This is a genomic window from Vibrio sp. vnigr-6D03, assembly GCF_002835515.1.
Taxonomy (GTDB): domain Bacteria; phylum Pseudomonadota; class Gammaproteobacteria; order Enterobacterales; family Vibrionaceae; genus Vibrio; species Vibrio penaeicida.
In genome coordinates, this window is sequence record NZ_PIZL01000040.1 from 1 (window position 1) to 57,671 (window position 57,671).

The window sequence follows — 57,671 nt, forward strand, 5'->3', positions numbered from 1 at the left end:
CTTAACTGACTGGCATTACTCAATGTGAGCCCTTTTTTGATGGTTGTAACTAAATCTGATTATGAGAAACAGCGTGATTACATTTAGCTGTATATCGGCTCGGAGCGTTAGACTTTCAGTTACTTATGGTTAGAAAAATCCTCTAACGTACTCGCACTCCGCGTTTTTGCCAGCTACGGACAACGGAGTAACGCCAAATCCCGCGTATGCCAAAGTAACCTGCCATGGCACTGACCACGCCGCAGATGGCGCATCCAAGAATGAACGGGGGACCGATGGTCGACATTTGAGCAACAATAAAATCCCAAGACAGCTCAAAGTGAAAGGTTTGCGGTGGAACAGACATAACGACTGCGCCTACTTTATAAGCGAAGTAGAACAAAACGGGCATGGTAATAGGGTTGCTGACCCAAACGAGAGCGACAGAAAGTGGCAGGTTCACCCCGCAAGCAATAGCTAGACCGGCTGCCATGATCATTTGGCTAGGGAGTGGAACAAATGCCATAAACAAACCAACGGCAAATGCGCCAGCGGCAGAACGACGATTTAGGCACCACAAGTTTGGGTTATATAGAACGTTGCCAAAGATTTTAAGGGCTTTTTGACGTTTGATTAATTCGTGATCGGGCAAGAAACGTCGGATTAGTTTTTTTGGCATAGGATATGAAAACTCACTTATCTAACTGGACACTAACTTCTTTCACGACATTGATTGCTTCGTCCGCACTTTGGACAATAATGCCGAGTGTTTTCTGGGTCTTTCCTGCAATTATCCTATGCTTGCTCGTTTGGAATAGACCTTATACTGATTGCCTGAAAGGCATGTTACTCGGTTTAATAGTGGTAGTCGTCCATTCCAGCCTATTTCAACACCAGCAACGTTTGCTTTTTTCTGAAGGTCAGAATAGTACCATAACTGGGCAGATTGACAGCTTTTTTAAACAAATAAGTCATGGATATGAAGCGTCTTTTGTGGTGCATCAACTTAACGGCAGGAAAATTCCATATTTGCTCCGACCGACCGTTAGAGTTATTTGGTCTATGGATAGCGAGCCACCGTTGCTGGGTCAATTTTTAACCTTAGATGCCGCTCTCAAACCGGTTTATGGTCGGTTAAATGAAGCAGGCAGAGACCAAGAAAAACACTACGTAGCGAATCGCTGGCATGGGAAAGCGGTGGTTAAGCAAGCGACACTTCTTTACAACACCACTCATTATAGACAAAGCCTTCACAGTCGTGTTTTTAATCTCGTATACGATTTCAAAAGTGCACCATATTTGCTCGCGCTCAGTTTTGGAGACAGACGAGGCTTAACGGATTCAGATTGGCGGCACCTACAAAGCAGTGGCCTTCTTCATTTGATGGCGATTTCGGGATTGCATATTGGTTTGATATTTGGACTAGGGTGGTTTTTTGGTCGAGTTATTGCACTTGTTCTGCCACTACCTTCGGTGAGAGTGTGGCTACCGATTGTAGCTGGACTTATAACGGCCTCAATCTACGCCAGCCTAGCGGGTTTCTCTATACCGACTCAGCGCGCACTTGTCGCGTGTATTATTCTCACAACCGTGAAACTAGCGAGTGTTCATTTTAGTAATTGGCGTCTGCTACTGATTGTTTGTTCGGTGCTTTTATTATTGGATCCGTTTGCTGTACTTTCAGCCAGCTTCTGGCTCTCGTTTTCTGCTGTTTCAGTGATTTTTATCTTTATCGGTCTAAGGCGTTCAGAACAAAGTAATAAATGGCAAAAAGCCCGTTTTTTGCTTGAAATGCAATTTTGGTTACTCATCGCACTAGCGCCTATTTCGATATTTGTATTTTCAGGCTTCAGCGTACTTTCACCTATATACAACTTTATCTTTTTACCGTTAGTCAGCTTGGTGACATTACCTTTTATTAGCCTTGCTTTGTTGTTCACCGCGGCTTCACCAAATCTTGCTTATCCGTTTTGGCAAGTTGCGGACTGGTCACTAAACCCGATTATTTGGTCTTTAGAATGGGGAGAATATGGTTGGCTATCTCTTTCCTCTCGTTACACCTTTCTCGTTTTTTCCTTGATCACTTTATTGGTTTTGTCTTTTCAATTTCGTTCTGTCATTCCTGTGATGCTTTTAGCTGTGGCGATGTTATGGCGTTTTCCTCACGAACCCAAGCCAATATGGCGTGTGGATATGTTGGATGTGGGTCATGGGCTCGCGGTTCTTATTGAGAAGAATGGTAAAGCTATTTTGTATGACACTGGCATGGGGTGGGAAGGAGGGAGCTACGCGAAAAGCGTGATTCACCCAGTACTTAAGAATCGAGGAGTTAATTACTTAGATGGTTTTGTTCTCAGCCATCTAGATGCAGACCATGCTGGTGGGAAAGGTTATGTTGAATCGGAATTGCAACCGAATTGGCGTAGAGCAAGCCAAAGTCTTGAGGGCTATCAGCCTTGTATTCGCGGGGAGCAATGGTATTGGCAGGGACTGCGTTTTGAGGCGATGTGGCCTCCTCGATTAACGCGTCGAGCGTATAACCCTCACTCATGTGTTATTAGGATCAGCGATGGCAAAACATCGATGTTATTAACGGGTGATATTGATGCCATCAGCGAGTTTATATTGTCTCAACAGGGCGAACACTTAGCGTCAGATATTCTTGTCGTTCCTCACCATGGGTCAAGTACATCGTCCAAGAGTTTGTTTGTTGACCGTGTTGTACCAGATATTGCAATTGCCTCGTTGGCAAAAGGGAATCGATGGAATTTGCCATCGGCACAAGTCCGAAAAGTGTACGAATCAAAAGGCATAAAATGGATGGATACGGGGGAAGAAGGACAAATATCAATCCTGATTTACAAGGACAAATGGGATATTAAAACCACTAGAGCTGAACATTCCCCTCGCTGGTATAGGCAGATAGTAAGGAAAGGAGTAGAATAAGCGGAATTTTTTGACAATGACCTTTCTTATGTCGCAAGAAATAGATCAATCGACCTTTCAAACCTTTAAGCGCTTATGGCCTTATATTTCCTCATACAAAGCCGGTATTGTCATCGCGATTATTGCATTGGTGATTAATGCGCTCAGCGATACATACATGCTTTCTTTACTTAAGCCTTTACTAGACGAAGGCTTTGGTCAGTCGGACTCTGAGTTTTTACGCACAATGCCGATCATCATTCTGGTGTTAATGATCGTCCGTGGCGGAAGTGGGTTTGTGTCAGCGTATTTTATGAGCTGGGTTTCCAATAATGTGGTAATGAAGCTTCGTCGGCAGGTGTTTAATCATTTTATGCAAATGCCAGTCTCCTTTTTCGACAGGGAGTCTACTGGTCGACTACTTTCTCGCATTACTTATGATACGGAGCAAGTGGCAGGGGCAACGAGTCAAGCTTTGGTCAATATCGTCCGCGAAACTGCAAGCTTGTTAGGGCTGATTGGTTTGATGGTATGGAGCAGCTGGCAGCTCTCTTTAGTACTGTTAGTTGTGGGACCTATTGTTGCAATCGCGATTGGTGTTGTGTCTCGTCGGTTCCGCAAAATTTCTAAAAATATGCAGACTGAAATGGGGAACCTCACATCTTCTTCAGAGCAGATGTTAAATGGTCACAAAGTTGTATTGAGTTGCGGTGGTCAACCGGTAGAAGAAGAGCGATTCAATCACGTCAGCAATGCGATGCGTCAGCAAAATATGAAGATGGTCGTGGTTTCACAACTCTCGAGCCCTGTAGTACAAATGATCGGCTCTTCTGCGTTAGTTACTGTGTTGTTCCTAGCTTCTGTTGATTCTATTCGCGCAGAGTTGACTGCGGGTACATTTACAGTCGTCTTCTCTGCGATGTTAAGTATGCTTCGACCTCTTCGTGGATTAACTTCGGTTATGTCCGACTTCCAGCGCGGTATGGCGGCTTGCCAAACGTTGTTTAGCTTAATGGATATGCCAACAGAAAATGATGAAGGCAAGTTAGTTAAAGAAAAGGTGAAAGGCGATGTAGAGGTACGAAATGCCACTTTTACTTATCCAACAAAAGATACTCCCGCGTTAAAAGATGTCAGCTTTAATATACCGTCGGGGAAAACGGTGGCATTGGTTGGTCGCTCAGGTTCCGGAAAAAGCACGATAGCGAGCCTATTTACGCGATTCTACAACTTAGATTCAGGTTCAATTGCTCTCGATGGACATGATGTACGAGATTACGACTTACAGAATCTTCGCACTCACTTTGGTATCGTCTCTCAGCACGTTCACCTGTTTAACGATACGGTAGCAAACAACATTGCTTATGCTGCGGAAGATAAGTTTACAAAAGAACAAATCATTGAAGCGGCCAAGCTCGCGTATGCACATGAGTTTATCGAGGCACTAGATAACGGGTATGACACGGTTATCGGCGAGAATGGCACGACTCTATCTGGTGGGCAGAGGCAAAGGCTCGCCATTGCACGTGCATTGCTGCGTGATGCGCCAGTTTTGATTCTTGATGAAGCCACGTCTGCTTTGGATACTGAATCTGAACGCGCAATTCAAGCTGCGTTGGATGTATTGCAAAAAGATAAGACAGTCTTGGTGATTGCACACCGTTTGTCTACCATTGAAAATGCCGATGAGATATTAGTTATTGAAGATGGGAAGGTGATAGAGCGTGGTCAGCACGAAGCATTGATGCTAGAAGACGGCGCTTATGCGTCGCTTTACTCCATTCAATTTAGTGAGTCAAATTGATGGTAGAAAAGATCTGGTTTGAGCGACATTGGCTGAGCTTTTTGCTTTGGCCCATATTATGGCCGCTCAGCCTGTTGTTTGGTTTTGTCAGTACAAAGCGTAAACAAGATTTCTTGAGCCAAAAAAAAGCACGTTACCACGCCCCCATTCCCGTCGTCGTCGTTGGTAACATTACCGCGGGTGGGAATGGCAAGACACCTGTCGTGGTATGGCTTGTGGAAATGCTACAGGCTAAAGGGCTTAAGCCAGGGGTGGTATCACGGGGCTATGGAGCCAAAGCGCCCAGCTATCCGTTTTCGGTAACGCTGGATTCTAGCCCAGAACATTGTGGCGATGAGCCTCTTTTAATTCATCGTCGCACAAATGCCCCTGTAGTCGTCGATCCGAATCGAAGTAATGCTGTAAAAGCACTCTTGGATTCAGGGGTCGATATTGTTGTCACTGATGATGGTTTGCAGCACTACGCATTAAACAGAGACATTGAAATTGTTGTTGTCGATGGCGTTAGGCGTATGGGAAATGAGCAACTTATCCCTATGGGGCCACTACGTGAGCCTGTTTCACGGATAGATGAAGTGGACTTTGTTATCACCAACGGTGGCAGTGCTCGTGCAAAAGAATTTCCAATGACTCTAGAGCCTTCTAAAGCCATCAACTTGGTAACGAATGAACAGAAAAGTGCCATTGAACTTGAAAGTGCAGTGGCGATGGCTGGAATTGGTCATCCTCCTCGCTTTTTCGAATCCTTGAAGAGTATGGGATTGAATGTTTTGGCGGAACATGGTTTTGCTGATCATCAGGCAATGACAGAGCAACAGATTAGTGCCATTGAAATGGCAGGTAAGCCGCTTATTATGACAGAAAAAGATGCTGTCAAATGTTTGCCTTTTGCAAAGGATAACTGGTGGTACCTACCAGTCTCTGCAACCTTACCTGAACAAGATACTGATAAGATATTACAAAGAATAAATGAGGTAATGAAAGAATATGGATCATCGACTGCTTGAGATTGTGGCGTGCCCTGTATGCAAAGGTAAACTGACTTTTGATAAAGATAAGCAAGAACTTATCTGTAAAATCGATCGCCTTGCTTACCCAATTAAAGAAGGCATTCCTGTTCTGCTTGAGCCGGAAGCTCGCAGTATTTCAATGGATGAGGGCAAGTAAATGGCATTTACGGTTGTCATTCCTGCGAGATACCAATCGACGAGATTACCAGGTAAACCTCTTGCGGATATAGCGGGTAAACCTATGATTGAATGGGTTTACCTTCAAGCTATTCAAGCTGGTGCTGAAAACGTCATTATTGCTACCGATGACAAGCGCGTTCAACAAGCGGCTGAAGGGTTTGGTGCGACGGTGTGCATGACATCGGATAAACATGAGTCGGGTACTGAGCGCTTGGCGGAAGTGGTTGATTTAATGAATATTCCGCCTGAGCACATTATCGTTAATGTGCAAGGTGACGAGCCTTTGATTCCCCCATCTATCATTTCGCAAGTTGCGCGCAACCTTCAGCAAAGCAAGGCGCCAATGGCAACGCTCTCAGTGGAAATTGAAGGTGCAAATGAAATATTTAACCCTAACGTAGTGAAAGTAGTTACGGATGAAAAAGGGTACGCACTGTATTTTAGCCGTGCTTCGATTCCTTGGGATAGAGATGACTTTTCGAAGGCAGATCCGTCTATTCATCAGCCATTACAGCGTCATATTGGGATTTATGCGTATCGAGCTGGGTTTATTAAAACCTACATTAATTGGGAGCCGAGCGCGCTAGAGCGGATCGAATGTTTAGAGCAATTGAGAGTGCTTTGGTACGGTGAGAAGATCCATGTAGAAGTTGCCAAAGAAACACCCGCAGCGGGGGTCGATACTCCAGAAGACTTAGAAGTGGTTAGAAAACTACTTTCTCGTTAGACTACTTCAAGCGTTTAAAAAAATAGCAGCTAAATCGCTGCTATTTTTTATTCTGGGTGAGTAACGAGCGTTACATTATTTGCTTCAAGGTGCGAGATGTAACGATCACTTCGAAGGTAATCATATTCCTTAATCCTCGCTAAACTGTGCTCCACGTTTGCCCCTTCTACGGCTGGGTGACACATAATTAATCCGTGATTATCGAGATTGTTGACCCAACCTTCCATTAGCTCAGGAAAGTTAGCCGTTTCGCTAATGGAATATAAGCCAGCAAAACTGGAATTGGTTTGCGCATTGGTGTGTTTACCTATGACTGAATCAAAACCCAAATTCAATCCTTGGATCACGACGGCTTTTAAAGCGGAATCATGCCCTGTTAGCGGCACTGATGGTCTTCTAATCCATGGAGTCTCAACTGCGTAGCGTTGGTTTACGACAGAGGCTAAAACGTCACGGATGACAGGAAATGCGTGAACGTGCTGGTGACCATCAATGTAGTCTGGTGCTCTGCCCATTTCATTTTCAAAGTTATCCAGCTGCTGATTAAGTGTTGTTTCAATGGCTGACTTATCCAACGTGCGCAGTACTGCACTCAGCATTAACTTACCTAAGCTTGCAACGTGACCCAAATCGAAATGCAAGCCGAAAGCTGCTTGTCCTTCAAGCTCTTTCAATCGATTCGCAGACGCTTTCCAATTCGGCATTAGTGTCATGCAACTGGTGGCGGAGATACGTTTTTTCTCAATTAACTCTAGAATGGCGTCGTCAACTTCTCGAGACATGCCATAATCGTCTGCGCAAACTATGATGCTTTTCATCAATTATTTTTCTACTTTTTCGTCTTCAAACTTATCGCCAACATCATTTCCATCTGCGCCTTTATCTACGCTTTTTTGGTATTCTTCGACAATATAGAGAGGGCGCTTTTTAACTTCTGAGAACACTCGGGCTAGGTAGTCACCCATGATACCGATAGACAGCAATTGAATTCCGCCAAGGAAAAAGATCGACACGGTTAATGTAGGCCAACCGGGTACGTCTGTGCCAAAAATTAGTGTTTTAAGTAGAATGAGCATGCCATATCCAAACGACATAGCAGAGATCGCTGCACCTACCACCATCCATATTTTTAGAGGGATGCTACTGAATGACGTTAGTCCGGTTATTGCTAGGGAAGTGAGATCTCTGAAGCGAAAGGTACTGGTTCCGCTCAATCGTTCTTCTACATCAAACGACACAGCTTTACTCTTAAAACCAACCCACGCGTACAGACCTTTCATCATTCGGGTACGTTCAGGTAATGAAACCAACGCATTAACAACGTTTCGGCTTAACAGCCTGAAGTCACCCGCGTCTGGGTGGATATCCACATCAGAGATTCGGTTTAAAAGCCCGTAATAGACTTTAGTGAACGCTCTTTTCGCAAAAGATTCGTCGTCTCTGTTGGCTCTAACCCCGTAAACCATGTCGAAACCTTTACGCCAGTGCTCAATGAACTGCTCAATGACAGGTAACGGGTGTTGACCATCCGAATCCATGATAACGACCACATCCCCACGGGCATTGTCCAGACCGGCGCTAAGAGCAATTTCTTTACCAAAATTTCTGGATAACTTCACGACAGAAATAGGATAACTATTCGCAAGCTCTTGAGCGACGCTTACGGTGTTATCTGCACTGCCATCGTCAACAATAAGAATTTCAACTTCTTGGCAAAACTGCTTCAAGTAATTGTATGTTTCTGGCACGACATGCGGAAGATTCTCTGCTTCATTATAAGCAGGCAATAAACATGTGATCATATTAGGAAGATCACGACGATTTTGGCTTTCTGTGCGAGGGGCGTTTGAAGCGCTCATATTTTTATCACCAATCTGGATTTACCTTCGGCAATTAACCTAAAGGACAACAACGCGCCATTATAAACAGGTTTGACCTTAGTAATAAATAAACACAACTTGATATTTCGTATTGCTTCCAGCTTATCGAGTCAGTTCGCGAGAAAAATTATTCCTATAAAGCTCAATTTAACAAAGATAACAATTATGGAACTGAAAGTTTCTATAGCCTTGAACGCCTTGAAAATCCTCACGCCTAACTATTTGACCTGATTTGTTTAATCTCATCAATGTAATTGGTGAAAGCAATCGATTAGATTGATTTCAAGACGAGAAATGATAAGCAGCCAAGACATCAATAGAGTCAGGTTTTTTTGTTTTTCATATAGCTCAAATGTGAAGTGCTCATGAGGAGAAAGGTATGAAACGAAATCTAGCGATAATAGCCCCAATAATGTCAGTTTTTCTACTTGCAGGTTGTTTTAGCGCTAAAAACGAAACGACTAAGAGTGTAGCTCCTAAAACCACTGCGCCAAAAGTATCGACAATTGCTCCTAAAAATTCGGATCTAGAACAAAAACTTTCATTGCTTAAATCGGACGGTAAAACTCTCGGTTCTGATGCGATTGAATCCGTTATCAATTTACCAGTAGGAAAGACAAGTCTATCGATATCAGTACCCAGCAAGTTCAGTGCTGTGAAAAAGAAACAACAGTCTAAGTAGTAAGCTGCGATAAGGAAGATGATTATGAAAATTAAGAATACTCTAATGGTTTCCGCTTTAGTAGCCTGCGGAATGACGGCTTACCAAGCAAGTGCCACTGATTTATATGCTGGGGCTTACAAAGTCAATACCGCGATGGAAGAGAGCATTGATGAGATGATCATGGCGAAGCTTCAGGCCTCATTTTTCTCTTCTGCAGCATTGTACATGGATGTTTTGAGTGTCAATAGCCACAAAGCTACCCCAATCGAACTGAAAAAACAGCTAGAAGTTGCTTATAAAGAGACAAAATACACTGATGAGCAACGTCAGGACCTAGCCGATGCGTTTAATGAGGTTGGATTGGTTATTGATTACCTTGCAGATAACGAAGATACCAAGAGGATCGTAAACGAAACACTGACCTTTTGTTCAGCGCAAGGAGTTGAAGCAAAAAACTGGCCTGGGATAGACGACATCGTGGCTAAGTATGGGGCTTCTGCCAAGTACGACTTTGACTCTGTTATTGTTGATGTTATCCATGCTCCGGTATCTGGGGACGATTGTGGGCAAGCAAGTTCCTGGGTTGGCAATCTTAAGAAATCAGGCTCTGAAGCGGATTACAAATCTTTGCCAAGTAACATCATTGCTTATTCGCCTGAGGTGGGTAACTCACAGGGTGAGCTGGTTTACATCTTTGAAAACAGTATTCACGAAGAGTCTGGCTTTAAAGCCAATTATGAAACGTTTACTTTCTATCAGTCTAACTCGGAAGGGGTTCCGGATGATGGCATTTTTAGAAGATACCGTGTGAGTGACGAGGTAAACGGTTCGATTAACGAATTTACGAGTAATGTATCTTGTAAGCAGTGTGGCTCGGACAGTGAGTCATTTAAAATAGAGGCAAAACGCACTTTTGATGGTGTGCTTGAATATTCAGCTGGCACTGCAATTGAAAACGCTGGAAAACTTGTTCCTGGCTTTATTAGCGAAACAGACAAGGTTCATCTGGTTGAGTACCGTGTGTCAGGAGCCACAATAGACTTATTTGATACTGATAATGGGATCGTAGTGGGTCGAAATGCTTCAATAAGCCCAACAGACATAAACGGCATAAAACTAATGAACCTAATTGGTCAGTTCGGGTTGAACGATGTCCTTAATGTTAGTGGTCTATACAACCCAACATCGTTTATTATCTCACCAGATTTTGGTTCCTTTACGATCACAGACTCTTCCGATTCAAACAATCACAAAGTACACACTGAATCAAATATTACGGATGAAGAAGAAAAGAAAACCTTAAGAGCGATCAATGATCTGGTTTTGTCAGACGTTGCTTACAAGCAAAATGATGTGGACTCAAAAGCTTGGGAAAGCATTAAATAGTTTAAAAGTTTGGACTGAGAAGTGAAATTTGTAAGCCAGCGACGAAAGGTTGCTGGCTTTTTATATTAATAACTTATGGGTTAAAGAGACAATATTCAAAGCGAATAGAAATCACGAAGCTTACACGACCTTACATTTGGTTGGGGCGTTAATTGGTAATATGCACTTGCAGCTCATTCAAGGGAACTGAAATCTGCTTAAAAAAATAACTATTTCATCTAATCGCTTTGAGTAAAATTTATGAAATTTAATCGTTCCCTGATGACCATGGCAGTGGTCTCTGCTTTTACCGTTATGATTTCTGGTTGTAACAAAGATTCAAGCTCTTCTTCTCCAACAACACCGCCTACTTTACCAACAACACCAAATACGGGATCTAATTCTTACTCTCTTATTGCACTTGGTGGCGAGCAATATTTGTCAAATGCTGATGTTTTCTTGGACAGCAACCATGACGGAAAATGTGACCAATTCCTAGGTAAGACGGACTCACAAGGTGCGATCAAAGCGAAAAGCAGTTCAAGCAAAGCGGTAGTTTGTGTTAGACAAAATAACCCTGTAGCAGTAAAAGCTTTCTCAAATTCTAATGTTCTGTCTGCTAACGATGTATTTTTTCAGTCGAAGTTAACTTACGGGGTGGTTAGCCCTATCACTGATATCGCTGTGAAAGAAAACTTAACTAAAGAAGCTTTCGCGACGAAGCTTGGACTAGATTCAAGCAAAGTTTTTCACAACTACCTTTCGGATTCCGATGATGAAAGTTATAAGGCGAAAGTCGTTGCACGTTCACTCGTTCAAGCGCAAAAGCAAGGTGCGAAAGAGCGTGAATTATTGAAAGCGCTTGCGACCAGCGCTGGGCAGCAATTATTAGGCGATGTTACTAAATTAAAAGGTAAAACGCTGAACCTAGATAAAACAGGTAATGTTAGCTCCGTAATTGCCTTTGACCAAACTGCATACAAAAAGCAGGTGAATTCTGCCCCAGAGTGCGGCGAATGGCACTTACCTGAACATATGGCATTTTTGCCTCAGCAACAGATATTGGAAAGCGCTGTATTAGATTCTGATATCCAGAAATTTATTGCAGGTAAGTCTCCATCTGATGCACTTGATGCAATTTTAAGTAATGCGCCAGATTCGATGAGTGCAAGCTTGAAAGCAGACATCAAGCAGTGCTCGTCTATTACAACATCAAACACTGTTCATGATTTTTCAAATTGCGCTGGTGATGTGAAATCGACACTAACGGAAGTGTATCGTTCCGATGAGGACCGCATTCGTATGATATGCCGTGTGACCAAACCACAAATCAACATAGCGGTTATCCCTGTAGTTGTTGATGGTTACACGCTCCCGTCGAGTAGCATCCGCCAAGAAGTTGTTGCTAGATTTGGTGAGCAATCAAATGTTGATAAGTATCTAGAGTCGACCTTAGCCAAAGATGTCCAACTAACTGTCGCTACTGAACTGAATGTGACAGGTCTAGAAACAAACGATGACAATAAAGTTCTACTGCCTTATAAAGACCAAATTTTTTACCAATCGATACTTGCTGAGGATGGCTCTAAGCTTGATGTAACTCAGTATGACCAATTAGCATTTGTTTACATTGCCAAGAACAATCCAGGTTTGAACAACTACGGAAACATCTATGAGACAGTTACCTTACAGGATGGAGCTGTTCTTAAAAATCGCTTTTTAATCAACAGTGATCTCGCAAGTCAATCACTTGTATCTAAGCTTGGTTTGGACAGCGAAAGCAAGAGTTTGTCGCCTGATCAGGTTTTATTTGCGCATGAATATTTGCACGGTTTAGGATTGGGGCATGCATCGGTCTCTCCTTGCTCCTACAAGCACTTCTCAAATAATGGTAACCCGTTTAATTTTGATCAATCTTGCGATTGGAATAAAACTGAAAAATTAAACAAAGAGGTAATGGAAAAGTTTCATAAAGAGTTTGATAAATATTCAGCGTTCAATTATGGCGTATACAATGGTGTTATGGGCGGAAAAGGCGAGGTTGGTCAAGAAGTATTACCATACTTTCAATATCGACTAGGTCGAGTAAACACAAGTAAAGTTTCTGAAGTGAATGGATCTAAAACGCTTGTACTCAATGGGTTCGATCCAACTAAAAACACTTTACAGTTGATTCATTTGAATACCAAGAACGGTCATTTTTGGCTGTGGTTCAATACTGAAAATAACCGCTTTGACTGGATGATGGAAAACCCAACACTTGTTAATGACCTGAAGTTGAGTGCACCAGGTACGCCCGAATTTTCAACGGGAATAACATTGGCATCCATTTCAACTAATGAAGATGAAACGATTATTATCATTCCTAATGACTACTCGTATTCAATTCCAAATGATCCTCTTTCACTAAAAACAGATAAGTCTCTATTTACTGATGGTACCTACACCATTGATAACGTTGAGCTGACGGTTTCAACCAAGAGCCCTAAAGCCAAGACCATCCAATTTGTTTTTAAGTAATCGTAACAATTGCTAGTTTTAAGCCAGCTTGATATAGCTGGCTTTTCTTTTTCTAGACACAAAAAAGCCCACAGACTTCGTGGGCAAATAGGAGGATTGGTAAATTCGAGTTATTGGCTTAGATTTCGGAGTTGTAGTCTTCACGCTCAGGGCAACTGCCTAGAATTTCTTTTCTTCCAGATTCATTCCGTTGCTCCAAAATGACATCGAATCCCCAAAGCCTATAAAGGTGTTTCAATACTTCTTGATGGCTGTCGCCTAATGGAATCCTATCATGAGGAACATATTGCAAGATCAAAGAACGATCGCCACGTACGTCTACATTCCACACCTGAATGTTTGGCTCTAAGTTACTTAAATTATACTGTGCCGCCAGTTTTTCTCTGATTTGGCGATAACCTACTTCATCGTGTATTGCGCTGACTTCTATGTGGTTTTTTCTGTCGTCGTCACTGATAGCAAAGAGTTTAAAGTCACGCATTAACTTAGGCGACAAGTATTGGCTGATGAAGCTTTCATCTTTAAAGTTTGCCATAGCGAAGTGCAATGTATCTAACCAATCTGCTCCTGCGATATCTGGGAACCACTCTCTGTCTTCATCGGTTGGGTCTTCACACATTCTACGAATGTCTTGGAACATCGCAAAACCAAGAGCATATGGATTGATGCCGCTAAAATAAGGGCTGTTGTATGGAGGCTGGGCGACAACATTGGTGTGGCTATGCAAAAACTCAAGCATAAACTTCTCAGACACCAAACCTTCATCGTACAAATGATTCAGTATGGAATAGTGCCAGAATGTTGCCCAACCTTCGTTCATGACTTGTGTTTGTTTCTGAGGGTAGAAGTACTGGCTGACTTTTCTAACAATACGAACTATTTCTCTTTGCCAAGGCTCTAGAAGTGGGGCGTGTTTCTCAATGAAGTACAAGATATTTTCTTGAGGTTCCGTTGGGAAACGAATCTTTTGAGATTGCTCCTTCTCCTCGCTTTTAGGAACCGTTTTCCAAAGCTCGTTAACTTGGGATTGAAGGTATTCCTCACGAGCTTCTTGCCGTGCCTTCTCCTCCACAATGGAGATCTTTTCTGGGCGTTTGTATCGATCGACACCGAAATTCATTAGCGCATGGCAGGAATCCAACAGCTGTTCAACTTCGTCTACGCCGTGCTTTTCTTCACACTCGGTAATGTAGTTTCTAGCGAATAATAGGTAATCGACAATGGAGCTTGCATCCGTCCAAGTTTGAAACAGGTAGTTGCCTTTGAAGAAAGAGTTGTGACCATAGCAAGCATGAGCCATAACCAAGGCTTGCATGGTTACGGTGTTCTCTTCCATTAGGTACGCAATACATGGGTCTGAGTTAATGACAATTTCATACGCAAGACCCATCTGACCGTGTTTGTAGTTTTGCTCGGTTTGGATAAATTTTTTGCCAAATGACCAATGGTTGTAATTGATGGGCATACCAATGCTTGAGTATGCGTCCATCATTTGTTCCGCTGTGATCACTTCAATTTGGTTAGGGTAGGTGTCTAATCGATAGTGTTCGGCTACCCTTTTGATTTCTTTGTGGTAACGCTCCAGAAGCTCGAATGTCCAATCCGGACCATCTGGCAAGCGCTTGCTGTTTGTCGCTGTTTTTTTAGCTGCTTTAGTCGCCATAGCGCGCCTCCCTATGCCGTTTCTTTTTGAAACAGTTCCCTAAATACTGGGAAAATATCATCCACAGTACGAATATTTTTCATGGCAAAATTGTCGAATGCTTCTTCGAGTTTTTGGTATTCATGCCATAAGGTTTGGTGGGTTCTTCTTGTTATTTCGATATAGGAGTAATATTGACATTCAGGTAAAATATTGTTCACCAATAGCTCTTTACAACGAGGGGAATCATCTGCCCAGTTATCCCCATCTGAAGCTTGTGCTGCGTAGATATTCCACTCGTTAGTTGGATATCTGTCTTTTACGATTTCATTCATCAATTTCAAAGCGCTGGATACGATGGTGCCGCCCGTTTCCTGCGAATAGAAAAATTCATGTTCATCGACTTCTTTCGCTTGAGTATGGTGGCGTATGAAGACGACTTCGACGTTCTCGTAAGTTCTTGTTAAAAATAGATATAAAAGCACATAAAAGCGTTTTGCGATGTCTTTAGTTGCTTGGTCCATAGAGCCTGACACATCCATCAAACAAAACATCACTGCTTGGCTCGAAGGAATAGGGCGCTTTTCGTAGTTTTTGAAACGCAAATCAAAAGTATCAATAAACGGAACGCGCGCAATACGCTGACGAAGTTCTATGATTTCCTCTTGAAGTTTCTTCTCCTCTAAAGGTTGAGCGGGTTCGTTGTTTTCAATTCGCTCTAACTCTTCTTCTAGCTCTGCAAGTAGTCGCTTTTTGCCCGCGGTTAATGCTGTTCTTCTTGCCAGTGATTGTTGAAGAGAGCGCACCACACTGATATTGGCCGGAATACCCGCGGTTTGGAAACCAGCTCTATGGGTTTTCCATTCTGTGATTTTATTGATTTGGTTTTTTTGAAGGTTAGGTAGCTCCAGATCTTCAAATAGAATGTCGAGATATTCGTCTTTTGAAATCTGAAAAACAAAGTCATCTTGACCTTCGCCATCAGCACTTGCATCACCTTCGCCAGAGCCGCCTCCTTGACCGCCTTTTGGTCGCTCAATTTTGTCTCCGGTGATGAATTGGTCATTACCTGGATGAACGCGTTCTCTAACGCCCCCTTGTCCTTGATGAAAAATTGGCTCTTTGATGTCTTTATGTGGAATCGATATATCTTCACCTGTCTCTGTATTGGTGATAGATCGGCGATTCACGGCATCGGCTACCGATTCCTTAATTTGCTCTTTATGGCGGCGTAAAAAGCGTTGTCTGTTGACTGTGCTCTTATTCTTGCCATTGAGCCTTCTGTCGATAAATTGCGCCATACGTTAGTCCCTCTGAAACGTCAAAGTGTCGAACTGTGTGTCATGAGTGACTGGCAATATCTGCCAGTCCCCATATCTAAGACACTTGGTACTAAGAGGATTTACGTACTCGTAGGTACCATTCCGACAACAATCTAACTTGTTTCTTGGTGTAGCCTTTCTCCATCATACGAGCGACAAAGTCGTCGTGTTTTTTCTGATCATCGGTTGAAGTTTTCGCATTGAAGGAAATAACAGGAAGCAGCTCTTCCGTGTTCGAGAACATTTTCTTCTCGATGACCGTTCTGAGTTTCTCGTAACTGGTCCAAACGGGGTTTTGCCCTTTATTGTTTGCACGAGCACGTAATACGAAATTAACGATCTCGTTTCGGAAATCTTTCGGATTACTGATACCTGCCGTTTTCTCAATTTTCTCTAGCTCATTATTAAGCGCGGCACGGTCGAATAACTGCCCTGTTTCCGGATCGCGATATTCTTGATCTTGAATCCAGAAATCGGCATAGGTGACATAACGGTCGAAGATGTTCTGACCGTACTCAGAGTAGGATTCGAGGTAAGCGGTTTGAATTTCTTTACCGATAAACTCGACATATTTAGGTACTAAATAGCCTTTCAAGAACTCTAAGTAACGCTCTGCCATGTCTTGTGGGAACTGTTCTCTTTCTACCTGTTGTTCAATAACATAGAAAAGATGCACAGGGTTTGCCGCCACTTCGGATTGATCGAAGTTAAATACGCGAGAAAGGATCTTGAATGCAAAACGAGTAGAAAGACCCGACATGCCTTCATCGACACCTGCAAAATCTCGGTATTCTTGGTAGCTTTTTGCTTTTGGATCGGTATCTTTCAGGGTTTCACCGTCGTAAACACGCATTTTCGAGAAAATGGATGAGTTCTCAGGATCTTTCATACGAGAAAGAATGCTGAATTGAGCCAAAATGTCCAATGTGCTTGGGGAACATGGCGCTTTTGAAAGCTCACTGTGATCCAACAGTTTTTTGTAGATTTTAACTTCTTCCGAAACACGCAAGCAGTAAGGTACTTTCACAATGTACACCCTATCGAGGAAGGCTTCATTGTTCTTATTGTTGCGGAAGGTCTGCCACTCTGATTCGTTCGAGTGCGCCAGAATCATGCCATCAAACGGCAAGGCAGAGAGCCCTTCTGTACCGTTATAGTTACCTTCCTGAGTAGCAGTAAGTAATGGGTGCAGTACTTTGATTGGCGCTTTGAACATCTCTACAAATTCCATCAAGCCTTGGTTAGCTCGACATAACGCACCTGAGTAGCTGTACGCATCAGGGTCGTCTTGTGAGAAGTGCTCAAGTTGACGGATATCGACTTTACCGACAAGTGATGAAATGTCTTGGTTGTTTTCGTCACCCGGTTCCGTTTTTGCAATTGCAGTTTGACCAAGGATAGATGGTCTTACTTTCACAACTTTAAATTTGGAAATATCACCACCAAACTCAGTGAGACGTTTTGCTGCCCAAGGTGACATGATGGAACGTAGGTAACGTTTTTCAATGCCATAATCGCCTTTTAGCAAATCACCATCTTCGTTAACATTGAATAAACAGAATGGATGGTCATTGACTGGGCTACGTTCACCGTTAGCGGAAAGAACGTAGATAGGCATTTTTTCCATTAGGGCTTTCAGTTTCTCGGCGAGTGACGACTTACCGCCACCAACGGGACCCAAAAGGTATAGAATTTGTTTTCGTTCTTCTAACCCTTGAGCGGCATGTTTTAGGTAAGAAACGATTTGTTCTATCGCGTCTTCCATACCGTAGAAATCTTCAAAGGTTTTGTATCTGGATATCACGCGATTAGAGAAAATACGGCTGAGTCTCGGGTCTAATGCGGTGTCGATGACTTCAGGTTCTCCAATCGCCATTAATAGGCGCTCAGCTGCATTGGCATAGGCGCTTTTGTCTTCACGACATAGCGATAAAAAGTCTTGCAGCGATAGTTCTTCATCCTTGGCTGCTTCATAGCGAGCCTGGTAGTGGTCAAAAATGCTCATAGCGAATACCCCTCTAAACCTGTCAAATCGACTAATTAACAGCGAAAATGTCACGTCCTTCACTAAATAAGGTTAGACCCAGATTTTGAATTCTGCTTATTAATTCGGTATTTATTTCAAATTTTTAAGAAAAAAGTATGAAGCAAGTACGGGTTTGTATGAGTGTGCTAGAAGTGATTCAAACAGGCTGGAGTGTTGCGCAACCTACGGTCGCAATAGGAAAGCACCACATAACAGTGGTGCTTTGATAAAAATATCAAACGATGTGAGAGACTTAGGTCAAAAAATAGGACTAAGCGTTGAAGATTTGATTAAATTCCGCCGCAGAGAGGTGATATTGACGTGGACAGCGCTTCCAAGATGCCAACATTCTTTGGTATTTTTCAAGCATTGGCATTTGTGCGTTGAAGTGATGTTCACCTTTGTCAAATTGGGTGTACAACCCTTCGGAATCGACGAGAAAACGCACATAGTGAACAAGCTGTGATTCACTTGCGATATCGAACCCTAAAAAGTTGAGCCTGCGCTGATCAACGTTTTCTCTCTCATCGTGGTTGAGCATTTTGTTCGATTCTTGCATCGCATGATACATTTCCATAATTTCGAGAATCTCTCGACACTGCGTTTCATCCAAGCAGCCATAGTCCTTATTTAGCTCTAACATTTGTAGTTCATATCCACGCTCTACAATGGTTTGAAGGCGTTGATACTTTTCGGCATTCTGCGGATCCATCTGCGACATTAGGTTGTATTGGTTCGACAAAATGAGTCGTTGAGCGTTGGTCATTTCCATAGCATGGTCTCTTAAATTTTATTACTTAATCTATGAAATAGGGTAACAGCAAGTATCCGTACCGAAACATGATCTCAACACATGTTTAATAAGGTTTGATTGGAGATTGAGCGGATATTTTCGTGCTACTGCTAGACAGGAATTCTACTTGTTAGGGAAAAGGTAATGTCTGTCTGAGAATACGCGTAACCATTCTGGTCGATACACGCAAAGTACCGCTAATGTCATTCCGTTGAGGAGACCTTCGGGAAATGCCATTAAGGGAATCAGCATGAAGAAGTTATCCATTACCGTGGTGAAATCATACAAACCCTGCCAAAGATAGTAGCTTCCTTTCAGCAGTAGGTGTGTGCTCCCAACAAACATGGCATTGAAAAAGCCAGCAACAAAAATGAAAACGAAGACATTTTTGGGTAAATAGTGATAGCTAAGAGTGAATATGAAATAGCTTAAAAAAATAGGGATGAAGCCTGAAATGATAATTTGTACCGGTAAATCTATTAACGGCCATTGATTGAAAATGGCGAGAGCACCAAAAATAGGCAGACTAAGAAGGCAGGCGACTCGCCAGCCAAACATCATAGTAAAAGCCGTTATACCAAGAAAGTGAATATCTAAGCCGCTTTTGACCCCTGCTTTGGTTTGCCAAAGAAAAAAGAGTATTACTAAGGAAATGATAGTGAGGTTCTGAAAAGATTTTTCGCTTAGAAACTTAGGAATAAAGGCATGCTTTGTATCAGCCCAACTTCGTTGTACGACAAAGGCAGTAAAGACGAGACAAAGAAACTGAAGTATCGACATAGTGTAATTCCTAAGGGCACGAACTTTTGTGGAAACACACCCGAACGTCCCAAAATCGTGAGTTTAGCGCAGTTATTTCTATACCCAAGGGTAACTAGGCTATCAATACAACAAAGCCAGCATAATGCTGGCTTTGTTCGTGATTGGTTACTTTGCATAGCTTGAGTATAAGGCTTACATGGAAACTAGTATTTCACATTGTCGTTATATTGCTCAAGTATTCCTTTTATCGTATCCATTGTTTCTTTCGGAGGTGGGTTAACCCCTTCGAGTGGGTAGTCGTGCCCTAACGCTTCCCACTTATGTGCGCCCAATTTGTGGTAGGGCAGCAACTCCACTTTTTCGATGTTATCCATATCTTGAATAAACTCACCGAGCATATGCGCGGCCTCTTCGTCGTCTGTGTAGCCGGGTACAACGACATATCGAAGCCAAGTTTTTTGCCCAATTTTGTGAAGATACCGTGCGAAATCTAAAGTACGCTTGTTGGAAACACCAATAAAATCTTGATGAATGGCATCTTTCATGTGCTTGATATCGAGCATGACAAGATCTGAGGCTTCAAGTACTTCATCAACAACATCAGTATGTTTCCGAATATACCCGTTAGTATCCAAACAGGTATGCATCCCTTCCTCTTTAGCTGCACGGAAAAAGTCACGTACGAATTCAGGTTGAAGCATGGCTTCACCTCCCGAGCAAGTGACCCCACCGCCAGAAGCTCTCATGAAGTGCTTATAAGACTTTGCTTCGCTAATGATTTCGTCCACGCTCACTACCTTGCCATCGTGGGTGTCCCACGTATCTCGGTTATGGCAATATTTACAGCGCATTAGACAGCCTTGGAGAAACACAATAAAGCGGATTCCCGGACCATCCACCGTGCCACAAGATTCGAAAGAATGAATACGACCAGTAGTAGACATGAGCTATCTCTTAGGAATTATTTGCTGTCATTTTATTACAAAATGGCACTGTACCCTAGGAAAAACTGAGGTTATTTGGTCTGAAGGGCAAAATTATTATTTTGCAAAACATCGCTAATTGAATTGCTGAGTGTTTGAGATGGAAATGATACCTATTAACAATAGCTTTCAATGATAAAGGTATAAAAAACATCAGAATATCCAGAATAGGGAAACGGACCCGTTAGCATGAAAATGAGCTTGGTCTTCCTTAAAATCTGGCGTTTTAAGGGAGTAAGAGAGCGATACTCCCACCTCTTTGTAATGCGCTAGAGCACCTAAAACAGCCGTAGACTGTAAGTGAGTTACAGAAACGAGTGGGACGAGGGGGGGGCGCTTTCCTGTAATTGTGATGTCGTTAAAGCGATATCGAGCTTCTAACCCAGTAAATACAAACCATCCACTGCGACCATAATCTAGATGAAGTCGATGTGCTGGGTTGTCGTATTTAATCTCTGCTGAACCAAAAGTATTGGCAAGCGCTTCGCCCATTCGCCACATTACGCCGCTGCCTATTTCGGAGCGAAAGTTTCCTAATGCTACTCGATTGATCCAACTAACCTCAGATTCGTGATTTTCAAAATAACCCGAGTTTCTATGAAGCAAGTTTTGTTGCCTGTAACCCAATTGGTAAACCCAAGGCTCTTCAATTTGGTATGCCCAACCTTGGGGGCGAGCAGACCCAATTAGATCATGAACAAACACTTGTGCAGAATCGGCTTGGGCATTTTTTCCCATTGTGCCAAGCATAGCGTGGAGAGTTTGGTGTTTTTCGGTTGTTCTTGCGATCAATGAGCCACTGATGAAACTGATTCCAGAGTATGGGCGCTCATTTATCTTTGGTGTTGTGGATTCAATATCAGTGGGAGTCCATAGTTTTTGCCCAACGTTTAGATTCCAATAAAAGCGTGCATTGTTATCCCCAAAACCTATTGTGCTTAAGGAGTGGCTTTGTTCGCTGGACTCGTTTTTATCTAATTCAGACAGAATACCTAACTGAATACCACTACTGTAATCTTCATCGCTCCTTACTAAAGAGTCATTGTCCATTGTGAGAGATAAGTGCGATTTGGCTTGCGCAGTCAAAGAAGACAGCGACAGTAAAATAATAGGAACCCAGACAGCATTCATATCAATACTGACTCCTTAGTAAGTGAACTCGATATACGCAATGTGAGACTTTTCCAACTTTTATGCAATAAATCAAGTAAGTGGAAGCGAATAACTTTTTGCAAAAAGAGACATGTGTAGAAGTTTGAAATAATTAATGATGCATTTGTCAACAATCAAATGTTAGAAAATTGTAAATTAAACTAAAGTGTCGTCGTATACTTAATAGTACTTTCGAACATTGAATGTACCAACATTGGTTTATTAGTCTGAATTTCCAAAGTAGAGGAGGGAGTGATGACAAGTTTTGCGCTCTCACAGAAGCAAAAAGTATGGATATACCTAGCAGCGCTGATGGTAGGTTTTGCTGGGTTATCGGTGTTTATTTCAATAAAAATCAGCTCGGTAACTAATCAGTATCAAAATCAGGGGGTTATTCACGAAGGCGTTGCCGAAATCGGTCAAACGCAAATCAGTTTATTGGATTTAGCGGCGCGCTTAAACAATATGACTGGAGAGCAGGTCGAAGAAATTAACACCATGCTTGAAGATATCTCTCAAAAGGCATTGGGGAAAAAAACGATGCTAGCAGAGGTTGGGCTGCACGATGGAGCAGAAAGCTTTGTTCAGTCTATTTCGGCGTATCAGGATGCATTGGCACCATGGTTAGCGATAAGGCAAGAGATGGGGTTTAATGTTGATGATGGAAAATTGGGTGAATTAAAACAGCTAGCCAATACCATAGAGGCAAAGATTGCTGAAACGGGAATGGTGAGTATAAACTCCGATTTTCAGAACATGGTGAAGACACAGCAAACTTATCTTTTGCAACCCAATGAAGAAAATCTAAAGTACTTCAACCGTGCGTTGGCGATGTTTATCAATATGTCAAATTCATACGCAATGCTCGACTTATATGAAAAAGAAGTGGAGCTATTTAAAGAGCATTCTGCTCGTGTGAGTGAACTGTCCGTTGAACTAGAATCTGTCGAAGAGTCACTTTTTCAACGACAGAAAGATGTGCAAACTGTCGTTAGACAGCTAGGCGCGAAAATGAATGTGATCAGTGCGGAGTATGGACAGGCCGCCCAGCAAACGTCTTCTACAGTGCAACTTTCTACACTGATCGCTTGTCTCGTTTTAGCTCTGTTTACTTTGTTTATTTTTGTATCACAGAACATATCCATATCCCGAGCGCTTAAAAAGGTAACGCAGATTCTCGAGCTTGTTTCCAACGGAGATTTGTCACAGAGAATGCCCGTTTCGAACAATAAAAACGATGAGTTCAATCGTTTGGCACTCAACATTAACCAAGCTTGTGAAAACTTAGGTAAGTTGGTTAAAGGCGTGCAGCACAGCAGCCATGCGCTAGCATCCAACGCGAATGAATTGAATTCTGGGTTGGATGATTTGGTGGCAAGTCAACACGATGTTGTTGGTCAAACTCAAGTATTGGCTTCGGCAACGGAGGAAGTAAGCGTTACTACCCAAGAAGTATCAAGTAGCCTGGATTTGGTGGTGCAAGTGAGTGAGAAATCCAGTGAGTCGGCGCAAGAGGGGGCAACGATCATTACCAGCGCGATAGATTCAATTGAGGATATTGGGAAAATACTCGGAAGTGCAGCCACTCATATCAATGCTCTTGAGGACGCCTCTTCAAAAGTGGATTCCGTTATGGATATTATTAATGGTATTGCTGAACAAACCAATTTGCTCGCTCTGAATGCCGCTATCGAAGCTGCACGAGCGGGTGAACAAGGCAGAGGTTTTGCTGTTGTGGCAGATGAAGTTCGAAGTTTAGCCGTGAGAACTGTTGATGCTGTCGCCGAAATATCGGGCACGATTGAAACCATGAAAAAAGAGAGTGCTGAAGTGATTCAATACATTGGGCAGTCCGAATCTTCAATGCAACAGGGTCGAGAGAAAGGGCATGAAGCGATGGAAGCGTTGAAGTTGATTACTGAGCAAGTTACCGAGGCAACGGAGCAAACCGAGCGAATTTCATCATCGATTAAAGAGTTGGCAACGACCAGTCAATCTATGGCGGATAGCATGTCTCAAATTTCTTCCTCAATGAGCACAATTGAAGAAAATAATACCCAGCTTAGAGAGGCGAGCAGCCGAGTAGATGAACGATCTGGTGTATTAATTAAAGAATGCAATCAATTTGCAGTTTAGTTACTTGGGTATATGCCTATTAGAAACGCAAAAAAAGCCCCCGAATTTTCGGGGGCTTGTATTTTAGAACTCAGTGATTATAGAGATTCAGTGAAAGTACGAGCAATAACGTCTTTCTGCTGTTCAGTGGTCAGAGAGTTGAAACGAACAGCGTAGCCCGATACACGGATTGTTAGCTGAGGGTAGTTCTCTGGGTGCTTAACAGCATCTTCTAGCGTTTCACGGTTAAGAACATTCACGTTTAAGTGCTGTCCACCTTCAATACCTGTCTCATGGTGGAAGTAACCATCCATTAGACCAGCAAGGTTAGCACGTTGCGAATCTTCTTCTTTACCAAGTGCGTTTGGTACGATTGAGAATGTGTAAGAGATACCATCTTTTGCATCAGCAAACGGAAGTTTACCAACTGATGTTAGAGAGGCGACTGCACCTTTCTCGTCACGACCGTGCATTGGGTTAGCACCTGGAGCAAACGGAGCACCGGCTTTACGACCATCTGGTGTAGTACCTGTCTTCTTACCGTATACCACGTTAGAAGTGATAGTTAGGATAGATTGAGTTGGTACTGCATTGCGGTAAGTCTTAAGCTTACGGATTTTCGCCATGAAGTTAGAAACAAGTTCACATGCCATGTCATCAACACGTGAATCATTGTTACCAAATTTCGGGTAATCGCCTTCGATTTCGAAATCGATGGCAATGCCGTCTTCATCACGAATTGGTTTAACTTTAGTGTGCTTAATCGCAGATAAAGAATCGGCAGCAACAGATAGACCAGCGATACCACAAGCCATAGTGCGTCGAACATCGCGATCGTGAAGTGCCATCAAAGCAGCTTCATAGCTGTATTTATCGTGAGAGTAGTGGATAGCATTCAGAGCCGTTACGTACTGTTTTGCTAACCAATTCATTAGGTTGTCTAGACCCGCCCAAACTTTATCGAAGTCTAGGTACTCTTCAGTCATTGGTTCGCTCTTCGGACCAACCTGCATCTTCAGTTTCTCATCAACACCACCGTTGATAACGTATAGAAGTGTTTTCGCAAGGTTTGCACGAGCACCAAAGAACTGCATGTGCTTACCGATGATCATTGGAGATACACAACATGCGATCGCGTAATCATCGTTGTCGAAATCTGGACGCATTAGGTCGTCATTTTCGTACTGGATAGAAGACGTATCAATAGATACCTTCGCACAGAACTTCTTGAAGCCTTCAGGTAATTGCTCAGACCAAAGTACAGTGATGTTTGGCTCTGGAGAAGGTCCCATAGTGTATAGCGTGTTTAGGAAACGGAAGTTAGTACGTGTAACCAACGTACGACCATCAACGCCCATACCACCCATAGATTCTGTTGCCCAGATTGGGTCGCCAGAGAATAGCTCATCGTACTCAGGAGTACGTAGGAAGCGAACCATACGCAGCTTCATTACGAAGTGGTCGATCATTTCTTGAGCTTGTTCTTCTGTGATGATGCCTGCTGCGATATCGCGCTCAACATAAACATCAAGGAACGTTGAAGTACGACCTAGAGACATTGCCGCGCCGTTCTGAGATTTAACTGCAGCTAGGTAACCAAAGTATGTCCACTGTATCGCTTCTTGAGCGGTAGTCGCTGGAGCAGAAATATCATAGCCATATGAAGCAGCCATTTCTTTCAACTGAACTAGTGCACGATGCTGTTCCTGAATCTCTTCACGAAGTTGCATTGTCATTTGCAAATCTTCACCAGACTCAAGTTGATCTTGAGTAGAGTGGAATTGAGCAACTTTGTCTTTGATTAGAAAATCTACACCGTACAATGCAACACGACGGTAATCACCGATGATACGACCACGACCGTATGCATCTGGAAGACCCGTTAGAACACCAGACTTACGACACTTTAGGATGTCTGGAGAGTAGACATCAAAAACACCTTGGTTGTGTGTTTTGCGGTATTCAGAAAATATTTTTGAAACTTGTGGGTCAAGTTCACGACCGTATGCTTTACAAGAACCTTCGATCATACGCACGCCGCCATTAGGCATGATTGCACGCTTAAGCGGAGCTTCTGTTTGCAGACCTACGATAGTCTCAAGATCTTTATTGATGTAACCAGCATCGTGTGACGTGATGGTAGAGATAACAGAAGTATCGAAATCAACAGGCGCGTGTGTGCTGTTTTCTAGTTTAATACCTTCCATTACTTTAGCCCAAAGCGCATTTGTTGCTTCAGTGCCTTCAGATACTAGGAAAGATTCGTCGCCTTCATATGGCGTATAGTTCTTTTGAATGAAATCACGAACGTTAACTTCGTTTTGCCAGTCACCTTCAGCAAAACCTTCCCAAGCTTTAGCAAATTGCTCTGCCATGACATACCTACCTTTTTAGTAGTAAAAAACCGTACTGTCTTCGCCGTTGAGCCAGCTATCCTTTTCTTAAGGAGCAGTACACTCTAATTAATAACAATATGAATAGTCTCGACTTTTCTTCATGAAACCATACATGTTGTTACTGGTTATTCATTTTTACCTTCAATTTGAAAAGTGCTTTCTCTTTTCTTCGTTTCTGAGAATAGGCTAAAAAATTTTTGCAAACCTTAAACTAAATCAATAAATATCAAAAAAAATTGATAAAAAGTGGGTGACAAAGCTTGCCACCCACAAAATATTTTAATTTATAGCCAAGATGTCAGACCGTATTGGCTTTCAAGCATACCAACTGCCAGCATAGCAACTAGACAGATAACGAGTACACCACCAGGGATCACAACTCTGTCTATAAAAGAAAGTTTTTTTGAACGCTCTTTGTCACCGATAAGACCGTTGTTGTCTAGCAACATGGTGATTGCCCAAGCAAGTACAGGGTTAACAACGGCACTGCCAAAAATACAGATACCGGCAGCTTGTGAGTCTTTCGTGTCTTTCACCATCTGCATACCTGCTTCAAGAAGCGGAAGGAATACACCAACTAACAGTGCTACTCGCATAACTGGCGGCCAAACCGCTACATCCATTGGGAAACCAAGAATGGCAACAATGATACACAGTGAGCCAAGCAAAATAGCACCAGCAGGAATTGGACGTTTGGCGATGGCTGCTGGGATCATGTAAGTACCCCATGATGAAGTGATGTTACCGCCACCGACTGCTGTACCAACCATTTGGCGAACCGAACACATGGTCATGGTGTCATCTACGTCCATCAGCACTCTGTCTGTACGTTTTGGGTAGTTCAGTTCTTGGAAAATTCGGTGTCCAAGGAAATCTGGCGACCACATCGCAACGGCTAGAATGGCGAAAGGTAACGAAGCAATAAAATGCTGCATGGTAGGTAAACCTAACTGCCAACCTGTTTCCGTACTGCCCCACCAGTAAACAGGGTTCAGGTTAGGTAAGCCCATTTCAGTTTCGAATTTAAGGTCGAAACTAGCACCTAGCGCTAAAGCAATCACCAAACCGACAGCGGCACACACAGGTATGGCTAACCAACGCATGTTTATTTTCGCAAGAAACGCGTAAATAACGATGGTTACCGCCAGCACAACTAAACCAACGTATCCCATGCTGCCAGCCGCTACATCTGCCGACTGTAGACCTGTCGCCCAGCTTTGAATAGAGCCGATTTGGCTCATGGTTCCAGTAAAGCCGAGGAATATGAGTAAGCCCCCAGCAGTACCTTCTGAGGTGAGGTTAACCAGTTTTGAACCTCCCTTGAAGTAGCTGAGAAGTAGACCAAAGACACCAAGAAGAATTGCGAGAGCAAGAGGGTGAGCACCGGCAAGAGCAATCGTACCGATTAGCGGAATCATTGGACCGTGGTTACCGGCTAAGTTTGCTCTAGGGTTTATAAATCCAGAGGCCAGAATACAAAAAAGAAGAGCAGGAATGAGCATTTCTACTCGTGCGACTTCAATGGCAAATTCTTTACCGAGATTGACATGATCCCAAGCAGCAGTTAGACCGTCTGCCCACGACATCATTACGGCGGAGTACATCGCGATAATACCAATGGTGCCCGCTAATGCTGGGACCAGATCCTCAAGTTCAAATCGGAAATCGCGACCAGGTAGGTTCAAACCATAACGACGAGGCTTCATAATTTGAAGCTCGTGATCTAGATAATCGGAACGACTGTCGAATTCTGAAGCTGGTCTATGCAGTTCGCTATAGCTTTTTTCATCTATCGCGTCTGAGTTGTCTTTATGGACGGCGTCGGACATAGAATCCTCGTTTTCTTAAAGTTAGTAATTCTTCAAAGCGATGAATTAGTGCAAAGATGGCACCATTCATCAGTCTAATTAGTAGCACGAAATAATTGAGCTAGTTTTGCATAATATGAAACTAAATTTCAGACTAATTTCTTGTTTTTTCGTCTAATGCGAGTTTATCAATAGCCACTTTTGAATGATTGATCTTGATCACTTTAAAGCTAAAGATGAAATAAAATTACAATACGGTGGTGCAAGCATCAGAAGCAGGACAGAATACGTAAGTTGGTTACGTTTATTTTTGGAAAGATACAAGATTTGCGATGCACCTATCAGCCCGGATAATAAAAACATGATTTTTATCATTAAGGCTATGGGATGAGAGAGAATTTAATTATTTCCAGTGTGGTAAATATGCTTTTGAAAGCTTGTTGTTTTGATTTTGATGTTAATTCTTGTGAGCTAATAGAGATGGCTTGATATTTGCTTTAATCCCCCTATACAGAGAAATGAACTTGCAGTGGCAATAGGTTGCCACTTTTGGGGACAAAGAATGAACAAAGTAAAGTATAGCGCCATTGTCGTCGCCTCATTGGTGGCGTTGTCTGGTTGCGGCTCAGAAAGCAAAAGCAGCACAGGCAGTAATAGTAAGCCACCAACACCTCCAGCACCTGAGCCTACTCCACCGCCAACACCGGAGTATTTTAACTTTCAGTTTTTACAGCTTTTAACAACGACAACAGCAAGTGAAGTGGCCGGTTGTACGGTTTTTTCAGAAAGCACGAGCGGTTCAACAACAACTTACACCTATGGCAAGCTTGCAAGTGATCTAACTGCACAGATTAACAATGCCGATGGAACGATTAATAGGCAGCTTACGGTGCCATCTTCAGGATATCTTAAAGTTGATAAAACATTGGTACCGACGGGTGGCTTCATAACTGTGATAGATTCACCTAGCGAGACGGACCACTATTACAAAGCGTTGTCTATTCAACGTAATCTATTGAGTAATCACACTATTAATGTTGGTCGTAACCAAGGCAACGTTCAATGCTATTCGGCAAATCAGTCGTCTAACACTAAGGAAGGGTATGCCTCTGTAGGGGTACTAGGTCTTACAGTGACGGGTTATGACTATGCTTCAACACAGGGCAATAGCGGGGTAGTTAATTCAACTTCCCATGAAATAAAAGCGTTAACAAGCGAGCCAGTATTGGTGAGGGCTTACAATAATACTGACCTTGTTGGATACGCTGAAGTGACAGAGTTAACGCCAGCTGCCTTTGGGAGTGTTAAGCAAATTCAGGCCCTTACGGAAAGTGTGGACGGCTCTTTACAAACTTCTGGTCACACATGGAATTCTATAGGTGTTAACCTTCACAAATCTCCTTACAACTATTCTTGGGAAAACCCTTCAGCATCAGGTAGCGCGTTCACTATCAAATCGAATTCCGATTTAACGTTTAATTACCGTGCAAAAGGAACGTCTTCTACAAGTTGGAATTTTACAGTAAATGGTGTGGTAGGCAGCACTTTAGACATACAGTTGCCTGACTCATTAAGCTTGAACGATACAGCACCTACCATACAACAAGATGCGTTAGGTCACAGCTTCATTAACGCTGGAGTGTCAACATCAGGTAAATCGCTGATTACACGAGCTCAATACAACTCGACGGTAACTGGTTCAACACTAACTCACGCGATCTATTCTGTATCTACAAATGGTAATACTAAAATTCCACAACTGAATTTACCCAACATCAGTGCATCTAACAGCAACAGCGTTAGTACTTCAGCGTTCGAAGTTGCGACTTTAGATTTGAATTTTGCTCGTTATGTTATGACAGACACAGGTGCAAGCGCCAGTGACACGGTTCGCGACTTGGCGTTACCAAACCAAATTGTTTCGCAAGCAAATACATTACGTCACTCAAACTATACGAAAGTCTCAAGGTAATTCGCTAAACGTACGAGGGTTTTTCTAGCAAGATTAATTTCGTATTTATGTGTGACTCAAGTTAACTTTTAAGAGCCTCATTAAAGAGGCTCTTTTTACATCATTATCCAGATTTGCTGATGATAAAGTCTGGTCGATGAATACTTATTCAGTTATATTGTCTGAATAATGAAAACTTCAAAGTTAATAATATGTTGCAAGAAGGTTTCTTGGATGCTAGCTTGTAACACAATTAGAGGTCGGAGTACCTTGCAGTCGGAAAAATACAGGGAGTAAAAGCGCATGAAGGATGTAATCGCGCTGGATATAAAAGAACTGCACAAAACATTCGGACAGAACGAAGTTTTAAAAGGCATTTCACTAGAAGCCCATAAAGGGGACGTAATTTCAATTATCGGCTCTTCCGGTTCAGGAAAGAGTACCTTCCTTAGATGTATCAACTTGCTTGAGACGCCTACTGCTGGCGAAATATGGGTTAACGGCGAGTTGATCCAAATGAAGCAAAATCGTCGCGGCGAATCTCTCCCCGCAAATGAAAAGCAAGTGCAACGAATCCGTTCTCGTTTAGCAATGGTTTTTCAGGGGTTTAACCTATGGTCACACATGACCGTTTTAGAGAACGTCATTGAAGCACCTGTGCATGTGTTGGGTGTGCCAAAAGCGGAAGCGAAAGAAAAGGCAGAAGAACTGCTGAAGAAAGTGGGTCTCTACGAACGTAAAGATTATTACCCTGGTCACCTGTCTGGTGGGCAGCAGCAGCGTGCGGCAATTGCAAGAGCACTCGCTGTGGATCCAGAAGTTATGTTGTTTGACGAGCCGACGTCGGCACTAGATCCAGAGCTTGTAGGTGAAGTGTTGGGGGTTATGCGTGATCTCGCGGAAGAAGGTAGAACCATGCTTGTCGTCACACATGAAATGGCTTTTGCTCGTGATGTTTCTAATCATGTCATGTTTTTGCATCAAGGCTTGGTGGAAGAACAGGGAGATCCATCTAAACTATTTACAAACCCTGAATCCGAAAGGCTTCAGCAGTTTATATCTTCAATTTATTAAGCATTGTTTGCTTAAGTATTGATTTAAGAATAATTGGTCACTAAGCACCAAAGTAAGTAAACACAATATTTGAAACCATTCACAGGAGTATGGAAATGAAAAAATGGTTACTCGCTGCAACTTTAGCAGCTACGGCTATTGCTGGTACTGTTCAAGCAAAGGATTGGAAGACAGTACGTTTTGGAATTGAAGGAGCTTATCCTCCGTTTAGTTGGACGGAAGCTGATGGCTCGTTGAAGGGTTTTGATGTCGATATGGCCAATGCTCTGTGTAAAGAGATGGCTGTGAAATGTAAAATCGTTCCACAAGACTGGGATGGTATTATCCCTTCACTTCTCGCTCGCAAATACGATGCGATCATTGCGGCAATGTCTATCACTGAAGAACGTAAAAAGAAAATCGATTTCACTGGTAAATACGCACTGATTCCAAACAAATTCATTGCCAAAAAAGGTGCAAATATTAACTTCGACAACCTTGATGGTGTGAAGATTGGTGTTCAGCGTGCTACAACGCACGACAAATACCTAACAGATAACTACAAGGCAGTTGAGATTGTACGTTACGGTTCTTTTGATGAGGCTTACTTAGATTTAGCAAATGGCCGAATCGCATCGGTTTTGGGTGATGCCTCTGCACTTGAAGAAGGCGTGCTTAACAAAGACGGTGGGGAAGCTTATGAGTTTGTGGGTCCTTCGCTAACTGATCCAAAATGGTTTGGTGAAGGCTTTGGTATCGCAGTCCGTAAACAAGATAAAGATCTTACGGCTAAACTTGATAAAGCAATCAAGTCTCTACGCGAGAAAGGTATTTATCAAGATATTGCTGCTAAATACTTCAATTACGACGTATACGGCGATTAATTTCCGCTTTTCTATTCAATAAAGAAGATTAGATTAGATGACAAAAGCAGGGGCTTTTTAGCCTCTGCTACTTCAAAAAAACGGTCTTATTTTTCTTCTCAGCTCGTTGTATTACTGGATGTAAATATGCTGGATCTTCAAGGATACGAAGTCTCGATATTAAAGGGCGCGTTACTTACAATTGAAGTCGCGATCCTGTCACTGATTCTTGCAATGGCATTAGGAATGCTAGGCGCACTCGCCAAACTCGCACCTTATCGTTGGGCTCGTGCCATCGCTACGTTGTACACCACCGTCATTCGAGGCATTCCTGATCTTGTGCTGATGATGTTGATTTTCTTCGGTGGTCAGATTCTTCTCAATAATAGTTTGTATTCGATTAACGAATGGTTGAACGAGTGGATGACGTCTAGCAACCCAGACCATGAGTGGGTGTCCTACCTACCGGATTACATTGATGTGAGCCCGTTTGTTGCAGGCGTGTTGACGATAGGGTTTATATTCGGGGCCTACATGGCGGAGACATTTCGTGGCGCTATCATGGCAGTGGACAAAGGTGAGCTCGAAGCCGGTAAAGCGTATGGCATGAGTAGTGTTCTCGCTTTTCGACGTATCTTGTTGCCTCAAATGATTCGACATGCATTGCCTGGTTTCGGTAATAACTGGCTGGTATTGCTCAAAACGACGGCTCTGGTATCCATTATCGGTTTAGAAGATATGGTTCGTGTAAGCTCTTTGGCTGCGGGCTCAACTAAAATGCCTTTCACTTTTTACATGACTGTTGCCGTTATCTTCCTCATTTTTACCAGCGTTTCTACTGGCTTCCTAAAGCTTGTAGAGCGTAAGTTCAGTATTCACGCGAGGTAATCCCATGGACTTTTCATTGATAATAGAAAGTTTCCCGGTTTACTTAGAAGGTTTATGGACCACAGTATGGTTAGTCGGTTTGGCACTGATCACTGGGTTGATGGTTGCGATACCTTTGGCGGTAGCGCGCAATAGTGCGAATTATCTGATCAGTACGCCTTCTTGGGGTTTCATTTATTTCTTTCGTGGAACTCCGCTCTTGGTTCAGCTCTATCTGATTTATTATGGGATGGATCAGTTCTTTCCGGTGAAAGATACGCTGTGGGAACACGCTTGGTTCTGTGCGCTTGTTGCGTTTGTTTTGAATACTTCGGCTTATACTGCTGAAATTATACGTGGCGCGATAAATGGGCTCCCTAAAGGGGAAGTTGAAGCTGCAAAAGCATACGGAATGAGTACTTGGAAGACATATCGGAGAATTATTTTACCAAGTGCCTTAAGAAGAGCACTGCCAGCATACAGTAATGAAGTGATATTTATGCTTCATGGCTCGGCAGTAGCAGGCATCGTTACCATCATGGATTTGACGGGGGCGGCTAGGTTGGTGAACTCACGTTACTACGCTCCCTTCGAATCATTTTTAACGGCTGGGCTGTTCTATATGGGACTAACCTTTATCATTTTGGGTTGCTTCAAAGTCGCAGAGAAAAGATTTCTGGCTTACTTACGCCCGCTTTCCTAACTCGCCTTATCAAACCAAAAGTATCTGGGTATAAAACAGAAACATGAAAAAAGCTCAATGCAGAGGGTGAAAACCGATGCATTGAGCTTTTTGAGTTTGGGCACATTCGTTTATTCTACGATCTCTCCTGCAATGACAGATGGCTCGCCCGATACCGTTGGCATCACCCCAATATTGGCATTACCAGAGATGGAGGTGGGCACAGACACAGCGGGCTCCTCGAGGGTTAGTGCAGTACATTGCCCAGTAGCGTCTTGCATTTGCTGCTCGATTTCAATTGCTTTTACCACGTAGATGTCGCTAGGGCCAACAAGCGTACCATCCGCCAATGAGAACTTAGGTCGATATTGGTTACCTTGCTTCTCATAGGGAATTCCCCACAAGTCACCATTACCGCCATAGTTCAGCATGAACGTTTGCCCAGCATAGCTTCCTGCGCTACCGGAGCGGTCATTACCATTACTGTGCGTATAACTGAACTGAATTGGTTTATCAAAGGTGACAATATTGTTTTGGCTATTACGAACAGTGGAAAGCTGGTTCCATTGGCTGATCCCTGTTTCCCAAACGTAATAGGTGGTCACAACACTAGGGTCGTAAATATCCCAAATGTTAGTCATGGTTGCTGCAATGTCACTTGTTACCATGGGCCCTGATCTCACACCCCAGTTGTAAGGTGAGTTATTTAGCTGTTGCTTGGTAATGGAGGAGTTGTATTGAACGGGCTCGCTATTACTTGTTCGCATTAGTGTTAGTGCGTTACTGCCTGAGTCAGAGAATGAGAAATCAATAGCAGAAGCAACGTTGGCGACTTGTGCCGAATACGGGCTACCTGAACCATCAAAGTTCGCTAAATCGCTCAAATCAAGCGTACCGACAGGGCATCGGTCAAAACACTTGAGGGAAACAGAGCCTGTCTCCAGTAGATCTCCTGTTCCTACTTCGCTGCCATTGATGAAGGTTTGTTCGTAGAAAGTTAAGCTTGTACTACCATATAAGTATTTTACTTCTCCCCCTAGTTGCTCCGACCACATGTAGATAGACTCACCTGCGGATATCGATATCAGCTGATCAGTAACATCTGTGATTTGTTGCCCGTTATCCCCCCAGTTAAGTCCGTCAGTAATATAGAATCCATCAGTGCCAACAGAGTCGTCATTGACCGTGAGATATTTCACAACCCATTGATTGTAACCAGCGCTATAAACACTTGAGTCCCAATATGAAAAAATAACGCCACGAGCATTACTTAAAGCAAGCGTTTTCACTTCATTTTTAATTAAGCGTCCTGGTGCTGTAACTAACGTGTAGTTTTGACTTGTCCCTGTACTTTCATCTTCGGCTACTAAAGTTGTCCCGTTTGGTAGTGTAGTATCACCTTCTGTCCATACTCCCCAGTACCCAACATGTCCGTAGGCATCTACTTGTGTATCGTTGTTGCTGTCATAGCGGAAAGAGAATCCGCTGTTTAGCGAGATACTGGCGCCTGTCGATGCGTTAAACAAATCGTATCTATGTACGGAATCATTGAACTGCGTTCTGTCTAGACATTGCCCGGTATTACTACCCGTTTTAAAGGGGAGGCTGTCAATGTCTGTGGCGTTTTGGATCAATACATTGTTGGAATTGAACGCTAAAGCGTATGCACTGCCAGTATTACTGCCACGATCGGCTGAAGTAATAGCGCTACCCGTTGAGCGATCGGCGCTCATTACCACACTTGCGCTTTGGACATATGTGTCAGCTCCTCGTGTACTGGACTCATATAAAGTAAACCCAATGGAGTTTTCGACGGAGTCCGAGGCAACAATTTCACCGGCCCCATTTTGTGTGCCTTCCAATTGGTCGAAAAGTTCGAAATTAAATGTAAAGGCACCAAATGGATTACTTTCACTCGCGCCAGATGTCACTTCGGCTTTAAATTTGATGGCTTGGTCGCCATCACCACCGGACATCTCCGGAATCCAGACATTAATCACAAGAGGGTCACTGTCTGACGCACGAGTAACGTTTGCCACCGCTTTTAGATAAGCGGGGGAATTAGCGGCACCAGAAGATTGCCCTGTTGAGCCATCGTCTTCGTTATCGAAGCATGCAGCTTCATCAGCTAAAACAAGATAGGGACCTTGATTAGCAAAATTGGTCGCTTTGAACTGGGCAGTAAAACACAAAATGCTGTTTACGAGCTCAATAGGCTCTAACGCCTCAATCCACACATGTGACCTCTGGTTAGCATTTGAGTAATCGGTTCCAGTATCGTCGAAAGCCGCCAACCCTGCTCCAGAGAAAAGAACGCTACTGGCGAGTAATATTTTAATTGTTTTCATTAGTCACAACCTCCAATTGTTCTGGAAGAACCAACTGAGAAGTTGGTGTTGCTTGGGATTGAGCAGCAGAACTACTACTGTCACAGCCACTTAGTCCTAAAACCATAACTAAGGTAAGTAAGCCGCCAACGATGACTTTGTTCATGTAATGTCTCCCTAATGTAAGCCTCAGAATAAAATATAGAAGACTGTGATAAGAAATCATTACAAAAAATAATGTTATTTATTTCTATCTAATAAACAATATATTAAAGGTAACAAATCAGCGTTGGTGTGATTTTTGGATAACGGGTGTGAAAATTTACTGAGCTAATTATTAAATTGTTTTATGTGGGAAATGCGAGCAAGTTTGAATGATAAAAAAAGCCCAAACCACAAGGGTTTGGGCGGATACAAATAGGAGTTAATAAGAAAAAAGCAGCGTTTGTAACAAGTTACAGTGATTAAATCAGTCTAATACGGCCCTAAACTCAAAATGCTCTGCTTGTTACATAAATTAGGACTGACCAAAATTCGTTTAGTTCAAAATTATTTTAAAAATTTTTCCAGTTTCTAAAAGCGGTTACCGATGAGGTGATGGATTTGTGATGTTATCGCCTTGTTAAATAAGTTGTAGAGGAGTATATTTTCAAACAAGCGTTTAATACGAGTGATTGAAATGAGTGCAAAGAATAAAACCAAAGACAAAATCTTAGATGTTGCAGAAGCGCTCTTTGCTGAACATGGCTTTAATGATACTTCGTTAAGAACCATAACAAGTAAAGCGAACGTGAACTTAGCTTCTGTTAATTATCATTTTGGAGACAAAAAGACTTTAGTACGAGCTGTGCTCAATAGATATTTAGAGGCTTTCATGCCTGCATTAGGGAAGGCGCTTTCCGAGCTAAATCAATCAAAGGACTATTCAATGGAAGAGGTCTTCCAAACGTTAAAACAGCCTCTTCTTTCTTTAAACACGCTTCGTCCGAACGGAGCGAGCCGATTCATGTCATTGATTGGGCGAGGGTATACCGATGTACAGGGGCACTTACGTTGGTTCATTACCACGCGTTATGACGAAGTACTAACTCAATTTACCTCTTCGGTTAGCAAAGCGAACCCCTCCCTGACTCCTGAAACACTTTTCTGGCGGCTACACTTCACTCTAGGAACGTGTGTATTCACCATGGCTTCAAGCCAAGCATTAGCCGAAATTGCTTTTAATGATTTTGATAAACAGGTGGACTCAGAAGCCATCATTGACCAACTCATACCCTATTTAGCGGCAGGCGTTGCCGTAAACTAAAAAACAGGTCAACAGAACCTAACCAATAAAAATAAATATCAGTTATATAAAGAAACAAAAGGACTGAAACATGAGCTCTCTAAAACAACTAAGAAGAAAATGGGTCAGTGACCCTGCGTTCAAATTCTTCAAAAAAGTGCTTCCACCACTCTCTGACACCGAGAAAGAGGCAATGGAAGCAGGCAGCGTATGGTGGGATGGCGAACTGTTTGGCGGTTCCCCAAATTGGCATATGTTGCATCAATATCCTAAACCCGAACTGACGGATGAAGAGCAAAGCTTCGTTGATAATGAATTAGAAACGTTGCTCTCAATGCTGAATGATGACCAAATCGTCAGGCATGATCGAGATCTTCCGGAAGAAGTTTGGGACTATTTGAAGAAAGAGCGCTTCTTTTCATTGATTATTTCCAAAGAGTACGGTGGACGGGAGTTTTCTTCTTTAGCCAATTCCACCATTGTGACCAAGATTGCTACAAAGAGCATCAGCGCCGCGGTGTGCGTAATGGTGCCAAACTCACTTGGTCCTGGTGAATTGCTTTCGCACTACGGAACACAGGAACAAAAAGACTACTGGTTGCCGCGTCTGGCTGATGGTCGTGATATTCCTTGTTTCGCTTTAACCGGTCCTGAAGCAGGCTCTGACGCAGGTGGTATACCTGATCAAGGAACTGTTTGTATGGGCGAACATGACGGTAAAGAAGTGCTTGGTATTCGGCTTAGTTGGAACAAGCGTTATATTACCCTCGCACCAGTCGCGACGGTATTGGGTTTAGCATTCAAGCTTAAAGATCCAGATGGTCTACTTGGGGATAACCCTGACTTGGGTATTACGTGTGCGCTAATTCCAGCTGATCACCAAGGGGTTGAATTGGGTGAGCGTCACGATCCACTTGGTCTGGCGTTTATGAATGGACCAACTCGCGGAAACGATGTTTTTATTCCTATGGAATGGTTAATCGGTGGTTCTGAATATGCCGGAAAGGGCTGGCGGATGCTGGTGGAATGCCTTTCTGCAGGTCGTGGTATTTCACTACCAGCCCTTGGCACATCGATTGGGCACTTATCTGCGCGTACGACGGGTGCATACGCATACGTCCGTAAACAATTTGGTATGTCAATTGGTAAGTTCGAAGGTGTAGCTGAAGCCATGGGTCGCATTGGAGGACTTACGTACCTTCTTGAAGCCACCCGCACCCTAACAACAACCTCATTGGACATGAAGGAAAAGCCAGGGATTGTTACCGCTATCGCCAAATATCACATGACGGAAATTGCGCGGGATATTCTGAACGATTCCATGGACATTCACGCAGGTCGTGCGATTCAAACAGGACCGATGAATTACCTGGCGCACCATTATTCAGGAATTCCAGTCGCGATTACGGTGGAAGGGGCGAACATTTTGACCCGCAACCTGATGATATTTGGTCAAGGTGCAACGCGATGTCATCCTTATGTATTGAAGGAAATGGAAGCGGCAGCGAATCCAGACTCCAAAGAAGGAGCTAAAGAGTTTGATGACTTGCTTTTCAAACACATAGGTCACGCAACAAAGAATGCTTTTGGCGCTTTTGGTGCTGCCCTAACGGGTTCTAAGTTTGTTTCGGCATCTATGAGCGGCGAAACAAAAGAGTACTACCAACACATGACTCGCTTAAGCCGTGCCTTGGCTATCAGTGCAGATGTTGCCATGCTGACACTCGGTGGGGAACTCAAGAGAAAAGAGATGATTTCCGCCCGATTGGGAGATGGTCTTAGCTATTTATTCATGGGTTCAGCAGTGCTGAAGAAATACGAGGACGACGGTAGACAGCAGTCCGATTTGGATTACGTCCATTACGCCATGAATCATTGTCTTCACCATGCTGCTCAGTCGTTGCAAGAAGCGTATTCAAACTTCCCTTCTAAAGTTGCGGGTAAGTTCCTTAACTTCTTGGTTTTCCCTCTGGGGAACCGATTCAAGAAAGCATCGGATGATAATGCCGTTGCGATTGCGAACAGCCTAATGACCCCAGGAGCCCACCGAGATCGCTTAACTCATCTTTGTTACGTCGGTAAAGATAACGACGATCCTGTTGGTTTAATGGAAAATGCATTCATGGCTATGTACAAAGTAAGAGGTCATGAGCGCAAGGTTATCCAAGGCATAAGAGAAGGAAAAATCGACAAGAAAGCCCCACTCAGTGTTCGACTGGAGCAAGCACTCGAGCATAAGATTTTAAATAAAGTCGAAGTGGACGAAATCTTAAGTGCAGACAAACTTCGCTACATGGCAATTCAAGTGGATCACTTTAGCCATGATTTGGTCGAAACGCGTACTCACAAAACGAATGAGGTTTCGCTAAATAGCGTTGCGTAAGCGTGGATTTATCTTGTATTAGAAAAGCGCTGCAGAAATGCAGCGCTTTTTTTGATCAAACAGCTCCAACCACTTTCTCATTTTGTAAGAAATTAGGTGCGAAACGGTGTGTAAACTTTTATCCTAGCAACGTTTTTTAAAGGGAAATGAATATGATCATCAAACCAAGAATTCGTGGCTTCATTTGTACCACTACACATCCAGTTGGCTGTGAAGCAAACGTAAAAGAACAAATCGAATATACGAAAGCACAAGGTCCTATCAAAAATGCCCCTAAGCGCGTGCTCGTTGTTGGTTCTTCAAGCGGTTACGGCCTATCTTCACGCATTGCCGCTGCTTTCGGTGGTGGTGCATCAACCATTGGTGTGTTTTTCGAAAAAGCAGGCACAGAGAAAAAACCAGGAACAGCCGGTTGGTATAATTCTGCTGCATTTGACAAGCTAGCGAAAGAAGAGGGCTTGTACTCAAAAAGCTTAAATGGCGACGCATTCTCAAATGAAGCAAAACAAAAGACAATTGATCTGATCAAGGAAGACCTAAGTCAGATCGATATGGTGGTTTACTCACTGGCTTCTCCAGTACGTAAGCTTCCTGATACAGGTGAAGTGATCCGCTCATCTCTAAAGCCTATCGGCGATACTTACACGTCTACAGCGGTCGATACAAACAAAGACCTAATCATTGAAGCGAGTGTTGAACCTGCTACCGAGCAGGAAATCAAAGATACCGTGACAGTAATGGGTGGTGAAGATTGGGAATTATGGATCCAAGCACTATCAGAAGCTGGCGTTTTGGCAGAAGGTTGTAAGACAGTAGCATACAGCTACATTGGTACTGAGCTAACGTGGCCTATCTACTGGGATGGCGCACTAGGTAAAGCGAAAATGGACCTTGACCGTGCCGCGACAGCGTTAAATGACAAACTTAGCACCACAGGTGGCAGCGCAAATGTTGCTGTGCTTAAGTCGGTTGTTACTCAGGCTAGCTCCGCTATTCCGGTTATGCCGCTTTACATTGCCATGGTGTTTAAGAAGATGCGCGAAGAAGGCGTTCACGAAGGCTGTATGGAACAAATTTTCCGTATGTTCAGCGAGCGTTTATACAAAGAAGATGGTTCTGCAGCAGAAGTAGATGACAAAAACCGCTTGCGTTTGGATGACTGGGAACTGCGTGATGACATTCAAAAGTACTGCCGTGAACTTTGGCCACAAATCACATCAGATAACCTAAAAGAGCTAACTGACTACGCTGAGTACAAAGAAGAGTTCTTGAAGTTATTCGGATTTGGTTGTGAAGGTGTTGACTACGAAGCCGATGTGAATCCACTGGTAGAGTTCGACGTTCAAGATATCTAACCAGTTGTAATGTATTAATGAAAAGGCGCTCTGTGAGCGCCTTTTTTATGCCTGAGTAAAAGTAATAACCCTAGGTAATGATGATCAAGAACGTACCAGCGAGAGTCATTAAGATGTTGGCGATCGCGTAAGTGCCCGCATAGCCCAAAGCCGGAATTGTAGATTTAGCTTGTTCATTGACGACGTCCATTGCAGGGCCACATGTTCTTGCGCCGACAATAGCACCAATTAATAGTGCTCTGTTCATCTTCAGCACATAGGCGCCCACTAGATAAGCAATCATGACGGGGATTACGCTTACAAGTAAACTTACACCTAATATCTGAGGACCCACTTGAGACATATACGAAACAATACTGTCACCAGCACTTAAACCAATGCCTACCATAAAGAACATTAAGCCCAAGTCTTTGACCATGTTCAAGGCACCTTGAGGAACGTAGCCAAAAGTAGGGTGGTTAGCACGCAGGAATCCCAGAGTAATCCCAGAGAGCAAAAGCCCAACAGCATTTCCTAGCCCGAAAGTCACCTGCCCAAATGTCATGGTGATTAAACCAAATAAAATACCTAGAATAAAAAAGCTACAGAATGCTAATAAGTCGGCCATTTGGCTGTGGATAGAGATGAAACCGATTCGCTCAGCCAACCCCATAACGCGACTTTTTTCCCCGCTTACTTGAAGGATGTCTCCCTTAGCAAGTACGATATTCAAATCCATTGGCATTTCAATTTGCGCGCGCACTACTCGGTTTAAGAAACACCCATATTCGGAAAGATTCAAATCCGAAAGCTTTTTACCGGCAATGCTGTCGCTTTTTACAACGATTTCTTCTTCAACAATACGCAAATCCAATAGATTTCTGTCAAATACTTCTTTACCGTTTCTAAAGCTTGGATCCAGTCGAGCGTGGCTGTCTGGGTAACCAACCAAAGCGATTTCGTCTCCTTGCTGTAAGATAGCGTCGCCATCTGGATGGGCTAGGATCCCATTTCGTCGAATGCGCTCAATGTAGCACCCCGTTTGGCGATAAATACCCAGCTCCCTCAGGTTTTTTCCATCTGTCCAATCCACCAATTCTGTACCAACGCGATAGGCTCGAATAATGGGTAAATATACTTTTCGTTGGGCGGATGTATCTAGCCCTCGTTCTTGAGCAATTTGTGTGGCTGAGTCATGAAGGTTTTGCCTCTGAAATTTGGGTAGCAACTTAGCCATTAAAATCATACTGGTTAATCCAACCAGATAGGCAATAGCGTATCCAACAGAAAGGTTTTCACGGACTTTATCCATTGTGATATCAGACGGTACAGTGGCTAAGCCCGTTTTCAATGCATCTTGAGCACCCACCAAAATAGGTGTAGAAGTTAAAGAGCCCGCCATCATTCCGGCAGAGAATCCAAAATCAAGCTCGAGATAACTGCTCATAAAATACGTTATGGCGAGTGCGGAGCTGAGGACGGTAAGGCTCAAAATAAAATAATGCTTGCCGTCGCGAAAGAAAATACCAAAGAAGTTTGGTCCCGCCTCTATACCTACACAAAATATAAACAGCATGAAACCAATGGTTAACGCGTCGGCATTGAAGGAAAAGCCAAGATTGCCCATGAGTATGGCGCTAATCAATACCCCAATGGCACTGCCTAATTGCATACGACCAAATTGAATTTTGCCGATGCCTAACCCAATGGCAAGCACGACGAAGATAAGCAAAATAGGGTTTTGCTCTAATAACGTGACGATATCGATGTTCACTGCTCTTTAACTCGGAATCGCTGTAACAGAATGGAAAAGGAATGTGAAGTGTAACTGAAAGTGTCAAAGGGAATAAGGTATTTGTTCGCTTTTTCTTTATTTTTTTATTAGTTATTCAAACCTACAAAAACAGCTCGTCGAAACGAGCTGCAATTTAATAAAATCAGAGTCTTGGGATTAATCGTATAGACCCAAGTTTTCTTTTGCGTATGCTTCAAATTCGGTGAATCCACCAACGTGGTCTTGGTCAACGAAAATTTGAGGCACAGTTTCAACTGGCTTACCTACCGTTTTTTCTAGGTCCGCTTTGCTGATGCCTTCTGCATGGATATCAACGTAACGGTAGTTAAAGTCGTCACGTTCTTCTTTCAATTTATCTGCAAGGTCTTTTGCACGCACACAGAAAGGGCAACCAGGACGACCAAAAATCACTACAAACATATTCTTCTCCTTCGTTCTAATGGTGCCACTATGCCTGAATAGGCTAGGGAAATAAAGCTTGGAAAACCATTTACTTCAATAGGTATTAACTATCAATTTTTTATGGGGTACAGTTGTGATTTTCGGCAAAGATCAATTTATGCCATCGAGCTAATATGGATTGATTAGACAGGACGTCAAAATAGGGTCTAAGCCTATAATTAATGAGGGGGAGTTGAAGAAAATCAATGTTCAAGTCGGTGCGCTAGGGCATTCTGCTCAAACTATGCATTTTTCAAGGTGGTTGCATGTTTCAATTTATGACTTCGACAAAAATCGTATTTGGAGAAGGTGCGCTCGCATCGTCTCTATCTGCCATTTCTCAATACGGCTACAGTGCTCTGCTTGTTACTGGTGAAGATCGAAATCGTGCTTTACCTATCATTGAATATTTTAATTCACAATCGATCCGTTTTCATCATGTCGCCATTGCAAGTGAGCCTTTTATTGCGATGATTGAAGAGATAGCTGTGCAAGGTAGAAAGTTTCGCCCAGAAATGGTGGTTGCGATTGGTGGCGGCAGCGTAATTGATACAGGGAAAGCGCTGGCAGCTATTATTCCAAACCAAGGTAATCTTTACGATTACGTTGAAGTGGTAGGGCGAGATGTCCCCTTGAAATCAAAACCGATTCCTTTTATTGCCATCCCTACAACTGCGAGCACTGGTGCAGAAGTGACCAAAAATGCGGTACTTCGTTCTGGGCAAGATAGAGTAAAAGTGAGTTTGCGAAGTCCCGATATGCTGCCGGATCTTGCCATTGTAGATCCTGAACTCACGTATGGGACCGAGCCACAAACCTCAGGAAGAGGCGCTATGGATGCGTTTACCCATTTGATGGAAGCATACGTGTGTGGTGATCCGAATCCGCTTACGGATATGATTTGCGAAGAGGGGCTACGCAGGCTTTCAGGTGCGATTTTAGCGGCATGTTTAGATGATCACCCTGAAGCGCGCTCCGATATTTCTTTTGCAGCAATGTTGGGTGGGATGGCAACCACCAATGCCAAGCTGGGTGCTGCTCATGGGTTGGCATTTGCTTTAGGTGGAAAACTAAAAGCGCCTCATAGCGTAATCACTGCGCAATTAGCACCATACGTTATGTTGGAGAACATTCATGCCGCGGAACAGCTTGGGCGAGAAGACATTTTATCCCGTTACAAGAAAATTGCTCAGATTGTAACTTCACAAGACGATGCGCACGTAGAAGATAGCGTGATTTGGGTTCGAGCGATGCTCGACAAACTCAAACTGCCTAAGCTTTCCACTTTTGGAGTTTGTAACACCTCATTTGAGCAAGTGGCGGAAGATGCGCTGCGTACCGTTGCAATTAAAGGGAATCCAATACCACTTAATTACGATCGGTTGATCTATATATTATCAAAAGTATGCCCATGTACAGGAGCGATTCCTCACCCTATTACTCGGACCTCTGAGCAATATCGTTCATCAAAAACAGATTGGGCTTCGCAAACAGATCAGGCTTCACAAACAGACAGTATGGAAGTGTTTGGTCAACGAACCTTAGATAATGATTTTGAGAGGGAAGAATAAAAAACGGAGCCGCAAGGCTCCGCATTAAATAGAACGATATATAGTTGCTAAATAGATACATGCCACTGTGTTTGGTTCAGCAGACCCGTATAGACTCAGTATTGCGCTATTTTGTCGTAACGTGAATCTTTCAGTGCATCTTTAACACGTTTTAAGTTTTCTCTAAACCCAGATCCGCGGCGCAATGTAAAGCCAGTAGCAAGAACATCAATAACAGTCATTTGGACAACACGGCTCGCCATCGGCATATAGACATCCGTATCTTCTGGCACGTCCAATGAAATAGACAGTGATGAAGCGCGATCAAGTGGCGAATCTTTTGCTGTAACCGCTATAACGGTTGCGCCATTTTCTCGGGCGAGGTTGGCAATTTCGACCAAACTCTTTGTTCGACCAGTATGAGAAATCAGAACGATAACGTCGTTGTCTGTGCAGTTGATACAGCTCATACGTTGCATCACAATGTCTTCAAAGCAACTGATTGGGATGTTAAAGCGGATGAATTTGTTTTGTGCATCTTTGGCAACGGCAGAAGATGCCCCCAAACCAAAGAATGAGATACGTTTTGCTTGAGTAAGAAGGTCTACGGCTCGGTTAACTTGCATTGAGTCGATGCTATTTTTGGCAACATCTAAGCACGCCATAGTCGATTCAAAAATCTTATGCGTGTAAGCATCAGGACCGTCGTCTTCTTCGACATTTCTGTTTACATAAGGCGTACCATTCGCCAAACTTTGAGCTAAATGAAGTTTAAAATCTGGGAAACCTTTGGTATCCAGACGACGACAGAATCGGTTAACGGTTGGTTCACTAACGTCTGCCATTTTCGCAAGCGTGGCAATACTAGAGTGTATGGCGGTTTGAGGAGATGCCATGATCACTTCGGCAACTTTACGTTCAGACTTGCTGAAGTTCTCCAAATTTTTCTGTATTTTTTCTAATGTATTCATCGCGTTCACAAAGGTATAGAGAACATCTTCATTGACCCGATCTTTCCATTTATTCTGTAAAATGGGACCCACAAGGAGCGAGTCAGAATGATCGATGATGGTCAATGGCTTATACAGACGAGTATAAACTAAGGTGGTCTGTTGGTTGACTAAAAGACCCGCAATTTGGGAATTAAATGTCTATAATATGACAAGCCTCAAACTTAATTTCAGTTCCGAAATCCAATTGTTGGAGAAATCGCTCAAATAGCGCTATTTGCGCCTATTTTACTGTGATCAATTTTCAATAGCGGAAAGAAAATTTCATTTTTGTAAATTTCAAAAACATATGTGTAGAGTTGCGTACTTTTTCAGTGCTGAGCTATTTTCCCAATATTTTCTTAGAAAGCTCAATCACTTGAGTCATAAGTTTCGGCAACTCAGCCGCAATTTCTCGTTGTTCTTGAAGAACTGATTGGAGTATGTCTTCAGTAGTCAGCGGGTTGGCGAGTACAACGCGAAATACGATGGTATGCCTAAAGCCCCATTTTTCAGGGTTCAATCGGGTTCGAGAAACGAATGTTTTACCTGTTTCCCGTTGCTTTTTCTGAATCAGTTTCGTTAACGCATTTAATGCTTCATGCAATTCGTCTAATTGTTCGTCGCTCGCAATTTCAAGGGCTTGCTTTGTCACTACCGGAATATATCGATATGTGAGTAAGCAAAGTTCAGGTTCAGTCACCAGCTCAAAGTCGGGTTGTTTGGAAACGAGAGAAGCAAAATATTTTGCCTTATCGATACTCTGATCGATAAGTAATTCATAACCAGGTCGACTGATAATATGCATGCTTGAATAAACCAGCATTGCCATTCCTGAACGCGAGCCTTCTAATGTATGGCTGCCTAAATCCTTCGAGCCCTTGCGCAATATATATTGAGCATGATGTTCAATAGCAGTCATGGCACTAGGATCTTTGAAGAGCACCATTCCAGCCCCCATGGGGATGTATAGCTGTTTGTGAGCGTCAATTGTTACGGAATTTGCAAGCTCGATGCCTTTGAGTAAATGACGGTGGTTATTAGACATTAATGTTGCACCACCCCAAGCTGCATCGACATGGAAGTGGCAACCGTGCGCTTGGCTGATTCGAGCGATATCTTCTAATGGATCAATGTTGCCTGTTTCCGTAGTCCCAGCCACACCAACAATGGCAAATGGCTTTATGTTGCGTTGCTTTAGGTCGGAAATTTTTAGTTCGAGGTCATTTGGACAAAGTTTGTTTTGATTGTCGGTTTTAACCGAAACCAAACAATCTCTCCCCAAGCCAAGCACGTCTGCAGCTTTATTTAAGGAGTAATGACCACGTTCGGATACCAAAATAGCTAAACCGTCATAGCCATAATGTTTCATGGCTTTGAAAAGACCTTCTTTTTCTACTCCCGTAAACTCACCGTCTGCTTTAAGAGCGTTATTTCTCGCAACCCATAGTGCCGTGATATTTGCGATGGTTCCACCAGAGCAAAAAGCACCAAGCGAATGGTTCGCGCTGTGCATCCATTTCTGATAGAAATCGGGCGTTTCTTGGTAAATTAACCCGTGAAGCATTCCGAGCACTTGGCGTTCAAGCGGGGTGAATGCTTTCGACGTTTCAATTTTTACCAAGTTCTGATTCAACGCAATCATGATTTTTGAAAGCGGCATCAGGAAGTAAGGGAGTGCCGAGGTCATGTGACCAATAAAGCTTGGTGCCGAGGTATGAACAGATTGAGAAACTAAATTGTCCAGTAAGCTTTGTGTGTGTTCAGATACAAACTGAGGCTGTTCGGGCAAATAGGGATTAGAGAATTGCTTTTCAATGTCGACCAAAGGCTTTTCTTCAGCAACGATATGTTCTCGCAAAAACTGGTTTAAGTTTTGCGATAACTTATTCTCGATATGACCAAGTGTTGAGTCTGGTGCTTCCGGCACAGTAAATATTTTCAGCAAACTTTCAAAGCTTACATCTGCTGTCTTATTCTCAGATACCATAACCTTATTTACTTATATTTCTACGTTTGCAAGCGGGTCAATCTAAACGAAAACGGGCACAAAGTCCCGTCTTAATTATTACCATTTTGTATGTTTGCCGAAACTTTAACCTGACGTGCCAGTGAGTTATTGGCAGCGTTTCTGTTCTAGTTTACTGATGCTTTGGTTGTACTTATTCAAAGCACTGTCGATCTTTTTGGGATGACTTAGGAGTTCAGCAAAGGCGGTTCTTAATTCGTAGTTTTGGGAATGCGGTTGAGATTGACGATCATCGAAGGTGACTTTAGCGAGTTGGCCAAGCTTATCGCTTCTGGATGCAAGAACTTTGATTTCTTTTTGCTCAAGCTTCAACCACGCCTCAACTGACTGCTCAGTGGCAACTTTGCTAGGGTCGTTACTCAAATAGTAACGTACGGCTTCTCTATTGAGCTCGAAGTGGTTCTTTCTACCGTTCAAAAACCATTGCCCAACATCGGTGAGCGCAGGGTTATCTTGAATAGTAAAAGAGACGAGGTCTTCATACCAAGTCAAAGACGCATCAACATAATTGTCGTATTTCTTTTCTAAGCATAATGCTTGATCCGCATGTACAAATGTTGATGAGCTAGCTAAAAGTAGGGCGAAGGCAAAACGTTTCATTGCGAGTTCCTTTAGAGTCAGACTTCAGGCTATTTGGGTTTGTTGAATTATTTATGCCCGAATAACCTTATTTTAATCGTTGATTTGGTGAAGGTAAACGTTTCACCTCTAACTCTTTGAGGTTACTTGGGTATAGCTTATGTTCCGCTTAAAGATACAAAAAACAACATTAAGACCGGAACCAATAAACTCAAAATAAACCCACTAACAATCGCAATGGGAACACACCGAATTCCGCCAGTCGATTGTATGACGGGTAGAGTGAAATCCATTGCGGTTGCCCCTGCGTAGCCAATTGAGGTGCATGGAAACCTTTGAACTAGCATTGGTATTAAGGCTAGTGCTACTAGCTCGCGTGCAAGTTCCAATATGAATGAAGCACCACCATAGACGGGACCATAGGCATCGCCCATTAAAATACCGGCTAATGAATACCAGCCAAATCCTGAAGCCATCGCCATACCTTGGAAAGGGTCGATTTCTAGCAATAGTGATGCGATGTAGCCACCAAATAGAGATGTTGAGATTATAGCTGATGCGATCAGCATGCCGTGCTTATTAATCAAGATTTGTTTAAGGGTTAATCCACTATTTCTAAGTTGAATTCCAATGAAGAGTAAAAGAAATAGAAGAACGGCTTCGCTCGTTTGATCAACCCATTGAAGAGAGAAAAGGGATAACAAGCCAATAGCCAAGCCTAAAGATACGACGAGTACTAATTTGACTGACTCCATCATCATTTTGTGGAAAGGCAACTTAGTAGCTGTGCTTTCGGTTTGCACAGGGAAATACTTATCTAGAATGGGCAGGACTAGCAGGTTAGCAAGTCCAATAACAAAGAAAAAGGTCATTGCTATTTTAAGAATGAGTTGGAGGTTACTAGAAAGATTATCCAGTGCCGCGAGACTCAAGCCCATCAAAAATAGAATAAAATAGATTAAGTAGTGCGTGATTCGGTTAACGTAATCCAAATAAGATTTATTGGTGAAAGGAAGGAGGTAACCAATCACCAAAGGCGTGAATATCAGAATCATCCCTGAATACATAAAATCCTCAAAATATCAGAGAGATTAGAACCCAGTTGAATTCATTATCTTTTTAATTTCATTTTCGAAGTCAGAATCCGAAAGGTTACTCAATTCATAGAGTACTTCTGCGCCATCAACATCGAATTCAACTTCGTGCTCGTCAATCTCATCATCTTCATCACGGAACATTAGGAGATGGTTCGCTATACGGGCAACATCCAAGTAGGTGACTGGATGCGCTTGCTCTTCTACCGATTTATTCGTCGCGACTTCAATAAAGTCTCGATCAAATCCCCAACTTTTTAGTACAAGTTGGCTGGTAACAGCACAGCGAGACTGGAAAATTTGAAGTGCTATGTCGTAATCAAGGTAATTTCCTCGATCAAGGTATAGGTGGTATTCGTTAACAAGACAGAAAACACCAATGTCGGCCAGTAGACCGCTGAGAAGCGCTTTCTCTATTTCCATGTATTCGTACTTTTCACCGTCTTCTGTCGCTTGGAATGAACGAACAACAAGAACCATCGTTGCCGCTAACCTGCGAGATACAGATGCGCTATTTGTTAATACATGATTGCATTCTTTATTCAGGTTAACCGAATTCTTTAATTGTTCGATTGCCTGCGCTGTCACGATATCTCGAACGCGAAGGATGCCTAATCGAGACACCGCAGTTTGCAAATCAGTACAGGTAATATTTCTGCGATTAAAAACCACTGAATTAGCGACTCGGATAACCACGGCGGTAAGGCTTGGATCTTCCATTAGACACTCTGCAATATCTGGAATACCAGTGGTATCCATTGTACAAAGTTGCTGGATCTTCAAGACAGCGTCTGGGATTGGCGGAAGACTGATCTTGCCAGTATTTATGGATTGCTCCACTAATTGAGCAAATTCGGACTCAAGCCCTTGGAGCAGTAACTGGTTGTTATGAGGTAACCAGTAAAATGATAAATGATTCATTTGGGTACTTAGAACAGTCTAATATGGGCTCCATTTTAGCGCGCTATCTATAGGTCGCGCAACAAAACGCACAAGAAAAAAAGTCCAGCATTTCAGTACATAAAGGCTCAATAAACCGAGCGTTTACGACATTTTAACTGTGATTAATTACCTCTGTTACATAAAGATGTGATGAGTATTCACTTTTTTGCTTATTGATACAGAGTTACTGTGAGCAATATCTTAACTTATTTCATTCAGTTAAGTATGCGGTTTCATAAAGGTAAATTTCATCATAAACTTCGAGTCACATTTCTAATTTTGAAGTGTTTTTTGTAACCGTATATTTGGTTGCATCTCTAAAGTCGATATTTATTTAATATTCGGCGCTTGTGTATTGATCGGGGGGTTAACACATAAGTTTGGAGGTTACAGAACATGAAGGAATCAATGTTCTATGATTTTGTTGATCAATTTGGTAGTTATCAAAAACGATCAATGTTCGGTGGAATTGGCTTATTCAACGAAGGAGCGATGTACGCACTAATTACTAATGAAACAATTTTTATTCGAGGCGGTGGAAACCTAGATAAGAAATTGGTAGAGCTTGGATGTGAAAAATATAAGCATGTTAAAAAGCAAACAACAGCTATTGTTAACTATTACGACATTACTGATTTGTTTGACGCCATGCACGAGGAGCTAGAAAGCATCGTTCGGGCATCTATAAATTTCTCTAAACAGCAAAGAGCTTTTCAAAAGTCTAAAGACAGTAGAAGATTGCGTGATCTCCCAAATATGCAATTAACCTTAGAAAGAATGGTGAAAAAATCCGGTGTAGAAGATGTCAGTACTTTTATGCGGTTAGGTCCTGTTGATGTATTTAGACGTGTTAAGCAAACATATGGCGGCGAAGTGGATATTCGTTTGTTATGGAAATTTGCTGGTGCAGTAAAAGGTTGTCACTGGAAACTGATTCAAGAGCAGCAAAAGGATGAATTGCTTGCATTGTGTCAGGAAGCGTAAAAATTGAATTAGCAAAAAGGCTCGCACTAGCGAGCCTTTTTTAATATTTGTGTAACTGCCAGGTGTCTAATTGATAGTTGTGTAGGTATTGAAAGTGCGAGGATTAAAAAGAGTACATCAGAAAAGTAATAATTGGGAGATCTGTTAATAGTGATGTCGGGTCACTAGTTAATATCAATCCATTAACTCTATGTGATTGTTCATCGCTTTATATAAGAGAATATTATTTGAACAAATCTACGTATACTTATTTCTGTTTATTATGTCAATAGGGTCTTAATAAGTGAGCCGGATTTTTAGCTTTGATGTCTGACTCTAATAAACCAAGATTTGATGGGGTGAAGTTTCAGTTTTGAGATCTATATTGGGTTTTAATTCTTCATATTTACAAATAGACATATTTACAAATGAAATGACACGAATGAAGCATGATGCGTGCATTGAAGTTGTTAACTGTTTTTCTTTGTTAATTTGGTGTTAAGGGTTGATTATAACTAATTGTTCGATTGTTAAATCTGATTTATTAAGATTTTTCAGACTATATATCTTTAATCTCCCTTTGCCTTAGGGAAACGTTTGCTGTAATTAGGAATTTGATACCGCGTATCATATAAGGAACACATAAATATAATGGAATAAGGTAGTTTCAGATCTAGTCTGACAAGAACCGTCTACGATAGTTCAGTCTCATTAAATTTGAAGCGGTACTGGGACAATGATGTTCAATCCAGCTCCGCCTAACTTCACGGCACTATGAATACTAAAGTGCGTGAATGACATTTTTATGGCAGAGAAGCAAAAGACTCGGAGAAGGTCGGTACGTGTTATCTTATTTCTTACGCCGCTTAGGGCTTGTTATTCCAACATTTTTAGGAATAACCATTTTAATTTTCGCCATTACACGGTTTGTTCCTGGTGGACCAGTTGAGCGAATGCTCGCAAACATGCAGCCACAAGGAGACAGCGCGTCAACATCGGTAGCGGGTGACAGTTCTGCCTTATCAGAAGACCAAATGGCAGAATTAAACGCATTCTATGGATTAGACAAACCTGTACTTGAAGCTTACGTTGACTGGCTAAGTAAACTTGTTGTTCTAGATTTTGGAGAATCAACTCGTTACTACGAACCTGTAACTGACATGATCGCTGAGAGATTACCAGTTTCTCTGTTTTACGGCGGTATGACTTTCTTCATCAGTTATTTCATATCCATCCCATTGGGTTATTACAAAGCCCTCAAGCACGGCAGCGTGTTTGATTCATCTTCTTCCATTCTTATTTTTCTAGGGTATGCATTGCCAGGATACGTCGTGGGCGTACTGCTTATTACGTGGTTTAGCTACAACTTAGAGTGGTTCCCTATGGGAGGCTTTGTAGGGGATGATTTTGACGATTATGAAACGGTCTACGAACGCGTCAAAGACATTATGTGGCATGCAATTTTACCTCTAATTTGTTATCTAATTGGTGACTTCGCAACCCTCACTATGACCATGAAAAATAACCTCATGGAAAACCTTTCCTCAGACTACATTCGTACAGCTATAGCCAAAGGCTTACCGTTTAAAAAAGCAGTAAGAAAGCACGCATTACGCAATAGTTTGATTCCAATTGCTAGTCACTTTGGCAACTCTTTATTGTTCTTTATGTCTGGGTCTTTCTTAATAGAAGTAATTTTCAATATTGATGGCATTGGTTTACTTGGGTATGAATCCATCATGGAGCGAGATTACCCAGTTGTTATGGGGATAGTCGCCATTAATGCCTTAATGCTTTTGGTCGGCAATATTGTGTCTGATATCTGTGTTGCGTTGGTCGATCCACGTGTGAAGTTTGGAGCGTGATGATGTTGAATTTAACGCCTTTAACAAGAAAGAAAATCAAACGTTTTAAAGAGATTAAACGTGGCTATTGGTCTTTCCTAATCTTATCTGTACTGCTTGTTGCGTCTCTATTTGCAGAAGTTTTTGTAAACAGCAAAGCACTGGTTGTTAAGTATCAGGATCAATGGTTTTTCCCAGTAGTGAGTGATGTTCACCTTGCAGAAACCTTTGGGCAGACACATTCAGGTGAAGCCAATTACCGTGAGTTAGCTAAGTCTTTTGCAACGTCCGATACTGATGATTTTATTTTAATGCCAATTGTTCCTTGGAACCCGTATGAACAAGACTTTAGTGGCGATTTTCCTCCAACATCTCCTAATGCAGAAACTCAGCACTACTTAGGAACAGATGTTATTGGACGCGATATTCTAGCTCGACTCGTTTATGGTTTTAGAATTGCGATGGGTTTTGCATTACTCACTATGGCTATTTCGTACACAATTGGTACCGCTGTAGGCTGTGCAATGGGCTTTTTTGGTGGAAAGTTTGATCTTTTTGTTCAGCGTCTTATCGAAGTTTGGTCAATGGTTCCTTTCCTTTATGTGATTATGATTTTGGTATCGATCACTCAGCCCACTTTCACACTGTTTGTCGCCATAAATGTTCTCTTTAGTTGGATGGGTTTGACGTGGTATATGCGAACCATGACTTACAAAGAGTCGGCGCGTGAATACGTAATGGCTGCACGAGCATTGGGTGCTAGCACTTCAAGAATTCTGTTTAAGCACATTTTGCCCAATACAATGGTTATGATCGTGACACTTGCTCCGTTTACCATTGCAGCCAACATTACCGCTCTTACTGCATTGGATTATTTAGGACTGGGTCTACGTCCACCAACGCCAAGCTGGGGCGAGTTGTTACAGCAAGGCAAATCTAACTTGGATTCACCATGGATTGTGTCTTCGGTAGTTGCCGCAATCGTATCTGTACTTATTATGGTTACGTTCATTGGTGAAGCGATACGTGCAGCCTTTGATCCAAAGAAATTTACTCGTTACGTATAACTAGAATAATTAAATAGGGAATGTTTATGAAAAAGATAGTCATAGCTGCGTTGCTTTCTGCAACAGGATTTGCAGCTCAAGCAGCTTCGTTACCGGAAGGGTTGAACTGGGAAACAAATTGGGATGAACCTCTGATCGGTTCAGAAGAAGCCAAGCGCGGTGGAACCTATAGAACCCATCTCCTCAGCTTTCCACAAACCTTACGCAGTGTGGGCCCCGACTCGAATTCAGGACTACGTAAGTACTTTCTAGACAGCGTTCCTTCATTGGTTGGTCAACACCCTGACACGTTAGAGTGGATTCCTGACTTAGCAAATGAGTGGGCATTTGCTGGTGATAATAAAACGGTTTATTTCAAACTGAACCCAGAGGCTGAGTGGTCTGATGGTGAAAAGGTAACAGCAGACGATTTTGTATTTATCTTAAAGTTCTTCCGCTCAAAAGATATTGTTGCACCTTGGTACAATACTTACTACACAGAGCAAATTGCTGATGTCATTAAGATTGACGAACACACAATCGCTGCGGTATCTGCCATAGAAAAAAATCCAGATGAACTAATGCGTATGCTTGGTAGCCTTCGCCCAAGACCCGAGCATTTTTACAAGCCATCCAAAGATGAAAACGGCGATGGAATTGACGATAACTTTGTCCGTAAGTACAACTTTAAAAGTGAACCCACGACTTACGCATATTATCTAGACAAAGTGAAAAAAGGGAAAAGCCTAACCTTTAAACATGTCGGCGACGATTGGTGGGGATACAGTAATCAGTATTACAAAAATCGTTTTAATGTGGAAAAAATCCGCTTCAAAGTAATTCGTGATAACGATATTGCCCGCAAACATTTTGAAAAAGGCAATTTGGATGCGTTCAGTGTCATCCTTCCTGGAATTTGGCACGAGAAAACCAATACGGAACCTTACCAAAACGGTTATATACACCGCTTTTGGGGCTTTAATGAAGTTCCTCAAGGCGCGGGTGGTTTGTGGATTAACTCCGCTAAGGCTCATTTGAACGATATCAATCTTCGTCAGGGCATTATGCATGCTACTGATTACGATGGAATGATCGAAAAAATTACTCGCGGCGACTATTCGCGTAAGCCGCACGCAATGGGCTTTGGTCATGGCAAATACGATATGCCAAACCCTGTTCCACCTAAGTTTGAGCCAGAAATAGCAGGAGAGTTTTTTGCAAAAGCTGGATTCGACAAAGTAGGGGCTGATGGTATTCGAGTTAACGCAAAAGGTGAGCGTCTGAGTTTTGCTATTACTTATGGCTACAACTCTTGGACCCCTCGAATTGCATTTCTTAGAGAACAGGGAAAGAAAGCTGGGATTGATTTTACCTTAAATTTGGTTGATGGTTCTTCCGCGTTCAAGTTCATTCTAGAGAAAAAACATGAGTTAGCGTTTATCAATATGGGCGGCGGTGAAGTTCCTGCGTATTGGGAATACTTCCACTCTGCTAATGCAAACAAAGCTCAAACCAATAACCATACAAACTTCAGCTCACCAGAGCTAGATGCGCTGATCATGCAGTATAGACAAGAATTTAATGTAGAGAAAAAGCATAAGCTCTCTCATCAAATTCAACAGAAAATTACAGAAGCTCATGTAATCGTCCCTGGGTACATGGTGCCTTATACTCGTGAAGCTCACTGGCGTTACCTAAAATACCCTGAGCAAGCAATGAACCGCTATACGGATAGCATATTCCCAATTGATCGTGTTGTAGGTCTTCATACTTTCTGGATCGATGAAGAAGAAAAGAAAGCAACGAAGAAAGCGGTAAAAAGCGGAAAGACATTCGAACCAGTAACGGTTATGGATACGCGTTACAAGCTTTAGTCAGTCAGGAGTAGTGGTATGTCTGCGGAAACAATATTAAGTGTCAGAGACCTAGAAACAGAATTTACAACCGATGATGGCGTTGTGAAAATTCTGCATGGGGTTAACTTTGATGTAAAAGCTGGTAGAACCTTAGGTATCGTTGGTGAATCAGGGTGTGGAAAGAGCGTCACGTCCATGTCCATCATGGGGCTCCTTCCAAAGCCTTATGGTCGGGTTACTAAAGGTGAAATATTGTACCGCGGAACCGATCTTGTGACTCTTCCTCCTGAAGAAATGTACAAAATGCGCGGTGATAATATTTCGATTATTTTTCAAGATCCAATGACCGCGCTAAACCCTGTACATACGATAGGTAGGCAGTTGAATGAAGTTCTGGAGTTGCATCGTCCAGAACTCTCTAGAACGGGAAGGAATGCATACTCGCTTGAAATGCTTGAAAAAGTACGTATTCCAATGCCTGAAAAAAGGTTAAACGAATACCCGCATAATCTATCTGGTGGAATGAGACAACGTGTCATGATTGCAATGGCACTGGCTTGTAAGCCTGATATTTTGATATGTGATGAGCCAACAACTGCTCTTGATGTGACGGTTCAAGCTTCAATTCTTGAGCTTATGCGTGAGCTTCAAGAAGAGACGGGAATGGCGATGATATTCATTACTCATGACCTTGGTGTCGTTGCGGAAATATGCGATGACGTAGCAGTAATGTATGGTGGTAAAGTTGTCGAATATGCTGATGTATTCGATTTATTCGACAACCCTCAACATCCTTACACCGAAAGGTTGATGGGTCTTATGCCAAGCTTGGATGATGAGCCAAAGCAACCCATTGAAATTAAACCAATTGATGTTAATGCATTTCCCGAGTTTAGAGGTTAATGGCTGTTATGGATGAAGTACTAAGAATTGTTGACCTTAAACAGCATTTTGTGTCTGGTAAAGGAATTTTAAAGAAGGGCTACACCATAAAAGCAGTAGACGGTGTTTCGTTTTCTGTTGCTCGTGGTGAAACACTGGGGTTGGTTGGCGAATCGGGGTGTGGGAAAAGCACGCTTGGGCGCACAATATTAAAACTATTTGAACCAACAGAAGGCAGAATATTTTTCGAAGGTGAAGATATAACCAAGCTAAGCCCACGACAAATGCGTCCCCTACGTAAAGACATGCAGATTGTCTTTCAAGACCCAATGGAATCACTCAACCAGCGCCATACGATTGGAATGATTTTGGAAGAGCCCTACGTAATTCATGGTGTGGGAACCAATGAAGAACGTAAGAAATGGGTATTGGAATTACTAGAAAAAGTAGGATTGCCTGCTAATTCAGTTGAACGTTATCCGCATGAATTCTCAGGTGGGCAACGTCAACGTATAGGAATCGCCAGAGCAATAGCGCTAAAGCCTAAGCTTCTTATATGTGATGAATCTGTATCTGCATTAGATGTTTCAGTACAAGCACAGATTCTTAACTTATTGCTTCGATTACAAAAAGAGATGAATCTTGCGATGATTTTTATCTCACACGATTTGTCCGTTGTTCGCCATGTATCGGATAGAGTTGCGGTAATGTACTTTGGTAAGATTGTTGAGCTAGGGAATGTAAAAGAGATATATGACCATCCCCAAGCGGATTACACCAAAACACTTTTATCAGCGATACCGATCACGCACCCTAAATACCGTGAGCATAAAAATACAAAACCACCTTCGAAAGATGAAAAT

General features: G+C 42.6%; 45 protein-coding genes (1 of these 45 running past the window's edge). 24 read left to right on the forward strand and 21 right to left on the reverse strand.

From position 1 onward, the window contains the following. Nucleotides 1-142: 142 nt before the first annotated feature. Entirely contained in the window at nucleotides 143-658 is a 516-nt protein-coding gene (locus tag CW749_RS23780) for a DUF2062 domain-containing protein (RefSeq protein ID WP_101114947.1), read from the reverse strand. Between the two features lie 5 nt (nucleotides 659-663). On the opposite strand from CW749_RS23780, the gene CW749_RS23785 reads away from it, so the two are divergent. Genes CW749_RS23785 through kdsB form a run of 5 tightly spaced genes read left to right on the forward strand, consistent with a single transcriptional unit; the run spans nucleotide 664 to nucleotide 6,625 of the window. Further along, entirely contained in the window at nucleotides 664-2,925 is a 2,262-nt protein-coding gene (locus CW749_RS23785) for a DNA internalization-related competence protein ComEC/Rec2 (protein ID WP_101114948.1), read from the forward strand. Nucleotides 2,926-2,953: 28 nt separating this feature from the next. Then, entirely contained in the window at nucleotides 2,954-4,708 is a 1,755-nt protein-coding gene (gene msbA / locus CW749_RS23790; RefSeq protein WP_101114990.1) for a lipid A ABC transporter ATP-binding protein/permease MsbA, read from the forward strand. Next, nucleotides 4,708-5,715: a tetraacyldisaccharide 4'-kinase gene (gene lpxK / locus CW749_RS23795; protein ID WP_101114949.1), complete on the forward strand. Its 1,008-nt coding sequence runs from the start codon at nucleotides 4,708-4,710 to the stop codon at nucleotides 5,713-5,715. The genes msbA and lpxK overlap by 1 nt, the downstream gene beginning before the upstream one ends. Further along, a complete protein-coding gene (locus CW749_RS23800) occupies nucleotides 5,696-5,875 on the forward strand; it encodes a Trm112 family protein (RefSeq protein WP_101114950.1) in 180 nt (59 codons plus the stop codon). The genes lpxK and CW749_RS23800 overlap by 20 nt, the downstream gene beginning before the upstream one ends. Beyond that, nucleotides 5,876-6,625 (forward strand): 3-deoxy-manno-octulosonate cytidylyltransferase, encoded by a 750-nt coding sequence (kdsB, locus tag CW749_RS23805; protein WP_101114951.1) that lies wholly within the window; start codon nucleotides 5,876-5,878, stop codon nucleotides 6,623-6,625. Between the two features lie 47 nt (nucleotides 6,626-6,672). Here the strand turns inward: kdsB and CW749_RS23810 are convergent, their stop codons facing one another. Both CW749_RS23810 and CW749_RS23815 read right to left on the reverse strand, forming a co-directional pair. Next, nucleotides 6,673-7,443, reverse strand: a complete 771-nt coding sequence (locus CW749_RS23810; protein ID WP_101114952.1) for a ChbG/HpnK family deacetylase — start codon at nucleotides 7,441-7,443, stop codon at nucleotides 6,673-6,675. Between the two features lie 3 nt (nucleotides 7,444-7,446). Then, entirely contained in the window at nucleotides 7,447-8,484 is a 1,038-nt protein-coding gene (locus tag CW749_RS23815) for a glycosyltransferase family 2 protein (protein WP_237322563.1), read from the reverse strand. A 400-nt stretch (nucleotides 8,485-8,884) separates the two neighbouring features. On the opposite strand from CW749_RS23815, the gene CW749_RS23820 reads away from it, so the two are divergent. The 3 genes from CW749_RS23820 to CW749_RS23830 all read left to right on the forward strand — a co-directional run bounded on the left by CW749_RS23820 (nucleotide 8,885) and on the right by CW749_RS23830 (nucleotide 13,054). Next, a complete protein-coding gene (locus CW749_RS23820; RefSeq protein ID WP_101114954.1) occupies nucleotides 8,885-9,187 on the forward strand; it encodes a hypothetical protein in 303 nt (100 codons plus the stop codon). Nucleotides 9,188-9,211: 24 nt separating this feature from the next. Then, nucleotides 9,212-10,555 (forward strand): hypothetical protein, encoded by a 1,344-nt coding sequence (locus CW749_RS23825; protein WP_101114955.1) that lies wholly within the window; start codon nucleotides 9,212-9,214, stop codon nucleotides 10,553-10,555. Between the two features lie 240 nt (nucleotides 10,556-10,795). Then, a complete protein-coding gene (locus CW749_RS23830) occupies nucleotides 10,796-13,054 on the forward strand; it encodes a hypothetical protein (protein ID WP_101114956.1) in 2,259 nt (752 codons plus the stop codon). Nucleotides 13,055-13,172: 118 nt separating this feature from the next. Here CW749_RS23830 and CW749_RS23835 read toward each other — a convergent pair whose 3' ends face one another. From CW749_RS23835 to CW749_RS23865, 7 genes are all read right to left on the reverse strand, one after another. After that, nucleotides 13,173-14,717, reverse strand: a complete 1,545-nt coding sequence (locus CW749_RS23835) for a SpoVR family protein (RefSeq protein ID WP_101114957.1) — start codon at nucleotides 14,715-14,717, stop codon at nucleotides 13,173-13,175. 11 nt (nucleotides 14,718-14,728) lie between these two features. Continuing rightward, nucleotides 14,729-15,997, reverse strand: coding sequence for a YeaH/YhbH family protein (locus tag CW749_RS23840; RefSeq protein ID WP_101114958.1), 1,269 nt, complete (start codon nucleotides 15,995-15,997; stop codon nucleotides 14,729-14,731). A gap of 91 nt (nucleotides 15,998-16,088) precedes the next feature. Then, a complete protein-coding gene (locus CW749_RS23845) occupies nucleotides 16,089-18,023 on the reverse strand; it encodes a PrkA family serine protein kinase (protein ID WP_101114959.1) in 1,935 nt (644 codons plus the stop codon). A 292-nt stretch (nucleotides 18,024-18,315) separates the two neighbouring features. Further along, on the reverse strand, nucleotides 18,316-18,816 hold the full coding sequence (locus tag CW749_RS23850) for a YfbU family protein (RefSeq protein ID WP_101114960.1): 501 nt from the start codon (nucleotides 18,814-18,816) through the stop codon (nucleotides 18,316-18,318). A 144-nt stretch (nucleotides 18,817-18,960) separates the two neighbouring features. Beyond that, nucleotides 18,961-19,617, reverse strand: coding sequence for an energy-coupling factor ABC transporter permease (locus CW749_RS23855; protein WP_101114961.1), 657 nt, complete (start codon nucleotides 19,615-19,617; stop codon nucleotides 18,961-18,963). Nucleotides 19,618-19,802: 185 nt separating this feature from the next. Next, nucleotides 19,803-20,543 (reverse strand): pyruvate formate lyase 1-activating protein, encoded by a 741-nt coding sequence (gene pflA, locus CW749_RS23860; RefSeq protein ID WP_101114962.1) that lies wholly within the window; start codon nucleotides 20,541-20,543, stop codon nucleotides 19,803-19,805. A gap of 192 nt (nucleotides 20,544-20,735) precedes the next feature. Continuing rightward, complete coding sequence (locus tag CW749_RS23865; RefSeq protein ID WP_101114963.1) at nucleotides 20,736-21,713, reverse strand: lipid A deacylase LpxR family protein; 978 nt, start codon at nucleotides 21,711-21,713, stop codon at nucleotides 20,736-20,738. 276 nt (nucleotides 21,714-21,989) lie between these two features. On the opposite strand from CW749_RS23865, the gene CW749_RS23870 reads away from it, so the two are divergent. Beyond that, nucleotides 21,990-23,870: a methyl-accepting chemotaxis protein gene (locus CW749_RS23870; protein WP_101114964.1), complete on the forward strand. Its 1,881-nt coding sequence runs from the start codon at nucleotides 21,990-21,992 to the stop codon at nucleotides 23,868-23,870. A gap of 77 nt (nucleotides 23,871-23,947) precedes the next feature. On the opposite strand, the gene pflB is transcribed toward CW749_RS23870, so the two are convergent. Both pflB and CW749_RS23880 read right to left on the reverse strand, forming a co-directional pair. Next, a complete protein-coding gene (gene pflB, locus CW749_RS23875) occupies nucleotides 23,948-26,224 on the reverse strand; it encodes a formate C-acetyltransferase (protein WP_101114965.1) in 2,277 nt (758 codons plus the stop codon). 305 nt (nucleotides 26,225-26,529) lie between these two features. Next, the gene (locus CW749_RS23880) at nucleotides 26,530-28,074 is read right to left on the reverse strand and encodes a DUF3360 family protein (RefSeq protein ID WP_101114966.1); all 1,545 of its coding nucleotides are present in this window, start codon (nucleotides 28,072-28,074) and stop codon (nucleotides 26,530-26,532) included. Nucleotides 28,075-28,615: 541 nt separating this feature from the next. On the opposite strand from CW749_RS23880, the gene CW749_RS23890 reads away from it, so the two are divergent. From CW749_RS23890 to CW749_RS23910, 5 genes are all read left to right on the forward strand, one after another. Continuing rightward, nucleotides 28,616-30,025 (forward strand): hypothetical protein, encoded by a 1,410-nt coding sequence (locus CW749_RS23890; protein WP_101114968.1) that lies wholly within the window; start codon nucleotides 28,616-28,618, stop codon nucleotides 30,023-30,025. A gap of 282 nt (nucleotides 30,026-30,307) precedes the next feature. After that, nucleotides 30,308-31,078: an ATP-binding cassette domain-containing protein gene (locus tag CW749_RS23895; protein WP_101114969.1), complete on the forward strand. Its 771-nt coding sequence runs from the start codon at nucleotides 30,308-30,310 to the stop codon at nucleotides 31,076-31,078. A gap of 95 nt (nucleotides 31,079-31,173) precedes the next feature. Next, nucleotides 31,174-31,941, forward strand: a complete 768-nt coding sequence (locus CW749_RS23900) for an ABC transporter substrate-binding protein (protein WP_317982627.1) — start codon at nucleotides 31,174-31,176, stop codon at nucleotides 31,939-31,941. A 126-nt stretch (nucleotides 31,942-32,067) separates the two neighbouring features. Beyond that, nucleotides 32,068-32,808, forward strand: coding sequence for an ABC transporter permease (locus CW749_RS23905; RefSeq protein ID WP_101114971.1), 741 nt, complete (start codon nucleotides 32,068-32,070; stop codon nucleotides 32,806-32,808). Between the two features lie 4 nt (nucleotides 32,809-32,812). Continuing rightward, nucleotides 32,813-33,490, forward strand: coding sequence for an ABC transporter permease (locus CW749_RS23910; protein WP_101114972.1), 678 nt, complete (start codon nucleotides 32,813-32,815; stop codon nucleotides 33,488-33,490). 110 nt (nucleotides 33,491-33,600) lie between these two features. Here the strand turns inward: CW749_RS23910 and CW749_RS23915 are convergent, their stop codons facing one another. Further along, nucleotides 33,601-35,817, reverse strand: a complete 2,217-nt coding sequence (locus tag CW749_RS23915; protein ID WP_101114973.1) for a hypothetical protein — start codon at nucleotides 35,815-35,817, stop codon at nucleotides 33,601-33,603. Next, a complete protein-coding gene (locus tag CW749_RS28285; RefSeq protein WP_180958482.1) occupies nucleotides 35,804-35,962 on the reverse strand; it encodes a hypothetical protein in 159 nt (52 codons plus the stop codon). Before CW749_RS28285 ends, CW749_RS23915 begins: the two co-directional genes overlap by 14 nt. Before the next feature lie 513 nt (nucleotides 35,963-36,475). Here CW749_RS28285 and CW749_RS23920 point away from each other — a divergent pair. From CW749_RS23920 to fabV, 3 genes are all read left to right on the forward strand, one after another. Continuing rightward, nucleotides 36,476-37,102: a TetR/AcrR family transcriptional regulator gene (locus tag CW749_RS23920; protein ID WP_101114991.1), complete on the forward strand. Its 627-nt coding sequence runs from the start codon at nucleotides 36,476-36,478 to the stop codon at nucleotides 37,100-37,102. A gap of 70 nt (nucleotides 37,103-37,172) precedes the next feature. Beyond that, nucleotides 37,173-39,464: an acyl-CoA dehydrogenase gene (locus CW749_RS23925; protein ID WP_101114974.1), complete on the forward strand. Its 2,292-nt coding sequence runs from the start codon at nucleotides 37,173-37,175 to the stop codon at nucleotides 39,462-39,464. Nucleotides 39,465-39,616: 152 nt separating this feature from the next. Then, complete coding sequence (gene fabV, locus CW749_RS23930; RefSeq protein ID WP_101114975.1) at nucleotides 39,617-40,819, forward strand: enoyl-ACP reductase FabV; 1,203 nt, start codon at nucleotides 39,617-39,619, stop codon at nucleotides 40,817-40,819. Nucleotides 40,820-40,889: 70 nt separating this feature from the next. On the opposite strand, the gene CW749_RS23935 is transcribed toward fabV, so the two are convergent. Together CW749_RS23935 and CW749_RS23940 are read right to left on the reverse strand one after the other, a co-directional pair. Then, complete coding sequence (locus CW749_RS23935) at nucleotides 40,890-42,572, reverse strand: aspartate:alanine antiporter (RefSeq protein ID WP_101114976.1); 1,683 nt, start codon at nucleotides 42,570-42,572, stop codon at nucleotides 40,890-40,892. Between the two features lie 177 nt (nucleotides 42,573-42,749). Continuing rightward, on the reverse strand, nucleotides 42,750-43,013 hold the full coding sequence (locus CW749_RS23940) for a GrxA family glutaredoxin (RefSeq protein ID WP_101114977.1): 264 nt from the start codon (nucleotides 43,011-43,013) through the stop codon (nucleotides 42,750-42,752). A 287-nt stretch (nucleotides 43,014-43,300) separates the two neighbouring features. Between CW749_RS23940 and CW749_RS23945 the strand changes: the two genes are divergently transcribed. Then, the gene (locus tag CW749_RS23945) at nucleotides 43,301-44,605 is read left to right on the forward strand and encodes an iron-containing alcohol dehydrogenase (RefSeq protein WP_101114978.1); all 1,305 of its coding nucleotides are present in this window, start codon (nucleotides 43,301-43,303) and stop codon (nucleotides 44,603-44,605) included. Nucleotides 44,606-44,700: 95 nt separating this feature from the next. On the opposite strand, the gene CW749_RS23950 is transcribed toward CW749_RS23945, so the two are convergent. The 5 genes from CW749_RS23950 to CW749_RS23970 all read right to left on the reverse strand — a co-directional run bounded on the left by CW749_RS23950 (nucleotide 44,701) and on the right by CW749_RS23970 (nucleotide 50,196). Continuing rightward, the gene (locus CW749_RS23950) at nucleotides 44,701-45,555 is read right to left on the reverse strand and encodes a MurR/RpiR family transcriptional regulator (protein ID WP_101114979.1); all 855 of its coding nucleotides are present in this window, start codon (nucleotides 45,553-45,555) and stop codon (nucleotides 44,701-44,703) included. Between the two features lie 361 nt (nucleotides 45,556-45,916). Beyond that, the gene (panP, locus tag CW749_RS23955; RefSeq protein ID WP_101114980.1) at nucleotides 45,917-47,563 is read right to left on the reverse strand and encodes a pyridoxal-dependent aspartate 1-decarboxylase PanP; all 1,647 of its coding nucleotides are present in this window, start codon (nucleotides 47,561-47,563) and stop codon (nucleotides 45,917-45,919) included. A 126-nt stretch (nucleotides 47,564-47,689) separates the two neighbouring features. After that, on the reverse strand, nucleotides 47,690-48,202 hold the full coding sequence (locus CW749_RS23960) for a hypothetical protein (RefSeq protein ID WP_101114981.1): 513 nt from the start codon (nucleotides 48,200-48,202) through the stop codon (nucleotides 47,690-47,692). Between the two features lie 137 nt (nucleotides 48,203-48,339). Further along, complete coding sequence (locus CW749_RS23965) at nucleotides 48,340-49,248, reverse strand: lysine exporter LysO family protein (RefSeq protein ID WP_101114982.1); 909 nt, start codon at nucleotides 49,246-49,248, stop codon at nucleotides 48,340-48,342. Nucleotides 49,249-49,272: 24 nt separating this feature from the next. Next, a complete protein-coding gene (locus tag CW749_RS23970) occupies nucleotides 49,273-50,196 on the reverse strand; it encodes an HDOD domain-containing protein (protein WP_101114983.1) in 924 nt (307 codons plus the stop codon). A gap of 417 nt (nucleotides 50,197-50,613) precedes the next feature. Here CW749_RS23970 and CW749_RS23975 point away from each other — a divergent pair, with 417 nt between their 5' ends. From CW749_RS23975 to CW749_RS24000, 6 genes are all read left to right on the forward strand, one after another. Further along, nucleotides 50,614-51,201 (forward strand): TfoX/Sxy family DNA transformation protein, encoded by a 588-nt coding sequence (locus CW749_RS23975; protein WP_101114984.1) that lies wholly within the window; start codon nucleotides 50,614-50,616, stop codon nucleotides 51,199-51,201. An 821-nt stretch (nucleotides 51,202-52,022) separates the two neighbouring features. Further along, a complete protein-coding gene (locus CW749_RS23980; RefSeq protein WP_101114992.1) occupies nucleotides 52,023-53,045 on the forward strand; it encodes an ABC transporter permease subunit in 1,023 nt (340 codons plus the stop codon). A 2-nt stretch (nucleotides 53,046-53,047) separates the two neighbouring features. Next, entirely contained in the window at nucleotides 53,048-54,091 is a 1,044-nt protein-coding gene (locus CW749_RS23985; RefSeq protein ID WP_101114985.1) for an ABC transporter permease subunit, read from the forward strand. A gap of 26 nt (nucleotides 54,092-54,117) precedes the next feature. After that, on the forward strand, nucleotides 54,118-55,944 hold the full coding sequence (locus CW749_RS23990) for an extracellular solute-binding protein (RefSeq protein WP_101114986.1): 1,827 nt from the start codon (nucleotides 54,118-54,120) through the stop codon (nucleotides 55,942-55,944). An 18-nt stretch (nucleotides 55,945-55,962) separates the two neighbouring features. Further along, on the forward strand, nucleotides 55,963-56,829 hold the full coding sequence (locus tag CW749_RS23995; protein ID WP_101114987.1) for an ABC transporter ATP-binding protein: 867 nt from the start codon (nucleotides 55,963-55,965) through the stop codon (nucleotides 56,827-56,829). 8 nt (nucleotides 56,830-56,837) lie between these two features. Further along, nucleotides 56,838-57,671, forward strand: partial view of an ATP-binding cassette domain-containing protein gene (locus tag CW749_RS24000; protein ID WP_101114993.1) — the 5' portion only. 24 nt of this gene lie beyond the right edge of the window; the window shows 834 of its 858 coding nt (coding positions 1-834); it begins with the start codon at nucleotides 56,838-56,840; its stop codon lies off the right edge, out of view.

Coding starts and splice junctions, on each gene's coding strand:
- CW749_RS23780 (WP_101114947.1), bottom strand. CDS start 658: ATGCCAAAAAAACTAATCCGACGTTTCTTGCCCGATCACGAATTAATC.
- CW749_RS23785 (WP_101114948.1), top strand. CDS start 664: ATGAAAACTCACTTATCTAACTGGACACTAACTTCTTTCACGACATTG.
- msbA (WP_101114990.1), top strand. CDS start 2,954: ATGTCGCAAGAAATAGATCAATCGACCTTTCAAACCTTTAAGCGCTTA.
- lpxK (WP_101114949.1), top strand. CDS start 4,708: ATGGTAGAAAAGATCTGGTTTGAGCGACATTGGCTGAGCTTTTTGCTT.
- CW749_RS23800 (WP_101114950.1), top strand. CDS start 5,696: ATGGATCATCGACTGCTTGAGATTGTGGCGTGCCCTGTATGCAAAGGT.
- kdsB (WP_101114951.1), top strand. CDS start 5,876: ATGGCATTTACGGTTGTCATTCCTGCGAGATACCAATCGACGAGATTA.
- CW749_RS23810 (WP_101114952.1), bottom strand. CDS start 7,443: ATGAAAAGCATCATAGTTTGCGCAGACGATTATGGCATGTCTCGAGAA.
- CW749_RS23815 (WP_237322563.1), bottom strand. CDS start 8,484: ATGAGCGCTTCAAACGCCCCTCGCACAGAAAGCCAAAATCGTCGTGAT.
- CW749_RS23820 (WP_101114954.1), top strand. CDS start 8,885: ATGAAACGAAATCTAGCGATAATAGCCCCAATAATGTCAGTTTTTCTA.
- CW749_RS23825 (WP_101114955.1), top strand. CDS start 9,212: ATGAAAATTAAGAATACTCTAATGGTTTCCGCTTTAGTAGCCTGCGGA.
- CW749_RS23830 (WP_101114956.1), top strand. CDS start 10,796: ATGAAATTTAATCGTTCCCTGATGACCATGGCAGTGGTCTCTGCTTTT.
- CW749_RS23835 (WP_101114957.1), bottom strand. CDS start 14,717: ATGGCGACTAAAGCAGCTAAAAAAACAGCGACAAACAGCAAGCGCTTG.
- CW749_RS23840 (WP_101114958.1), bottom strand. CDS start 15,997: ATGGCGCAATTTATCGACAGAAGGCTCAATGGCAAGAATAAGAGCACA.
- CW749_RS23845 (WP_101114959.1), bottom strand. CDS start 18,023: ATGAGCATTTTTGACCACTACCAGGCTCGCTATGAAGCAGCCAAGGAT.
- CW749_RS23850 (WP_101114960.1), bottom strand. CDS start 18,816: ATGGAAATGACCAACGCTCAACGACTCATTTTGTCGAACCAATACAAC.
- CW749_RS23855 (WP_101114961.1), bottom strand. CDS start 19,617: ATGTCGATACTTCAGTTTCTTTGTCTCGTCTTTACTGCCTTTGTCGTA.
- pflA (WP_101114962.1), bottom strand. CDS start 20,543: ATGTCTACTACTGGTCGTATTCATTCTTTCGAATCTTGTGGCACGGTG.
- CW749_RS23865 (WP_101114963.1), bottom strand. CDS start 21,713: ATGAATGCTGTCTGGGTTCCTATTATTTTACTGTCGCTGTCTTCTTTG.
- CW749_RS23870 (WP_101114964.1), top strand. CDS start 21,990: ATGACAAGTTTTGCGCTCTCACAGAAGCAAAAAGTATGGATATACCTA.
- pflB (WP_101114965.1), bottom strand. CDS start 26,224: ATGGCAGAGCAATTTGCTAAAGCTTGGGAAGGTTTTGCTGAAGGTGAC.
- CW749_RS23880 (WP_101114966.1), bottom strand. CDS start 28,074: ATGTCCGACGCCGTCCATAAAGACAACTCAGACGCGATAGATGAAAAA.
- CW749_RS23890 (WP_101114968.1), top strand. CDS start 28,616: ATGAACAAAGTAAAGTATAGCGCCATTGTCGTCGCCTCATTGGTGGCG.
- CW749_RS23895 (WP_101114969.1), top strand. CDS start 30,308: ATGAAGGATGTAATCGCGCTGGATATAAAAGAACTGCACAAAACATTC.
- CW749_RS23900 (WP_317982627.1), top strand. CDS start 31,174: ATGAAAAAATGGTTACTCGCTGCAACTTTAGCAGCTACGGCTATTGCT.
- CW749_RS23905 (WP_101114971.1), top strand. CDS start 32,068: ATGCTGGATCTTCAAGGATACGAAGTCTCGATATTAAAGGGCGCGTTA.
- CW749_RS23910 (WP_101114972.1), top strand. CDS start 32,813: ATGGACTTTTCATTGATAATAGAAAGTTTCCCGGTTTACTTAGAAGGT.
- CW749_RS23915 (WP_101114973.1), bottom strand. CDS start 35,817: ATGAAAACAATTAAAATATTACTCGCCAGTAGCGTTCTTTTCTCTGGA.
- CW749_RS28285 (WP_180958482.1), bottom strand. CDS start 35,962: ATGAACAAAGTCATCGTTGGCGGCTTACTTACCTTAGTTATGGTTTTA.
- CW749_RS23920 (WP_101114991.1), top strand. CDS start 36,476: ATGAGTGCAAAGAATAAAACCAAAGACAAAATCTTAGATGTTGCAGAA.
- CW749_RS23925 (WP_101114974.1), top strand. CDS start 37,173: ATGAGCTCTCTAAAACAACTAAGAAGAAAATGGGTCAGTGACCCTGCG.
- fabV (WP_101114975.1), top strand. CDS start 39,617: ATGATCATCAAACCAAGAATTCGTGGCTTCATTTGTACCACTACACAT.
- CW749_RS23940 (WP_101114977.1), bottom strand. CDS start 43,013: ATGTTTGTAGTGATTTTTGGTCGTCCTGGTTGCCCTTTCTGTGTGCGT.
- CW749_RS23945 (WP_101114978.1), top strand. CDS start 43,301: ATGTTTCAATTTATGACTTCGACAAAAATCGTATTTGGAGAAGGTGCG.
- CW749_RS23950 (WP_101114979.1), bottom strand. CDS start 45,555: ATGAATACATTAGAAAAAATACAGAAAAATTTGGAGAACTTCAGCAAG.
- panP (WP_101114980.1), bottom strand. CDS start 47,563: ATGGTATCTGAGAATAAGACAGCAGATGTAAGCTTTGAAAGTTTGCTG.
- CW749_RS23960 (WP_101114981.1), bottom strand. CDS start 48,202: ATGAAACGTTTTGCCTTCGCCCTACTTTTAGCTAGCTCATCAACATTT.
- CW749_RS23965 (WP_101114982.1), bottom strand. CDS start 49,248: ATGTATTCAGGGATGATTCTGATATTCACGCCTTTGGTGATTGGTTAC.
- CW749_RS23970 (WP_101114983.1), bottom strand. CDS start 50,196: ATGAATCATTTATCATTTTACTGGTTACCTCATAACAACCAGTTACTG.
- CW749_RS23975 (WP_101114984.1), top strand. CDS start 50,614: ATGAAGGAATCAATGTTCTATGATTTTGTTGATCAATTTGGTAGTTAT.
- CW749_RS23985 (WP_101114985.1), top strand. CDS start 53,048: ATGTTGAATTTAACGCCTTTAACAAGAAAGAAAATCAAACGTTTTAAA.
- CW749_RS23990 (WP_101114986.1), top strand. CDS start 54,118: ATGAAAAAGATAGTCATAGCTGCGTTGCTTTCTGCAACAGGATTTGCA.
- CW749_RS23995 (WP_101114987.1), top strand. CDS start 55,963: ATGTCTGCGGAAACAATATTAAGTGTCAGAGACCTAGAAACAGAATTT.